Source organism: Pseudonocardia humida (assembly GCF_023898865.1).
GTDB classification, from domain to species: Bacteria; Actinomycetota; Actinomycetes; order Mycobacteriales; family Pseudonocardiaceae; genus Pseudonocardia; species Pseudonocardia humida.
Genome location: NZ_JAGSOV010000074.1, coordinates 1 through 43226 on the forward strand (window position 1 = coordinate 1; position 43226 = coordinate 43226).

At 74.7% G+C, this 43226-nt stretch carries 39 protein-coding genes, 1 tRNA gene and 1 pseudogene; 25 read left to right on the forward strand and 16 right to left on the reverse strand.

Annotated features, from left to right (window positions below):
- Positions 1-10 precede the first annotated feature (10 nt).
- On the forward strand, positions 11-178 hold the full coding sequence (locus tag KDL28_RS42295; RefSeq protein WP_372497149.1) for an HNH endonuclease: 168 nt from the start codon (positions 11-13) through the stop codon (positions 176-178).
- A gap of 208 nt (positions 179-386) precedes the next feature.
- Complete coding sequence (locus KDL28_RS33630; protein WP_252445142.1) at positions 387-2069, forward strand: fatty acyl-AMP ligase; 1683 nt, start codon at positions 387-389, stop codon at positions 2067-2069.
- On the opposite strand, the gene KDL28_RS33635 is transcribed toward KDL28_RS33630, so the two are convergent.
- A complete protein-coding gene (locus tag KDL28_RS33635) occupies positions 2045-2680 on the reverse strand; it encodes a TetR/AcrR family transcriptional regulator (RefSeq protein ID WP_252445144.1) in 636 nt (211 codons plus the stop codon). The genes KDL28_RS33630 and KDL28_RS33635 overlap by 25 nt on opposite strands.
- A 149-nt stretch (positions 2681-2829) precedes the next feature.
- Between KDL28_RS33635 and KDL28_RS42300 the strand changes: the two are divergent.
- Together KDL28_RS42300 and KDL28_RS33645 are read left to right on the forward strand one after the other, a co-directional pair.
- Positions 2830-3744: pseudogene (locus KDL28_RS42300) on the forward strand (FAD-dependent monooxygenase); the annotation flags it as partial.
- Positions 3745-3929: 185 nt separating this feature from the next.
- A complete protein-coding gene (locus tag KDL28_RS33645) occupies positions 3930-4307 on the forward strand; it encodes an FAD-dependent monooxygenase (RefSeq protein WP_252445147.1) in 378 nt (125 codons plus the stop codon).
- 26 nt (positions 4308-4333) lie between these two features.
- Here KDL28_RS33645 and pth read toward each other — a convergent pair whose 3' ends face one another.
- The 4 genes from pth to glmU all read right to left on the reverse strand — a co-directional run bounded on the left by pth (position 4334) and on the right by glmU (position 8267).
- Positions 4334-4918: an aminoacyl-tRNA hydrolase gene (pth, locus tag KDL28_RS33650; protein WP_252445149.1), complete on the reverse strand. Its 585-nt coding sequence runs from the start codon at positions 4916-4918 to the stop codon at positions 4334-4336.
- Positions 4919-4921: 3 nt separating this feature from the next.
- Positions 4922-5605: a 50S ribosomal protein L25/general stress protein Ctc gene (locus KDL28_RS33655; RefSeq protein WP_252445151.1), complete on the reverse strand. Its 684-nt coding sequence runs from the start codon at positions 5603-5605 to the stop codon at positions 4922-4924.
- A 179-nt stretch (positions 5606-5784) separates the two neighbouring features.
- The gene (locus KDL28_RS33660) at positions 5785-6765 is read right to left on the reverse strand and encodes a ribose-phosphate diphosphokinase (RefSeq protein WP_504967689.1); all 981 of its coding nucleotides are present in this window, start codon (positions 6763-6765) and stop codon (positions 5785-5787) included.
- The gene (glmU, locus tag KDL28_RS33665) at positions 6762-8267 is read right to left on the reverse strand and encodes a bifunctional UDP-N-acetylglucosamine diphosphorylase/glucosamine-1-phosphate N-acetyltransferase GlmU (RefSeq protein ID WP_252445155.1); all 1506 of its coding nucleotides are present in this window, start codon (positions 8265-8267) and stop codon (positions 6762-6764) included. Before glmU ends, KDL28_RS33660 begins: the two co-directional genes overlap by 4 nt.
- Before the next feature lie 367 nt (positions 8268-8634).
- Here glmU and KDL28_RS33670 point away from each other — a divergent pair, with 367 nt between their 5' ends.
- Positions 8635-9072 (forward strand): OsmC family protein, encoded by a 438-nt coding sequence (locus KDL28_RS33670; RefSeq protein ID WP_252445157.1) that lies wholly within the window; start codon positions 8635-8637, stop codon positions 9070-9072.
- A gap of 233 nt (positions 9073-9305) precedes the next feature.
- Here the strand turns inward: KDL28_RS33670 and KDL28_RS33675 are convergent, their stop codons facing one another.
- The 3 genes from KDL28_RS33675 to KDL28_RS33685 form a co-directional block, all read right to left on the reverse strand.
- Entirely contained in the window at positions 9306-9758 is a 453-nt protein-coding gene (locus KDL28_RS33675) for a DUF3291 domain-containing protein (protein WP_308216097.1), read from the reverse strand.
- Positions 9759-10406, reverse strand: a complete 648-nt coding sequence (locus tag KDL28_RS33680; protein WP_252445161.1) for a 4a-hydroxytetrahydrobiopterin dehydratase — start codon at positions 10404-10406, stop codon at positions 9759-9761.
- A gap of 99 nt (positions 10407-10505) precedes the next feature.
- Positions 10506-10576, reverse strand: a tRNA-Gln gene (locus KDL28_RS33685).
- A 188-nt stretch (positions 10577-10764) separates the two neighbouring features.
- Between KDL28_RS33685 and KDL28_RS33690 the strand changes: the two genes are divergently transcribed.
- The 3 genes from KDL28_RS33690 to KDL28_RS33700 all read left to right on the forward strand — a co-directional run bounded on the left by KDL28_RS33690 (position 10765) and on the right by KDL28_RS33700 (position 12904).
- A complete protein-coding gene (locus KDL28_RS33690; protein WP_252445163.1) occupies positions 10765-11736 on the forward strand; it encodes an acyl-CoA desaturase in 972 nt (323 codons plus the stop codon).
- Between the two features lie 170 nt (positions 11737-11906).
- Positions 11907-12590, forward strand: a complete 684-nt coding sequence (locus KDL28_RS33695; protein WP_252445165.1) for a PIG-L deacetylase family protein — start codon at positions 11907-11909, stop codon at positions 12588-12590.
- 44 nt (positions 12591-12634) lie between these two features.
- Positions 12635-12904: a DUF2277 domain-containing protein gene (locus tag KDL28_RS33700; protein ID WP_252445167.1), complete on the forward strand. Its 270-nt coding sequence runs from the start codon at positions 12635-12637 to the stop codon at positions 12902-12904.
- Between the two features lie 237 nt (positions 12905-13141).
- On the opposite strand, the gene KDL28_RS33705 is transcribed toward KDL28_RS33700, so the two are convergent.
- Positions 13142-14275, reverse strand: a complete 1134-nt coding sequence (locus KDL28_RS33705; RefSeq protein ID WP_252445169.1) for a PQQ-dependent sugar dehydrogenase — start codon at positions 14273-14275, stop codon at positions 13142-13144.
- Between the two features lie 267 nt (positions 14276-14542).
- On the opposite strand from KDL28_RS33705, the gene KDL28_RS33710 reads away from it, so the two are divergent.
- Positions 14543-17896, forward strand: coding sequence for a S41 family peptidase (locus tag KDL28_RS33710; RefSeq protein ID WP_252445171.1), 3354 nt, complete (start codon positions 14543-14545; stop codon positions 17894-17896).
- Between the two features lie 68 nt (positions 17897-17964).
- Here KDL28_RS33710 and KDL28_RS33715 read toward each other — a convergent pair whose 3' ends face one another.
- Together KDL28_RS33715 and KDL28_RS33720 are read right to left on the reverse strand one after the other, a co-directional pair.
- Positions 17965-18291, reverse strand: a complete 327-nt coding sequence (locus tag KDL28_RS33715) for an antibiotic biosynthesis monooxygenase (protein ID WP_252445173.1) — start codon at positions 18289-18291, stop codon at positions 17965-17967.
- On the reverse strand, positions 18288-18848 hold the full coding sequence (locus KDL28_RS33720) for a GNAT family N-acetyltransferase (RefSeq protein WP_252445174.1): 561 nt from the start codon (positions 18846-18848) through the stop codon (positions 18288-18290). The genes KDL28_RS33715 and KDL28_RS33720 overlap by 4 nt, the downstream gene beginning before the upstream one ends.
- Positions 18849-19025: 177 nt before the next feature.
- On the opposite strand from KDL28_RS33720, the gene KDL28_RS33725 reads away from it, so the two are divergent.
- The 12 genes from KDL28_RS33725 to KDL28_RS33780 all read left to right on the forward strand — a co-directional run bounded on the left by KDL28_RS33725 (position 19026) and on the right by KDL28_RS33780 (position 33716).
- Positions 19026-19937, forward strand: a complete 912-nt coding sequence (locus tag KDL28_RS33725; protein WP_252445176.1) for an ABC transporter ATP-binding protein — start codon at positions 19026-19028, stop codon at positions 19935-19937.
- The gene (locus KDL28_RS33730; RefSeq protein WP_252445214.1) at positions 19934-20668 is read left to right on the forward strand and encodes a hypothetical protein; all 735 of its coding nucleotides are present in this window, start codon (positions 19934-19936) and stop codon (positions 20666-20668) included. The genes KDL28_RS33725 and KDL28_RS33730 overlap by 4 nt, the downstream gene beginning before the upstream one ends.
- Before the next feature lie 21 nt (positions 20669-20689).
- Positions 20690-21583: an alpha/beta hydrolase-fold protein gene (locus KDL28_RS33735; protein ID WP_252445178.1), complete on the forward strand. Its 894-nt coding sequence runs from the start codon at positions 20690-20692 to the stop codon at positions 21581-21583.
- 193 nt (positions 21584-21776) lie between these two features.
- On the forward strand, positions 21777-22853 hold the full coding sequence (locus KDL28_RS33740) for an alpha/beta hydrolase (RefSeq protein ID WP_252445180.1): 1077 nt from the start codon (positions 21777-21779) through the stop codon (positions 22851-22853).
- Between the two features lie 568 nt (positions 22854-23421).
- Entirely contained in the window at positions 23422-26985 is a 3564-nt protein-coding gene (gene mfd, locus KDL28_RS33745; protein WP_252445208.1) for a transcription-repair coupling factor, read from the forward strand.
- Positions 26986-27065: 80 nt separating this feature from the next.
- Entirely contained in the window at positions 27066-28280 is a 1215-nt protein-coding gene (locus KDL28_RS33750; protein WP_252445181.1) for a sensor histidine kinase, read from the forward strand.
- Positions 28273-29373, forward strand: coding sequence for a hypothetical protein (locus KDL28_RS33755; protein WP_252445183.1), 1101 nt, complete (start codon positions 28273-28275; stop codon positions 29371-29373). Before KDL28_RS33750 ends, KDL28_RS33755 begins: the two co-directional genes overlap by 8 nt.
- Complete coding sequence (locus KDL28_RS33760) at positions 29358-30053, forward strand: LuxR C-terminal-related transcriptional regulator (protein ID WP_252445185.1); 696 nt, start codon at positions 29358-29360, stop codon at positions 30051-30053. Before KDL28_RS33755 ends, KDL28_RS33760 begins: the two co-directional genes overlap by 16 nt.
- A 215-nt stretch (positions 30054-30268) precedes the next feature.
- Positions 30269-31165, forward strand: coding sequence for a peptidylprolyl isomerase (locus KDL28_RS33765; protein ID WP_308216098.1), 897 nt, complete (start codon positions 30269-30271; stop codon positions 31163-31165).
- 7 nt (positions 31166-31172) lie between these two features.
- On the forward strand, positions 31173-32117 hold the full coding sequence (locus KDL28_RS33770; protein WP_252445187.1) for a nucleoside triphosphate pyrophosphohydrolase: 945 nt from the start codon (positions 31173-31175) through the stop codon (positions 32115-32117).
- 51 nt (positions 32118-32168) lie between these two features.
- Positions 32169-32957: a lytic transglycosylase domain-containing protein gene (locus KDL28_RS33775; RefSeq protein WP_252445188.1), complete on the forward strand. Its 789-nt coding sequence runs from the start codon at positions 32169-32171 to the stop codon at positions 32955-32957.
- 30 nt (positions 32958-32987) lie between these two features.
- Positions 32988-33716, forward strand: coding sequence for an HD domain-containing protein (locus tag KDL28_RS33780; protein ID WP_252445190.1), 729 nt, complete (start codon positions 32988-32990; stop codon positions 33714-33716).
- A 156-nt stretch (positions 33717-33872) separates the two neighbouring features.
- On the opposite strand, the gene efeB is transcribed toward KDL28_RS33780, so the two are convergent.
- The 4 genes from efeB to KDL28_RS33800 all read right to left on the reverse strand — a co-directional run bounded on the left by efeB (position 33873) and on the right by KDL28_RS33800 (position 37727).
- Positions 33873-35114 carry an iron uptake transporter deferrochelatase/peroxidase subunit gene (gene efeB / locus KDL28_RS33785; RefSeq protein ID WP_252445192.1) on the reverse strand — a complete coding sequence of 414 codons (1242 nt, stop codon included), beginning with the start codon at positions 35112-35114 and terminating at the stop codon, positions 33873-33875.
- A complete protein-coding gene (efeO, locus tag KDL28_RS33790) occupies positions 35111-36283 on the reverse strand; it encodes an iron uptake system protein EfeO (protein ID WP_252445194.1) in 1173 nt (390 codons plus the stop codon). The genes efeB and efeO overlap by 4 nt, the downstream gene beginning before the upstream one ends.
- Before the next feature lie 42 nt (positions 36284-36325).
- Positions 36326-37159 (reverse strand): iron uptake transporter permease EfeU, encoded by an 834-nt coding sequence (efeU, locus tag KDL28_RS33795; RefSeq protein ID WP_252445196.1) that lies wholly within the window; start codon positions 37157-37159, stop codon positions 36326-36328.
- Between the two features lie 151 nt (positions 37160-37310).
- Complete coding sequence (locus KDL28_RS33800) at positions 37311-37727, reverse strand: tetratricopeptide repeat protein (RefSeq protein ID WP_252445198.1); 417 nt, start codon at positions 37725-37727, stop codon at positions 37311-37313.
- A gap of 136 nt (positions 37728-37863) precedes the next feature.
- On the opposite strand from KDL28_RS33800, the gene eno reads away from it, so the two are divergent.
- From eno to KDL28_RS33815, 3 genes are read left to right on the forward strand one after another with little or no spacing between them, the layout of a single operon-like run.
- Positions 37864-39156, forward strand: coding sequence for a phosphopyruvate hydratase (eno, locus tag KDL28_RS33805; RefSeq protein WP_252445200.1), 1293 nt, complete (start codon positions 37864-37866; stop codon positions 39154-39156).
- Positions 39157-39172: 16 nt separating this feature from the next.
- Positions 39173-39679: an FtsB family cell division protein gene (locus KDL28_RS41820; RefSeq protein WP_252445202.1), complete on the forward strand. Its 507-nt coding sequence runs from the start codon at positions 39173-39175 to the stop codon at positions 39677-39679.
- The gene (locus KDL28_RS33815; protein WP_252445204.1) at positions 39676-40182 is read left to right on the forward strand and encodes a DUF501 domain-containing protein; all 507 of its coding nucleotides are present in this window, start codon (positions 39676-39678) and stop codon (positions 40180-40182) included. Before KDL28_RS41820 ends, KDL28_RS33815 begins: the two co-directional genes overlap by 4 nt.
- Before the next feature lie 54 nt (positions 40183-40236).
- Here KDL28_RS33815 and KDL28_RS33820 read toward each other — a convergent pair whose 3' ends face one another.
- On the reverse strand, positions 40237-41853 hold the full coding sequence (locus tag KDL28_RS33820; protein ID WP_252445212.1) for an acyl-CoA dehydrogenase family protein: 1617 nt from the start codon (positions 41851-41853) through the stop codon (positions 40237-40239).
- A 351-nt stretch (positions 41854-42204) separates the two neighbouring features.
- On the opposite strand from KDL28_RS33820, the gene KDL28_RS33825 reads away from it, so the two are divergent.
- Complete coding sequence (locus KDL28_RS33825) at positions 42205-43155, forward strand: Ppx/GppA phosphatase family protein (protein ID WP_252445206.1); 951 nt, start codon at positions 42205-42207, stop codon at positions 43153-43155.
- Positions 43156-43226 lie beyond the last annotated feature (71 nt).

Sequence of the window (43226 nt, forward strand, 5' to 3'; positions counted from 1 at the left end):
AGGAGCGACGGTGGAGATCCACCAGATACCGGCACTCGCAGACCTCGTCCGGACAGGACAGCCACAACCCGCGTGGGCACAACTCATGACAGAGAAACGGCGAAAGACACTCATCGTCTGCATTCCCCGCCACGACACCATCCACGCGCCGATCCCAACCACGAAATCCACGCAGTAATCACCAGAGAGCCGGATGCGAGGAAACCCGCACGTCCGGTTCGGGCCCGGGGCCGCCGGAAAAGGACCCGCCACATCGGCGGGCACCTCGCCGGCGGCCTACCGGGGCACCCGCCGCACCCGTCCCGGCGCGCGCACCGGTCACGATCATGGCGCCACTCCCGGCCGGGAGCGGGCACGACGTCCGGACCGCCCCTAGGCTGAGCGGTATGTCCCGGTTCCTGGCGAGGCTGCTGGACTCCGCCCACAGCTCCGAGCACGGCATGACCACCGGCGCCCCGGTCGCGCCCGTGCGCCGGACGTGGCCGGAGGTGCACGCCGTGGCGACCCGGATGGCGGGCGCGCTCCGCGCGGGCGCGGACGACGTCCCCGCCGTCGGGAAGGGCACCGCGGTCGGGGTGCTGGCGGGCGAGCCCGCGTCGATCGCGCCGGCCGCGCAGGCCGTCTGGCTGGCCGGCGGCAGCGTCACGATGCTGCACCAGCCGACCGCGCGCACCGACCTGGCGGCCTGGGCCGAGGACACGGTGACCGTGCTCACCATGATCGACGCCGGGCTGGTGCTGCTCGGCCCGCCCTTCGACGCGCTCGCCCCGGTGCTGGCCGAGCGGTCGATCCCGTTCCGCACGATCTCCTCGCTCGAGGCCGCGGGCGCGGCCGCCGTCGAGCCCGACGCCCACGCCGCCGACGAGGACGACACCGCCCTGCTCCAGCTGACCAGCGGGTCGACCGCGGAGCCCAAGGCGGTGCGGATCACCCACCGCAACCTCGAGGCCAACATCGCGGGCATGATCGAGGCCTCGCGGCTCGACATCGAGCGCGACACGATGATCTCCTGGCTGCCGCTGTTCCACGACATGGGCATGGTCGGGTTCATGACCGTGCCCATGGCCGTCGGCCTGGAGCTGGTCACGGTCACCCCGGTCGACTTCCTGTCCCGCCCGCTGCTGTGGGCCGAGCTGATCTCCACCTACGGCGGCACCGTCACCGCCGCGCCGAACTTCGCCTACGCCGTGCTGGGTCGCCAGCTGGCCCGCGCCGAGGACGGCGCGCTCGACCTGTCCTCGCTGCGGATCGCGCTGAACGGGGCCGAGCCCATCGACCCCGACGCCGTCGCCGCCTTCACCGCGGCCGGGGCGCGGTTCGGGCTGCGCCCGGAGTCGGTGCTGGCCGCGTACGGCATGGCCGAGACGGCGCTCGGGGTGTCGTTCGCCCCCGTCGAGCAGGGGCTGCAGGTCGACGCGATCGACGCCGAGCAGTTGGAGGCGCACCGGCGGGCCGTGCCGGTCGCGGCCGGGGCCACCGGCCGGGGCGTCCGCCGGTTCCCGCTGCTCGGGCCGCCGCTGCCGGGCATCGAGGCCCGCGTCGTCGGCGAGGACGGCGCCGTGCTCGGCGACCGCGAGGTCGGCGTGATCCACCTGCGCGGCGAGTCGGTGACCCCCGGCTACCTCACCGTCGACGGCCCGATCGACACCCAGGACGAGGAGGGCTGGCTCGACACCGGCGACGAGGGCTACCTCGTCGACGGCGCGGTGGTCGTCTGCGGCCGGCGCAAGGACGTGATCATCATGGGTGGCCGCAACATCTACCCGACCGACATCGAACGGGCCGCCGTGCAGGCCGCCGACGTGCGGGCGGGCAACGCGGTCGCGGTCCGGCTGTTCGCCGGCGACGAGCGCCACCGGGAGTCGTTCCTGGTCGCCGTGGAGTCGCGCAAGGCGGGCGACGAGGAGGCCGAGAAGGCCATCGCCAAGGACGTCACCCGGCAGGTGCTCACCGCCGTCGGGGTGCGCCCCGCGCGGGTGGTGGTGCTCGGCCCGGGCAGCCTCCCCAAGACCCCGTCCGGCAAGCTGCGCCGCGCCGCGACGGGTCAACTCCTCGCCGAGCGCGTCTGACCCCGTTCCGACGGGCGGGTGAGCAGGGGGAGCAGGACGGTGTCGACGATCTCCGCCAGCTCGTCGGGCCCGGGTGGGGCGCCCCGGCGCAGGAAGGACTCCACCACAAGCGCCGGACCGGTCCGGACCAGCAGCGGCGTCACGGCGGCCGGCTCGGCCCCGGAGCGCTCGGCGGCCCGCCGTAGGACGCCGGCCATCCGTTCCAGGCGCGGTCCCAGCACCCGCTCGCCGAACGTGTCGCGCAGCCCGGGCTCGCGCAGCAGCTCGGCCATGACCTCCAGGCCGGGGAAGCCGCTGCGCCCGGCCAGCGTGTCGGCGACCGCGGCGAGTGCGGCGACCACCTCGTCGCGGACCGGAGCGCTGGGATCGGGATCCGGCGGTTCCGGGGCCACGCAATGGCGGAGCGCGTCGAGCACGAGATCGCGCTTGGTGGGCCAGCGCCGGTAGAGCGCGGCCTTGCCCGTCCCGGCCCGGTGGGCGACCGCGTCCATCGTCAGCCCCGCATAGCCGGTCAGGGCGAGCTCGTCGAGTGCGGCGCGGTGGATGGCCCGCGCGAGCGCCGCGCCGCGGCGGCGCGGTCGGCCCGGAGGGGTTCCGGAGGCGGCGGGCACGTTCGAACAGTAGACGGTTGCGTTCACTACGGGTCGGTGCGAGGCTGAGCGCCATAGGGAACGTGATCGTTCACTAAAGGTGGTGCGGGGTGGATCGGACGGGTGTCCTGGTGGTCGGGGCCGGCCCGGCGGGGCTGGGCCTGGCGATCGTGCTCGCCGAGCGCGGGCTGGACGTGCGAATCATCGACCGCGCCGCCGCCCCCGCCGCCGAGTCGCGTGCGGCGGTCGTGCACGTCCGGACCCTGGAGCTGTGGGACCGGCTCGGGGTGGCCGAGCGGGCCGTCGCAGAGGGTGTGCAGATCACCCGGGCCGAGGTGTTCGAGCGCGGCCGGCGGCTGGGCGTGGTGCCGCTGCGGGTCGACCGCACCCCGTTCCCGTTCGCCCTGGGGCTGGGGCAGGATCGCACCGAGCGGCTGCTGGCCGAGCGCCTCGGCGAGCTCGGGGTGCGGGTCGAGCGCTCGACCGAGCTCGTCGCCGTGTCCGCCGCCTCCGACGGCGCCCGGGTGCGCATCCGGGCGGGCGGCGCGGAGCGCGAGGTCGCGGCCCGGTGGTTGGTCGGCGCCGACGGCGCGCGCAGCGCGGTGCGGCGCGCGGCCGGGCTGGGCTTCGCCGGCCGCACCCACCCCCAGACCGGGCTGCTCGCCGACGTGCGGTTCGCCGGCTCCACCGGATCGCCCGGCCGCATCCGCCTGCACCTCACCGCAGGCGGATTCGTCGGCATCCTCCCGCTCGACGGCGGGCGGCACCGCATCTTCGGTGCCGTGCCGCCCGACCTCGTCCCGACGGACCCCGCTCCCCGCGTCGACATCGGCCGGGAGCAGCTGCAGCAGTGGCTCGACGAGCGGTTCGACGCCGGTGCCCGGATCGACTCCGTCGCCTGGACCAGGCTCTTCCGGGTGCACTGCCGGATCGCCGAGCGCTTCCGCCGCGGCCCGGTGCTGCTCGTCGGGGACGCCGCGCACCTGCACAGCCCGGCCGGGGGGCAGGGCATGAACCTCGCTGTGGGCGACGCGGTCAACCTCGGGTGGAAGCTGGCCGCGGTGGTGGCGGGCGAGGCCCGGGAGCGGCTGCTCGACTCCTACGAGGCGGAGCGCAGACCGGTCGCGCAGCGCGTGCTGCGCGGCACCGACCGCGGGTTCGTCGTGGAGACCACCGCGCACCCGGCGGCCGTGTGGGCGAGGGCGCACCTCGCCGGCCTGCTGCTGCCCGCGGTCCTGCGGCTCCCGCCCGTACGGGCGGCGTGGCGGGGATGTTCGCCCAGACCTGGATCCGGTACCGGGGCAGCCCGGTGGTCTCCGGGCGGGCCGCCCGGCGCGGTCCGCGGCCCGGCGACCGCGTCCCCATCGGGCGCGGTGGTGGCCTCCGCCACCGGGCGCTGCTGCTCGACGGCACCGACGAGCAGCAACGGGCGGTGGAGTCGGTCGTGGGCCGGTACGGCGTCGCGATCCCGGTCCAGCGGCTGGCCCGCGGCCGCGGTGCGGCGTGGTTGCTGGTCCTGCGACCCGACGGCCACCTCGGCTACGCCGGTCCCGCCGACGACCTCACGGCCCTGGCCGCCCACCTCGACCGGTGCCACCCGCCCCGGAGCGCGTCGAGAACGACGTCCGGGGACCAGCCGGGCCGGTGAGCGAGCTCCCGACCCGACGGGCCCGGTCAGCCGGAGAGGGCGTGGAAGCGGTTCTGGGCCGGTTCGAGGCCGTCCGAGAGCAGGGCCTCGGCGGCGTCGGCGGCCAGGTCGACGGCGAGGTCGAGCTCCTTGGCCTCGGCGCCGGAGAACCGCTTGAGCACGTAGTCGGCCGGGTCCTGGCGGCCCGGCGGGCGGCCGATGCCGAACCGCACGCGCAGGTAGTCCTTCGTGGCCAGCGAGCGGCTGATCGAGCGCAGCCCGTTGTGGCCGCCCTCACCGCCGCCCAGCTTGAGCCGCACCACCCCGAAGCCGAGGTCGAGGTCGTCGTGGACGACCACGAGATCGGCCGGTTCGACCGAGAAGTACTTCAGCAGCCCGGCCACCGGCCCGCCGGAGACGTTCATGAACGTCCGCGGCTTGGCCAGCACGACCTTGCGGCCGGCCAGCCTGCCCTCCAGCACGTCGGAGTTGCTGCGGTGCCGGGAGAACCGGCCACCGCCGGCCCGCGCCGCCAGCAGTTCGACGACGCGGAAACCGACGTTGTGCCGGGTCTGGGCGTACTCCGGACCCGGGTTGCCGAGCCCGACCACCAGAGCGGGGCCCGGCGCCACGGATCAGCTCTCCGCGGAACCGGAGTCCGACGACTCCGCGGCGGACTCGTCGGACTCGGTGGAGGACGCCTGCTCCTCGGACTGCGGGGCGTCCTCGACCACGCCGGCACCCTCGGTGTCGATCTCGGCCTCGAGGTCGGCCGCGGTCGGCGCGGGCACGACGTTGACCACGAGCGCCTCGGGGTCGGTGACCAGCGTGGTGCCGCGGGGCAGCTCGACGTCGCCGGCGTTGATCTGGGTGCCGGCCGCCTTGCCCTCCACGGAGACCTCGATCTGCTCCGGGATGCCGGACACGTCGGCCTCGACCTGGATGGTGCTGAGGTCCTGCTGGATCAGCGTGTTGGGGGCGGCGTCGCCGGTCACCACGACCTGCACGTCGACTTGGACCTTCTCGCCGCGCGTGATGACGAGCAGGTCGACGTGCTCGATGTAGGGGCGGATCGGGTGGCTGACCACGGTCTTGGTCAGCGCGAGCTGCGGGGTGCCGCCGATGTTCAGCGTGAGCACGGCGTTGCGCCCCTGGTCGCGGACGATGGCCTTGAACTCGAGCTCCGGCAGCGAGAGGTGCTGCGGGTCGGTGCCGTGCCCGTAGAGCACGGCGGGGATCTTGCCCGCGCGGCGGGTACGGCGGGCGGCGCCCTTGCCGAACTCCGTGCGGGTCTCGGCGTCGATACGGGCTTCGGCCACGGTACTTCTCCTCGATCGGCGAGCTGCTGGTGCGCAGGACATGCGGCGAGGCAGCCGGCCGATGGCCGAGGCTGCGTCGATAACGGCGGGAGTAACTGCACCCGCCCTCGCCGCGGAACCTCCACAACGATACGCGATCCCAGCTCAGGGCCCGGTGGGTGGGGTCGGGCCCGGGGGGATCAGGCGTTGCCGTCGAAGAGCGAGGTGACCGAGCCGTCGTCGAAGACCTCGTGGATGGCGCGGGCCACCAGCGGGGCGATCGGCAGCACCGTCATGCCGGGGAAACGCTTCTCGTCGGGGATGGGCAGGGTGTCGGTGAAGATCACCTCGCGGGCGCCGCTGGACGACAGCCGATCGACCGCGGGCCCGGACAGCACGCCGTGAGTGGCCGCCACGATCACGTCCGACGCGCCGTCCTTGAGCAGCACCTCGACCGTCTTCGCGACCGTGCCGCCCGTGTCGATCATGTCGTCGATGACCACGCAGAGCCGGCCCTCGACCTCGCCGACCACCCGGTTGGCCACGGCCTCGTTGGGCTTGCGCGGGTCGCGCGTCTTGTGGATGAACGCCAGCGGGGTGCCGCCCAGCGTCTCCGCCCAGCGCTCGGCCAGCCGGACCCTTCCGGAGTCGGGCGAGACCACGGCCAGGTCGTGGTCGGCGTAGGTGCGCTTGATGTGCTGGGCCAGCACCGGCAGCGCGAACAGGTGGTCGACCGGGCCGTCGAAGAAGCCCTGGATCTGCGCGGTGTGCAGGTCGACGGTCATGATCCGGTCGGCGCCCGCGGTCTTGAACATGTCCGCGATCAGCCGGGCCGAGATCGGCTCGCGGCCGCGGTGCTTCTTGTCCTGGCGCGCGTAGCCCCAGAACGGCATGACCACGGTGATCCGCTTGGCGGAGGCCCGCTTGAGCGCGTCGACCATGATCAGGTGTTCCATGATCTGGTCGTTGATCGGGGCGGAGTGCGACTGCAGGACGAACGCGTCGCAGCCGCGCACGGACTCCTCGAACCGGACGAAGATCTCCCCGTTGGCGAAGGAGTACGCCGACTGCGGGGTGATCGTGACGTCCAGGTGCTTGGCGACCTGCTCGGCCAGCTCGGGGTGCGCCCGGCCGGAGAAGAGCATCAGGTTCTTCTTGGGGGTCGCCGACATCGAGCTCACCGGGTGGTACCTCCATCAGGGGGGTCGTTCGGTTCGGGTGCCCGGGTGGCGGCCAGGGCGGCCTCCGCGGACGGGGTGCCCGGCCGCTTGCGCGCCACCCACCCCTCGATGATGCGCTGTTCGCCGGCGGAAACCGACAACGCCCCCGGTGGCACGTCGTGGCGCAGGACCGTCCCGGCCCCGGTGTAGGCGCCGTCACCGACCCGCACCGGCGCGACGAACATGTTGTCCGATCCGGTGCGGACGTGGTCGCCGACGACGCTGCGCTGCTTCTGCACGCCGTCGTAGTTGACGAACACCGACGCCGCGCCGATGTTCGAGTGCTCGCCGATGTCGGCGTCGCCGACGTAGCTCAGGTGCGGCACCTTGCTGCCCGCGCCGATGTCGGAGTTCTTCACCTCGACGAACGTGCCGATCTTGCCGCGATCGCCGAGCCGGGTGCCGGGGCGCAGGAACGCGAACGGCCCGACGTCGGCGCCGGCGCCGATCACGGCCCGGGTGCCGTGGGTGCGCACCACCCGGGCGCCCTCGCCGATCTCGCAGTCGGTCAGGGTGGTGTCGGGCCCGACCTCGGCACGCGTGCCGACCGCGCTGCGCCCGTGCAGCTGGGTGCCGGGGTGCAGCACCACGTCGGGGGACAGCTCGACCTGCACGTCGACCCACGTGGTGGCCGGGTCGACGACCGTCACCCCGGCCCGCATCCAGGCCGTGACGACCCGGCAGTTGAGCTCCGCGCGCACCTCGGCCAGCTGGACCCGGTCGTTCACCCCGGACACCTGCCAGGTGTCGGGGCAGCGCACGCCGCGCACGCCGAGCCCGTCGTCGTGGGCGATGCCGATGAGGTCGGTCAGGTAGAGCTCGCCCTGCTCGTTGTCGGTGCCCAGGCGGTCCAGGCCCGCGGTGAGGAAGGCGCCGTCGAAGACGTAGACACCGGAGTTGATCTCGCGGACGGCGCGCTGCTCCGGGGACGCGTCGCGCTGCTCGACGATCGCGGTGACGGTGCCGTCGACGTCGCGCAGGATGCGGCCGTAGCCGGTCGGGTCGTCGAGCTCGGTGGTGAGCAGCGTGACGGCGGCGCCCGCGGCGGCGTGCTCGTCGAGCAGGCCCTGCAGGGTGGCCGGCTCCAGCAGCGGCACGTCGCCGTAGGTGACCAGGACGGGGCCGGTCAGGTCGGCGGGCAGCGAGCCCATCGCGCAACCGACCGCGTGGCCGGTGCCCAGCTGCTTGTCCTGCTCGGCGGCCAGCACCGGGCGACCCAGCTCGCCGCCGAGCGCGGCGACGGTCTCGCCGACCTCCTTGCGGCCGTGGCCGAGCACCACGACCAGGTGCTCGGGCTGCAGCTCGGCGACGGCGTGCACGGCGTGGCCGAGCAGGCTGCGCCCGCCGATGGCGTGCAGCACCTTGGGCACCGCGGAGCGCATGCGGGTGCCCTCGCCCGCCGCGAGCACCACGGCGGCGGTCGGATGGGCGCTCGGGGGTGCCTGTCCGGGACGGTCGAGCATGGGGTGGCTGCTCCTGCCGGATCTCGGGCCCCGCGGCGGACCGCCGCGGACGGACGGCGTCGAACCGGACGGGGCGGGGTGTGCGGGCCGTGGGAGGTCCGGCGAATCCTACGTCGTGGCGCCGTCCCGGGCGGCGACGACGGTGCGGGGCGGCCCGTTCCCGCGCCATCGGGCTGGCCGGGTCACCTGTCCGGGGAGCGGACCGGTGAGCGGCGCGCCGCCATACCAGTCGCATTCGGCCCTGGTCGAGCGACCGTTCGCCGTTGATCCAGTACCGGTCGTCTCACTGTCCGTGAACGCGGGAGGTCCTCAGGCGTCTTGTGTTGTTGAGGGGCGACGAGAGCCGCCAACCCGTTTGGAGAGGTCAATGCCTACGCGCACCGCACGGACAGCATGGAACGGCAGCCTGCAGGAGGGGGAGGGCCAGGTCGAGCTGGCCAGCAGCGGGGTGGGTAGTTTCCCGGTCAGCTTCCCCCGGCGCTCGGCGGACGACGCCGGGGGAGTGACCAGCCCGGAGGAGTTGATCGCGGCGGCGCACTCGGCCTGCTACTCGATGGCGCTGTCCGCGGAGATCGCGCGGGCCGGGGGTACCCCCGGGTCGCTCGACGTCTCGGCCGACGTCTCACTGGGACCGGACCCCGCAGGCGGGTTCGCGATCACGGGCATCGCACTCAAGGTCCGCGGCCGGGTCGAGGGGCTCGACGCCGCGGGGTTCGACCAGGCCGCCCAGGCGGCGAAGGACGGCTGCCCGGTGAGCAAGGCGCTCACCGGCACCACGATCACGCTGGACGCCGCGCTCGCCTGATGCGGTCCAGCGCCGGAACGCCGCAGAACGAAGGAGCAGGGATGAGGTGCACGGGCAACGGACGGCCGCCCGAGCCGCCGCCCCCGCGACCGAACGGTCGCTGAGGTAGCGCGTTCGGGCGGGGGGCCCCACCGGAAGGGGGGGGGCCCCCCCCCGCAGCCCCCCCCCCCCCGCGCGGGGGGGTCGCGCGGGGGGGGGGGGCCCCCACCCTCCGGGGGGGGCCCACCGCCGCTCTACCGCCCGCGCCCGGCAGGCCTGCCGTCGGGCCCGAAGCGCCTGCGCAGCGAGAACGCCCGCGGGGTGGGGCCGTAGCGGCGCAGGTGCTGCAGCCGCCGTACGGCGTCGGCCACGCCGGGCGGCTCGTCCCCCCGCACCCACCACAGCGCCGTCGACGGCTGCTCGGTCGGCAGGAACCACCGCGACCTGCGGCGCAGGTAGCCGGCGTGCGCGCTGCGGTAGACGAAGTCGTGCAGCGCGGCGTAGTCCGCCCACAGCGACACGTTGACGATCACCGGCCCGGCGTCGTCGGTCAGCACCCGGTGCCCGGCCCGGTCGCGGGCCACGAACCCGGGACTGGCGTCGGCGAGCCGGTTGACCGCGTCGAGCGCCTCGGTGAAGCCGCGCATGACGGGGTCGTCGAGCGGGGCGCGCATCCGCGCCACGTTCACCTGGGCCAGCCGGTGCACCTACTCCGCCACCCACACGGCCAGGTCGACCTCGTTGGCCTCGGGGTCGGCCAGCGTCCAGTAGTCGGGGGCGTTCGAGCGCACGACCCGCCCGCCCGCGGCCACCGCCGCGGCGATGCGGTTCCGCACCTGGTCGGGCGCCAGGTACACGTCGACGTGGACGCGGTTGCGCTGCGGGCGCGGCGCAGCCATGTCCTGGAACCAGAACGTCGGCCCCCGGCGGGCCGGATCGACCACGTCCTCCTCGCCGAGCTCCTGGTAGCCGAGCACGGCCCGCCAGAACGGCCGCACGTCCGCGATCACCAGCGCGTCGATCGCGACCTGGACGTGCTGCACGGCGGCGGGCTCGGCCGCGGCGCCCAACCCACGCGCGGCCACCGAGATCCTCCGCGCCAGCTCCACGTCCCCCGCGGTCAGCCCCTCCGGCCCGTCGCCGACCGGGCGCACGTCGACGCTGTCCGGGCGCAGGTCGACGTCGGGCCGGCCGATCCCGGCGGCCGGCTCGCCGATCGCGGCCACGAGCGCGACGCCCGTCGCGTAGGAGCCGGTGCGGAAGCGCGCGCACACCCACGTACCGCCCAGGACGGCGCGCCAGTCGTCGACGCCGGGTGAGCCCAGGAACCGGCGCGCGGTGATGCGATCGGCCATCACGGGACCGTACCGAGACGCGGGAAGCCGGACGCCGATCCGTGTCCGCGAGTGGGCGCACCGAGGTCGCGGCCCGAATGGCGGCCTGCGGCGGGCCTGCTCCGCCGCCAGGATTCGAACCTGGACCATCGGAACCAAAATCCGAGGTGCTGCCGTTACACCACGGCGGACAGGCCTCCATCCTGTCACGCACCGCCAACGCCATTGATCCGGTCGGGGTCCTGCGATTGCGGCACCGCCACCCGGGTTCCACGATGACGTGCAGCCGTCCAGCCCGGGTTGACCTAACCTCGCAAAAGCGACGGCGGACGAGGACGACGCCACCGCCGCCGGACGTCCCCGACCCCCGAGGAGCCGCATGACCGCCGAGTCCGTCGCCCCGCCCCCGTCCGGAGCCCGCACCGAGAACCCGCTCACGGCGGGGCCGAACCCGGTCGTCTCCGGGCGGCGCACCGCGTTCCAGCACGCGATGATCTACGTGTTCGTGGCGACGCCGATGGTGGCCCTGGTCGCCGCGGTGCCGCTGGCCTGGGGCTGGGGCGTCGACTGGCACGACCTGGTGCTGCTGGGCGTCTTCTACTCGATCGCCGTGCTGGGCATCACCGTCGGCTTCCACCGGCACTTCACCCACAAGGCGTTCAAGGCCAAGCCGTGGCTGCGGGTCGCGATGGCGATCACCGGCTCGCTGGCCGTGCAGGGCAACGTGCTGAACTGGGTGGCCGACCACCGCCGCCACCACGCCTTCTCCGACCGGGAGGGCGACCCGCACTCGCCGTGGCTGTTCGGGACCTCGCCCGCCGCGGTGGCCAAGGGCTTCCTGCACGCCCACATGACCTGGTTCTTCGACCGCGACGAGACCAACCAGCGCCGCTTCGTGCCCGACCTGCTCGCCGACCGGGCCATCCGCCGGGTCAGCCGGACGTTCGGCATCTGGGTGGCGGTGAGCCTGCTGCTGCCCGCCGTGCTGGGCGGGCTGATCTCCTGGTCGTGGGCGGGGGTGGTCACCGGGTTCTTCTGGGGCGGGCTGGTGCGCCTCGCGGTGTCCAACCACGTCACCTGGTCGATCAACTCGATCTGCCACATGATCGGGGAGCGGCCCTTCCGGTCGCGCGACCGGTCGCGCAACTTCTGGCCGCTGGCGATCCTGTCGATGGGCGAGTCCTGGCACAACCTGCACCACGCCGACCCCACCTGCGCCCGCCACGGCGTGCTGCGCGGGCAGATCGACATCTCGGCCCGGCTGATCTGGATCTTCGAGAAGCTCGGGTGGGCCTACGACGTGCGCTGGCCGACCACCCGGCGCCTGGAGAAGCTGCGCGCCGAGACCTGATCGGGTCCCGTGGTGAACCCGCCGTGACGGTCCGGTGGCCCGTCGCGGCCGGGTTCGCGCATCCGGGTGACCCTCCCACGGGCGAGTGCTGCACCCTTCGTGGAACACTTGCCGCCCGAAAGCCCGGCGCAGGCCGGCGCGCGGCCGCGACCTGACGGGGGTGTACGAGGGTGCTGAGCCTGTTACCCGAGCGCCTCGACCACATGATGCTGCTCGGCGCGCACTGCCACGACATCGCCGTCGGCGCCGGCGGCTCCCTGCTGGAGCTGTGCCGCGCCCACCCCGGCGTCGGCGTCTCGGCCCTGGTGCTCACCGGCGGCGGCTCGCTGCGCGAGGAGGAGGAGCGCGCCGCGCTGGCCGCGTTCTGCCCCGGCGCCCGGCTCGAGGTCACCGTCCTGGACCTGCCCGACGGACGCGTCCCCACCCGGTGGGAGCGCGCCAAGCTGGCGCTGGAGGAGCTGCGCTCGCACGCCGAACCCGACCTGATCTTCGCCCCGTCCCCGCACGACGCCCACCAGGACCACCGCGCCCTGGCCGACCTGGTGCCCAGCGCCTTCCGCGACCACCTCACCCTCGGCTACGAGATCCTCAAGTGGGAGGGCGACCTCACCCAGCCCTCGGTCTACCTGCCGCTGGCCGAGCCGGTGCTGCGGGAGAAGGTCGCCAAGCTGCACGAGCACTACGGCTCCCAGCGCGACCGCAGCTGGTTCGACGCCGAGACCTTCGGCGGCCTGGCCCGCATCCGCGGCGTGCAGTGCCGGGCCCGCTTCGCCGAGGCCTTCCACATCGCCAAGCTGGTGCTGGGCGTGGCCCCGCTGACCGGCGCCGAGTTCGTCGACGCGGAGATGGCGTAGCCGCACGCCCGCCGATGTCCGTCCCCTGGGGCACTATCGGGGGCATGTGTCGGAACATCCGGGTGCTGCACAACTTCGAACCCCCCGCCACCGAGGACGAGGTGCACGGGGCGGCGCTGCAGTACGTCCGCAAGATCAGCGGGTCGGCCTCGCCGTCCCAGGCGAACCGGGCGGCGTTCGACCGGGCGGTTGCGGCCGTGGCCGACGCCACCCGCGAGCTGCTGGACTCGCTGGTGACGACGGCGCCGCCGAAGGACCGGGAGGTCGAGGCGGCCAAGGCGCGGGAGCGGGCGGCGGTGCGCTACGGGAACTGAGCCCGGCTGTCGTCGGGCCTCCGGCTTCTCTCGAGGGCCTCCGGCTCTCCGATCGGCGCGGTGGGCCGGGTCCTCGCAGACCTGGGTGGGTGTTCCTCGCAACGCAGCGGGGGCGTCGCAGCGCCAGCCGGGTGCTCGCAGCGCGCCGGCGGGCTGCGACGACCCAGCCAGGGCTGCGAGGAGCGCCGAACAGCCCTGATCGGAGGCACTGCCGGCCACCCAGGACCGCCGGGGAGATCAGACCGGCGTCACCCGCAGGATCTTGTCGTCGCGCCCGTTCGACGTCGACACCAGCAGCGACCCGTCCGGCGCCAGCCGCACCCCGCGCAACCGCCCGAACTCCCCGTCCAGCGGCGCCGGCGTCAGCACCTCGGCGACCGAGCCGTCGGCGGCCAGTCGCATGAGCAGCAGCTTCTGCCCGCGCAGCGCGCCGACGGCGAGCGCGCCGTCGAGGTCCCCCCACTGCGGGCCGGAGATGAACCCGGCGCCGGAGATGGCCTCGACCGGGCTGCCGGAGCTCCAGATGGCCGCGACGGCGTCGGGGAAGCGCTCCAGGTCGGTCATCGGGACGTCCTCGTCGTAGCCGCCGACGGTGCCGCCCTGGGAGGGGTCCCAGCCGTAGTTGGCGCCGGGTTCGAGGCGGTTGACCTCGTCGTCGGTGTCGGGGCCGTGCTCGGCGGAGAACACGTCGCCGGTGGTGGGCTGCACGGTGACGCCCTGCACGTTGCGGTGGCCGTAGGTGTAGATCAGCCGGCGGGCCGGGTTGGGGTCGTCGACGAAGGGGTTGTCGGGGGCGGGGCCGCCGGTCTCGATGTCGATGTGCAGGACCTTGCCGCCCAGCGAGTTGAGGTCCTGGGGGATGGCGCCGCGGGCGGTGTCGCCGGTGCCGATGTAGACGGTGCCGTCGGGGGCGAGGGTGGTGCGGCAGCCGGAGTGGCGGCCCGACGGGTTGATCGGGAGCCCGCCGAGCAGCGGGTTGGCCACCCGGGTGGCGGACGTGGCGTCGGTGGAGAGCTCCCAGGTGACCAGGCGGATGTCGGTGGCGGTGTCCTCGACCTGGTTGGTCTGGCAGGTGCTGAACCGGCGGGTGCGGTCGAAGTCGGCGTGCACCACCAGGCCCATCAGGCCGCCCTCGCCGTTGACGAGGACGTCGGAGAAGTCGGCGTCGACGGGGGTGACGGTGGCGCCCGGCTCGGTGCTCGACAGCAGCGAGACGCCGCCGTCGCGCTCGGTGAACAGGACCCGCCCGTCGGGCAGGAAGCCCATGTCCCAGACGTGGTCCAGCCCGTCGGCGAGCACCTCGACCTGCAGGTCGGGCACGCCGGTGCGCGGGGCGGCGACGGGCGTGGCGGCCGCGGTCGTGGTCGTCACGGGGGCCCGGGGTGGGGCGGCGGCGGGCGCGGCCGAGCAGCCGACCGCCGTCACCGCTGCGGTGACGACGAGCGCCACGATCGTGCGCCGGCCGGCCCTCCGCCATGACCCTGCGCGGGTCGCCCGGTCCCGATCCGGTGACCCGTCCCCCCGTCGTGCTCGATGCCGCGGCATGGGGGGATTCTGCCGAGGTCCGGGTGAGAGCGCCGTGTGCAGGGTCCGTCCGGGCGGGATCGGGCCGCCGCGGGGTCGCTACCGTCTGCTCCCATGGCCCGCAGCTACCTCCGCTTCCCCCACTTGCACGGCGACACGCTCGTCTTCGTGGCCGAGAACGACGTGTGGACGGCTCCGCTGAGCGGCGGCCGGGCCTATCGGCTCACCGCCGACGACGTCCCGGCCTCGGCCCCGTTCCTGTCCCCGGACGGCACCCGGGTGGCCTGGACGACGTTGCGCCACGGCGTGCCCGAGGTGTACGTGACCGACCTGGACGGCGGCGGGGCCCGCCGGCTGACCTACTGGGGCGACCCGCGGGCCCGCACGCTGGGCTGGACCGCCGACGGCGAGGTGCTGGCGCTGAGCGCCGCCGGGATGGCCGCGCACGGGCGGGCCTGGGCGTACGCGGTCCCGGCCGACGGGGGTGTGCCGCGCCGGCTCGACCTGGGCCCGTGCTCGGGGGCGGCGCTGTCCGCCGACGGTCCGGTCGTGCTGCTGAGCAGCGTGATGACCGAGCCCGCGGCCTGGAAGCGCTACCGCGGCGGCACCGTGGGCAAGCTGTGGCTCGACCCGGACGGTTCGGGGGAGTTCCGCCGGTTCGCCGCCGAGCTGGACGGCAACATCACCGCGCCGCTGCTGGTCGGCTCGGGCGACGGGCGGCGGGTGGCGTTCCTGTCCGACCACGAGGGCTGGGGCAACCTGTACTCGCTCGCGCTGGACGGCTCCGACCTGCGCCGCCACACCGACCACGGCGGCGACGGCGCCCCGGCGTTCTACGCCCGCCACGCCACCACCGACGGCGAGCGCGTCGTCTACGAGTCGGCGGGCGAGCTCTACCTGGTGGAGTCGCTCGACGCGGGCGGCGCACCGCGCCGGCTCGACGTCCGCCTCGGCGGCCCGCGGCGGGCCCGCGAGCCGTTCCGGGTGGACGCGGCCCACGAGCTCAGCTGGGCCCAGCCCGACCGCACCGGGCGCTCCAGCGTGGCGCTGGTGCGCGGCACCGTGCACCGGCTCACCCACCGCGACGGCCCGGCCCGCACCCTGCTCGCCGAGCCGGGGGTGCGGGCGCGGCTGGCCGGTCCGCTGGGCCCCGACCGCGCGGTGTGGGTGGACGACGCCGAGGGCGAGGACGCCGTCTGCATCGCCCCGCTCGACGCGCTCGCCGAGGACGCGGCCCCCCTCGCCCGGTACGGGGCGGGCGAGGTCGGGCGGGTGCTGGAGCTGGCGCCGTCGCCGGACGGGAAGGCCGTGGCGCTGGCCGCGCACGACGGCAGGCTGCTGGTGCTCGACACCGGCTCCGGTGAGCTGCGCGAGCTGGCCCGCGGCGCCGACGGGGAGGTCTCGGACCTGTCGTGGTCGCCGGACAGCGCCTGGCTGGCCTACTGCGATCCGGTGGAGTCCGGGCTGACCCGGATCATGATCGCCCGGCTGGCCGACGACACGCTGGTCGCGGTGACCGCGCCGCGGTTCGTCGACGCCGACCCGGTGTTCACCTCCGACGGCAAGTACCTGGCGTTCCTGTCGCGGCGCACGTTCGACCCGATGTACGACCAGCACTCGTTCGACCTGGCGTTCCCGGTGTCCTGGCGGCCCTACCTGGTGCCGCTCGCGGCGCGCACGCCGTCGCCGTTCGGGGCCAGCCCGGACGGGCGGCCCGTCTCGCCGGGCGACGAGGGCCCCGACGACCTGCCCGCCCCGGAGCCGACCGACGGCGACGAGGACGCCGCCGGCGCGGACAAGCCCGACGAGGTGGCCACGCCCGAAGGCCGCTCCGACGACCCGCCGGAGGTCGTCGTCGACGTCGACGGCCTGGCCGAGCGGGTCGTGCCGATCCCGGTGGCCGCCGCCCGCTACAGCGGCATGCAGGCGGGCAAGGACTGCCTGCTCTGGTACCGGCTGCCGGTGTCGGGGGTGCTGGGCGACGCGCAGGCCGAGACGAACGAGCGCCGGAAGCGGCCGGTGCTGGAGCGCTTCGACCTGACCCGGCGCAAGCTCGACGTGATCGCCGACCCGGTGTCCTGGTTCGCGGTCAGCGGCGACGGCCAGCGACTGGTCGTCGCCGACCGGGAGACGCTGCGGGTGCTGCGCACCGACCGGTCCGGGTCGAACGCGCCGGAGAACGACGACGCCGACGAGTACGTGGTCGACACCCGCCGGATCGTGGTCACCGTCGACCCGTCCCGCGAGTGGCGCCAGATGTTCGACGAGGCCGGCAGGCTGATGCGCGACCACTTCTGGGTCGAGGACATGGCCGGGGTCGACTGGGCGGCCGAGATGGACCGCTACCGCCCGCTGGTCGACGCCGTCGGCAGCCACCACGACCTCGTCGACCTGCTCTGGGAGCTGCAGGGCGAGCTGGGCACCTCGCACGCCTACGTGCGCGGCGGCGGCGACGGCGACGCCTCGGGCAGGCCGGGCCTGCTCGGCGCCGACCTGGAACCCGCCGAGGAGGGCTGGGTGGTCACCCGGGTGCTGCCGCCGGAGACCTCGGCCCCGGCCGCCCGCAGCCCGCTGTCCGGGCCGGGGGTTGACGTGCGCGCGGGCGACGTGGTCCTGGAGGTCGGCGGGGTGCCGGTCGACCCGGCGTGGGGCCCGGCGCCGCTGTTGGTCTCGCGCGCAGGCGAGCTGGTCGAGCTGACGGTGCGCTCGGGCCCGGACCGCGCCGACGCCGGGGAGACCCGCCGCGTCGTGGTGCGCCCGCTGCACTCCGAGGCCGCGCTGCGCTACCAGGACTGGGTGGCGGGGCGGCGGGCGTTCGTCGCCGACCGCTCCGACGGCCGCCTCGGCTACCTGCACGTCCCGGACATGATGGCGCCGGGGTGGGCGCAGCTGCACCGCGACCTCGGCCGGGAGACCTCCCGCGACGGCCTCCTGCTGGACGTGCGCGGCAACGGTGGCGGGCACGTCTCCCAGCTGGTGGTGGAGAAGCTGGCCCGCCGGGTGATCGGGTGGGACGCCCCGCGGCACCGCCAGCCCACGACCTACCCGATGGACGCCCCGCGCGGCCCGGTCATCGCGGTGGCCGACGAGATGGCCGGCTCCGACGGCGACATCGTCACCGCGGCGATCAAGCGGCTGGGCATCGGCCCGGTCGTCGGGGTGCGCACGTGGGGCGGGGTGATCGGCATCGACAGCCGCTACGACCTCGTCGACGGCACCGGCGTCACCCAGCCCCGCTACGCCACCTGGTTCGACGACACCGGGTGGGACGTGGAGAACCACGGCGTCGACCCGGACGTGGAGGTGGTGGTGCGCCCGCAGGACTGGGTCGCGGGCGCCGACCCGCAGCTGGAGCGGGCGATCGAGATGGCCATGGCCGCGCTGGAGGAGCGCCCGGCGGCCCGGCCGCCGGACCCGGCGACCCGGCCGTCCCGGGTGCGTCCGGCGCTGCCGCCGCGCCCCGCCTGAGGCCGGGGCCGTCGTTGCGGTGGAGGTTCAGGAAGGCCACCTTCCTGGACCCCGCCGCACCGCCGCCGTCAGCGGGTGCGGTCGGTGCCCGACGCCCGCACGGTGACCTCGTAGTGCCGCACGGTCGTGGCGAAGTCGATCAGCGCGGCCTCGGCCGCGGGCTCCACGACCGCGCGGCCGGGTTCATCGCCCGCGAAGCGCTCGATGGCCGCGCGCGTCTCCCACCGGGTGACGACCAGCAGGTGCGTGCGGTCGCCGGTGCCGTCCTCCATCAGCTCGGCCCCCAGGAAGCCGTCGAGCCCGTGCAGCTGGGGCAGGACGGTCCCGGTGAAGTGCTCCCGGTACCGGTCGGCGCCCTCGGCCGTCGCGCTCGCGCTCCAGACCCGCGCGATCACCGCGCGGCTCCGGCGCCTGCCCGCGCGGCCGGCAGGTCCAGCACCCAGTTCTGCCCCACGAGGTCGTGGCCGAAGCTGCGGTGCGGCTCGGAGTCGACGAGCCGGAAGCCGTGGGCCTGGTAGATCCGGCGGGCGGCGGCCAGCACGTCGTTGGTCCACAGCGTGATCCGCCGGTAGCCGGCGGCCGCGGCGAACTCGAGGCAGGTCGACACCAGCCGGTCGCCGAGGCCGAGGCCGCGGGCCGCCGGGTCGACGAGCAGGATCCGCAGCTTCGCCGTGGGTCCGTCGGCGTCCTCGTCGGGCACGCAGAAGACGCACCCCCGGCGCACCCCGTCGACCTCGGCGATCCACGCCGCCCGCCCCGCGGTGTCGTCGTCAGCCGCGTAGTCGGCCACGATGCGCGCCACCAGCGCCTCGAATGAGGGATCCCAGCCGAACTCCGCGGCGTAGACCTCGCCGTGCGCCATCACCACCCAGCCCAGGTCGCCGGGCGCGCCCAGCTCGCGGATGCGCACCCGGCCGTCGCCGCGCGCGTCCCCCACCGCTCGTCCGGACATCCTCGCTCCTCCCCATCGGCTGACTGAAACAACTGTTTCAGTCAGCATGCCCTGACGTCCGCCTCGCAACAAGGCCGGGGACACCGGCGTTCGGGCTCAGGGGCGGCTGGGGGTGATTCCCGGATCCCGTCTACCCCCTCGCGCGGTGTGATCGGCTCGACGACAAGGAGGGCCGATGTGATCGAGGTCAGAGGCCTCACGAAGCGGTACGGCCGCACCACCGCCGTCGACGACCTGACGTTCGACGTGCGACCGGGCACCGTGACCGGCTTCCTGGGGCCCAACGGGTCCGGCAAGTCGACGACCATGCGGATGGTCCTGGGCCTGGACCGGCCCGACGCGGGCGAGGCACGGGTGGCCGGCAAGCGCTACGCCGAGCTGCGCGACCCGCTGCGCACGGTCGGCGCGCTGCTGGACGCCAAGTGGGTGCACCCCAACCGGTCGGCGCGCTCGCACCTGCGCTGGCTGGCCCGGGCCAACGGGCTGCCGGCCGGGCGGGTGGACGAGGTGCTGGACACCGTCGGGCTGACGGCGGTGGCCGGCAAGCGGGCCGGCGCGTTCTCGCTGGGCATGTCCCAGCGGTTGGGCATCGCCGCGGCACTGCTCGGCGACCCGCAGGTCCTGCTGTTCGACGAGCCGGTCAACGGGCTCGACCCGGAGGGCATCCTGTGGATCCGCCGGCTGATGCAGCGGCTGGCCGCCGAGGGCCGCACGGTCCTGGTGTCCAGCCACCTGCTCTCGGAGATGGCGCTGACGGCGACCGAGCTGGTGGTGATCGGGCGCGGGCGGCTGGTCGCCCAGGGCCCGACGGCGCAGTTCGTCGACAGCGGGGCCGACGTCCTCGTCCGCGGCCCGCGCCCGGACGCCATCGCCGCGGCCCTGCGGGCGGCGGGCTTCGAGGTCGCCGAGGAGCAGGCGGGGCTGCTGGTCACCGGCGGGACGACCGAGCGGGTGGGGGAGGCCGTGGGGGCGGCGGGGCTCGTGCTGCACGAGCTGACGCTGCGCCGCGGCTCGCTGGAGGAGGCGTTCATGGAGATCACCAAGCAGGACGTGGAGTACGCCTCGACCGGGGCGGGGGTTCCGGCATGAGTGCGGCGGGGCTCATCGCGGCCGAGCGGATCAAGCTGGCCTCGGTGCGCTCGCCGTGGTGGTGCGCGGGGCTGGCCGTGGCCGGGGTGATCGGGCTGACCGGGCTGCTGGTCCTGGTCGAACCCGGCGGGATGGCGGACGCACCGGGCGGCTCGAACCCGTTCCTGCTGTTCGGGTTGATGCTGGTGCTCGTGCTGGCGGCGGTGTCGGTGACCACCGAGTACCGCTACTCCACGATCCGGATGACGTTCGAGGCCGTGCCGAACCGGACCGCGGCCGTGCTGGCCAAGACCGTCGTGGTGGCGGTGGTGAGCGGCGTGATCGGGCTGGTCGCGTCCCTCGGGGCGTGGGCGGCGATGTGGCTGCTCGACCCGCTCTCCGACACCGCGCTGCGCACCTCCGACGACTGGTGGGTCGTGCTCAGCCCGGCGCCGGTGTTCGCGGCCTGCGCCGTGCTCGCGCTGGCGGTGGGGATCCTGGTGCGGCACACCGCGGCCGCGGTGTCGATCGTGCTCGTGTGGCCGCTGATGGGCGAGCAGCTCGTCTCGTTCATCCCGGGGTTCGGTCCCGCGGTGCAGCCGTGGCTGCCGTTCGTCAACGCCGGCAACGCCATGACGGCGGGCGGCGGGGACCTCCCGTTCAGCCCGGTGGGCTCGCTGGCCTACGTGACCGGGCTGGCCGCCGCGCTGCTGGTCGCGGCGATCGTGGTGGTCAACCGGCGCGACGCCTGACCGGGGTGCCAGGGTGGGGCCGTGGTCTCCCGACGCAAGGTCCTGCTGGGCGGGGCCGGGGTCGCGGTCGGCGCGCTCGCCGGCGGGTTCGCGGCCGTCGAGCTGGGCCGGGTGCCCGGGCGGGTCGAGCCGGGCGAGGCGCTCGGCCGCTGCGCCGGCCCCGCCCCGCCCCCCGACGGGCCCGGCCCGGAGGTCCGCAGCGCGCTGCTGCCGTCGCGGTTCCGTGGCCGGGACGTGCCGTGGGCGCTGGCCCTGCCGCCGGGCGCGCCGACGGCCGGGCTGCCGGTCGTCCTGGTCCTGCACGGGCGGGGCGGGACGGCCCGCTCGGCCTTCGACGAGCTCGGCCTGCACCACGTGCTGGCCCGGCACGTCGCCGGGGGCGGGCGGCCGTTCGCGCTGGCCTCCGCCGACGGCGACATCGCCTACTGGCACCCCCGCGCCTCCGGCGACGACCCCCTGGGCATGCTCGTGCACGAGGTGCTCCCGGCGCTGGGGGCGCTGGGGCTCGCCGCCGACCGGATCGGCGCGTGGGGCTGGTCAATGGGCGGCTACGGGGCGCTGCTGCTGGCGCGGGAGTCCGAACGGGGCGCCCTGGGCGGGGTCCGAGTCGCCGCCGCGGCCGCGGCCAGCCCGGCCCTGTTCGCCTCCCCCGCCGCGACCGGCCAAGGCTCCTTCGACGGCCCCGCCGACTTCGCCCGGTGGGGCGACCTGCTGGCCGACCCGGGCGTCTCGACCACCCCGCTGCGCGTCGCGTGCGGCGACAACGACGCCTTCACCGAGGCGACCCGCCGCTACCGCGACGCCGTGCACCCCACCCCCGCCGGCGGCATCACCCCCGGCTGCCACGACAACGGCTACTGGGCCGCCGAGGCGGTCGCCGCACTCGCCTTCCTCGCCGACCACCTGGGGCGGTGACGCCTGGTCGAACGAGAGCCACTCTCGTCCGGAGGGGTGGGACGGAAGCCGACCGCTCGCCACGGTCGAGCAGACCGACGGCCCGGTGCACGACCCGACTCGTTCGGGTGCTCAGTGCCGACAATCGCCGAGATCGTCGGTCGACGCACCGTGTGCCCGCATAGCGTGGACGGCGGTAGCGGGGGAGCGGCGAGTGGCCGCATCGGCGAGGGGGGAACCGATGGCGGCGGGCGGTCAGGTGAGGTTTCACCGCGGTCGCCGGTTCTGGCGGCTCGTCGTGCCGGTCGTGTCGGCCACCGGTGTGCTGGCCGCGTTCCGCCTGAGCCCATGGCCGGGTGCGCTGGTCATCCGGGCCGTCTTCGAGGCCAACAACGCACGGGTCACAGCCGCGATGGCGGGGCACGCGCCGGCGACGGACGTCCAGCGGATCACGGACCAGCAGTACCGGGTCGGGGACGAGGACGCGCTGCTCGACGTGTACTTCCCGGCGGCGGCCCCGGCCGGTGCACGGCTGCCGGTCATCGTGTGGACGCACGGTGGTGCCTGGTTGTCCGGCAGCAAGGACGACGCCGCCCCGTACTTCGAACTGCTGGCCGCGCAGGGCTTCACGGTGGTGGCCCCGAACTACACGCTGGCGCCCAGGAAACCGTATCCGGCCCAGCTCCACCAGCTCAACCGGGCGCACGCCTACGTCGTGGAGAACGCCGAGCGGTTTCATGCCGACACCGGCACGGTGTTCCTCGCCGGGGACTCGGCGGGTGCCCAGTTGTCGAGCCAACTGGCCGCCCTGATCACCAATCCGGCGCACGCCGCGGAGGTGGGGATCGTTCCGTCGCTGAGTCCGGCGCAGCTGTGCGGGGTCGTACTCAACTGCGGCATCTACCGGATGGAGCGCCTCACCCATCCGTCGCCGACGCTGCCCAGGCTGGTGGGATGGGGCAACGACGTCGCGACCTGGGCGTACGCGGGAACGCGCGACTTCTCCGATCCGGTGATCCGGCAGATGTCGCCCTACCACCACGTGACGGCGGACTTCCCGCCCACCTTCATCAGCGGCGGCAACGGTGACCCCCTCACCGAAGCGCAGTCCGAACCGTTCGCCGACAAGCTGCGCTCGCTCGGTGTGCGAACGACCTCGCTGTTCCATCCGGTGGACCACGAACCGGCGCTGCCGCACGAGTACCAGTTCGACCTCGGCACCGAGGAGGGCCGCGTCGCGCTCGCCACGACGGTCGAGTTCCTCCGGGATCAGCTGGCCGAGGCCGGGTGATGGGGCGGGAGCCCACGGACCGCGGCGACAGGCCCGGTGCGCCGGTCACGACCAGGTCACGCCGCGACCGATGAACAGCTCGGTCGGTTGGCCGACCTGCTGCCCGGCCGGGTCCGCGTTGGCCGGCGAGCCGGAGGTCGGGGCCATGGCCGAGGCGGTCGCCGCCCGGCACGGGCGGCTCAACGTGCTGGTCGGCAAACGCGGGCTCGCGGGCACCGGCGGACCGACCCCACGAGCGTTCGCTCGTGGAGAGGGAGCGTGCTGACCAGCAGCGCCTCGTACCGGTCGTGCCTGGCGCAGCCACCGGTCGGCCGTGCGGTGGGCGAGGTGGTCGCGGGATGGGCGGGTGCCCTGAGCAGGAGGCGCGATGGGAGCGCCGTCCGCGAGCGCGACGCCGGTCGCGCGCGTCACCCGGACGTGCGTACCGATGTGCTCGCAGGTGCACGTGCGGTGAGGTGGCACCGTCGGGCGTAGGCTGGTTGCGAGGCCGCGCCCGGGCACTTCGACGGGCAGTGGTCTGTTCTGCGTGCGCTCATCTGCCCGGGGGGATTCCCGCATCGTGGCCAAGCTGTCCGGTCTGCTCCGTTCCGTCCTGTTCGACTCCGGTATCCGCTCCGTCGTCGACGCCGCTCGCGATGTCCGGCCCGTGGGTGTGCCTTCCCTGCAGGTCGAAGGGCCCTCGGCGCTGCGCCCGTTCCTGGCGGCGGGGCTCGGGTCGGCCGAGGGGGCCGATCGCACGGTCCTGGCCGTCACGGCCACCGACCGGGAGGCGGAGGACCTGGGGGCGGCCGCGGTCGAGCTGCTCGGGCCCGACGCCGTCGCGGTGCTGCCGAGCTGGGAGACGCTGCCGCACGAGCGGCTCTCGCCCCGGCCCGACACGGTGGGCAGGCGGCTGTCGATCTTCCGGCGGCTGTCGGACCCGGCGGCGGCGCCGCGGGTCGTGGTCGCGGCCGCGCGCAGCCTGATCCAGCCGATCGCGCCGGGGTTGGGGGCGCTGGAGCCGGTGCGGTTGCGCGTCGGCGACACCCACGACTTCGACGAGCTGCTGGTGCGGCTGGTCGAGCTGGCCTACACGCGGGTCGAGATGGTCACCGCGCGCGGCGAGTTCGCGGTGCGCGGCGGCATCGTCGACGTCTTCGCGCCGACGGCCGACCACCCGGTGCGCGTCGAGTTCTGGGGCGACGAGGTCAGCGAGCTGCGCTCGTTCTCGGTGGCCGACCAGCGCTCGGTCGGGCCGGTCGAGGAGCTGCTGGCGCCCGGGTGCCGGGAGCTGCTGCTGACCACCGAGGTGCGCGACCGGGCCGCCGCGCTGGCCCGCCGCTACGAGAACAACCCGCAGCTGCGCGAGCTGCTCGAGCACCTGGCCGAGGGAATGCCCGCGGAGGGCATGGAGTCGCTCGTCCCGGCGCTCGTCGACGGCGAGCTGCAGCTGCTCACCGACCTGCTGCCGGCGGGCGCGCTGGTGCTGCTGGCCGACCCGGAGCGCATCCGGACCCGCAGCGCCGACCTGGTCCGCACCGGGCAGGAGTTCCTGGCCGCGTCCTGGTTCGCCGCCGGCATGGCCGACGACGCCACCGCGCCGATCGACGTGGGCGCCTCGGCCTACCGCGACCTCGCCGAGGTGCTCGAGCACGCGGTCGCGTCCGGGCGCCCGGTGCTCACCCTGAGCCCGCTGCTGTCCGGCCGCGAGGACGTCATGGCCCCCGAGGTGCACGAGGTCGAGTCCTACCGCGGCGACACCGACCGCGCACTGGTCGACCTGCGGGCGCACGTCGCGGCGGGCGGCACCGCGGTGCTGGTGGTCGGCGGGCAGGGCACCGCGAAGCGGTCGCTGGAGCAGCTGCGCGAGGCGGACGTGCCGGCCACCCTGGCCGACGCGCTGCCCGACGTGCCCGACAAGGGCCTGGTCACGGTCACCTGCGGGCGGATCCCCAACGGGTTCACCGCCGGGGAGCTGGTCGTGCTCTCCGAGGCCGACCTGACCGGCAACCGGGCCGGCGTCACCGAGACCCGAAAGCTGCCCACCCGCCGGCGCAACGCCGTCGACCTGGTCACGCTCAAGCCCGGCGACTACGTCGTGCACGGCCAGCACGGCATCGGCCGGTTCGTGGAGATGCGCGAGCGCACCGTCGGCGGGGCCACCCGCGAGTACCTGGTGCTGGAGTACGCCAGCTCCAAGCGGGGCCAGCCCGCCGACCGCCTGTTCGTGCCCACCGACGCCCTCGACGAGGTCAGCCGCTACGTCGGCGGCGAGATCCCGACGCTGAACAAGCTCGGCGGCGCCGACTGGGCCAAGACCAAGGGCCGGGCCCGCAAGGCCGTGCGCCAGATCGCCGCCCAGCTGGTGCAGCTCTACGCCGCCCGGCAGTCGGCGCCCGGGCACGCCTTCCCGCCCGACACGCCGTGGCAGCGCGAGATGGAGGACGCCTTCGCCTACACCGAGACGCCCGACCAGCTCGCGGCGATCGACGAGGTCAAGGCGGACATGGAGCGCCCGGTCCCGATGGACCGGGTGATCTCCGGGGACGTCGGGTTCGGCAAGACCGAGATCGCGGTGCGGGCGGCGTTCAAGGCGGTGCAGGGCGGCAAGCAGGTGGCGGTGCTGGTGCCGACCACGCTGCTGGCCACCCAGCACCTGGACACGTTCACCGAGCGGATGCGGGCGTTCCCGGTGACCGTCAAGGGGCTGTCCCGGTTCACCGACGCCGCCGAGGCCAAGCAGACGATCGCCGGGTTGGCCGACGGCTCGGTCGACGTCGTCGTCGGCACCCATCGGCTGCTGCAGACCGGCGTGCGCTGGAAGGACCTCGGCCTGGTGATCGTCGACGAGGAGCAGCGCTTCGGCGTCGAGCACAAGGAGCACATCACCGCGCTGCGCACCCACGTCGACGTGCTGACGCTCTCGGCCACGCCGATCCCGCGCACGCTGGAGATGAGCCTGGCCGGCATCCGCGAGCTGTCCACGATCACCACCCCGCCCGAGGACCGCCACCCCACGCTCACCTACGTCGGCGCCTACGACGAGAAGCAGGTGACCGCCTCCATCCGGCGCGAGCTGCTGCGCGACGGCCAGGTGTTCTACGTGCACAACCGGGTGTCGACCATCGACCGGGCGGCGCGCAGGATCCGCGAGCTGGTGCCGGAGGCGCGGGTGGCGGTGGCGCACGGCCAGATGAACGAGGAGGTGCTGGAGCGCACGGTCAACGGGTTCTGGCACAACGAGTACGACGTGCTGGTCTGCACGACGATCGTGGAGAACGGGCTGGACATCTCCAACGCCAACACGCTGATCGTGGAGCGCTCGGACACCCTGGGCCTGTCGCAGCTGCACCAGTTGCGCGGGCGGGTCGGGCGCGGCCGCGAGCGCGGCTACGCCTACTTCCTGTTCCCCCCGGAGCACCCGCTCACCGAGACCGCGCACGACCGGCTGGCCACCATCGCCCAGCACTCCGAGCTGGGCGCGGGCGCCGCGGTGGCGATGAAGGACCTGGAGATCCGCGGCGCGGGCAACATCCTGGGCGCCGAGCAGTCCGGGCACATCGCCGGCGTCGGCTTCGACCTCTACATCCGGCTCGTCGGCGAGGCGGTCGCGGCGTTCCGCCAGCAGGCCGGGGCGGGGGAGGGCGAGACCGAGGAGGCGCTGACCGAGGTCCGCGTCGACCTGCCGATCGACGCGCACGTCCCGCACGACTACGTCACCGGCGAGCGGCTGCGCCTGGAGGTCTACCGCAAGATCGCCGAGGCGCCCGACCAGGCGGCGCTGGACGCGATCGTCGACGAGCTGACCGACCGCTACGGCGAGCCGCCCGCCGCGGTGCGCAACCTGCTGGCGGTGGCGGCGTTCCGGCAGAACTGCCGGGCGCTGGGCGTGGCCGAGGTGGCCGCGGCGGGCAACCAGATCCGGATCGGCCCGGTCGAGCTGCCCGACTCGGCCCAGATGCGGCTCAAGCGGCTGCACCCGAAGGCCGCATACAAGCCGGCGGCCCGGGCGGTGCTCGTGCCCAAGCCGGTGGAGGGCGGGCGCATCGGCGGGGCCCCGCTGCGCGACGTCGCCCTGCTGGACTGGTGCGCGAAGCTGCTGACCGACCTGCTGGTCCCGCGGCAGGCACCGGCGGCGGCCGGTCGGGTGTAGCCTCCTCGAGCCGCTCGCCGGAGCGGCCACGAGACCCCGCGGGCAGCGGCCGCCCGGCGGCCCCGACCTCTGGGAGTGCGGTGACCGAGCACCCCGTCCCGCACCGGCGGCCGACGCCGCGCAGCGTGCTGGCCGGGCTGATCCGGCCGGCCGGGGCCGGTGAGCCGCGGGCGACGGCGGAGTTCCTGCACCGGTCCGCGCAGAGCTACGCCGGCCTGGGCCGGGCGGTGGTCGGGGTGCTCGGGGCGCTGATCGCGCCGTTCGCCGGGCCGCCGATCGGGGTGGCCGCGTGCGTGGCCGTCTCGGCGTGCTTCGCGGCGTGGAGCCTGTGGTACGGCTGGCGGACGCGCACCGACCCGAACCCCGTGCTGTGCGGCATCGACGTCGGCGTGCTGTGCGCGCTGGCGCTGGCCCAGCCGCTGCTGGTCGACCCCGACCTGACCCTGCAGCTGGCCGGCTGGGTCACGCCGGTGGTCTCGTTCGGGGCGGTCGCCATGCAGTGGCACTTCCCGGTCCGCTCGGGGCTGCTCTGCGCCGGGGCGATCGGGGTCGCGCTGGTGGTCGGGGCCGCGCTGAGCCCGGGCATCGGGCTGGGCGCCGCGCTGCTGGCCGGTGGCGTCTGGACGGTCGTCGAGGCGCTGCTCTCCCGGCTGCTGTGGCGGCTGGTGCAGCGCGGGGCGCGGATCGCCGACGAGGTCATGGCGCGCGGCTTCGCCCAGGAGCGGCAGGCCGAGACCGCCGCCGCCCGCCGCTCCGACCAGCGCCTGCACTGGTCGACGGTGCACGACACGGCGGCCAGCACGCTGCTGATGGTCGGGCTCGGCGAGGTCCGCGGCGACGAGCCGTGGCTGGCCGACCAGCTCCGGCGCGACATCGCGACCCTCGACGGCGGGCCGGCCGAGCCCGACGAGTGGTGCGACCTCGTCGCGGCGCTGGCCGGGGTGGCCGGGCGGGCGAAGGTCGAGGTGGCGCTCGACCTCCCGGTGGACGGGCCGGTGCTGGTGCCGGGTCCGGTCGGCCAGGCGGTCGAGGGGGCGGTCGGGGAGGCGCTGGAGAACGTCCGGCGCCACGCCGGCACCGGCCGTGCCGCCCTGGCTCTCACCGGCGTCGTCGACCGGCTGGTCGTGACGGTCAGCGACCGTGGGGCGGGCTTCGCGCCCTCCGCGGTGCCGCGGTCCCGGCACGGCCTCGTGCTGTCGATCCGCGAGCGGATGGCCCGGGTCGGCGGCTCGGCCGACATCCGCTCCGCGCCCGGCTCGGGCACCGTGGTGGAGCTGGGGTGGTCGCGTGGCTGACCAACCGCTGGGCCGGCTGCTGCTGCGCGGGGTGCGCGAGGCGCAGTCGATGATCCTGGTCGCGATCCTGCTGCTGCTCGACCTGCCCAGCCTGCTGGGCAGCCAGGCCGCGTACTCGCCGCAGTGGCTCGGCTGGCTCTGGTACGGCCTGCTGGTCGCGGTGGCCGCGGTCGACGTCGTGCTGGGGGTGCGGCACCGGTTCTGGGGGCGGGCGGCCTGGCCCGGCGCGCTCTTCGTGCTGGCCGTGTCGACCGCCGCGGCGGCGTCGCTGCCCACCGCGGAGCTGCTGGGCCCGGCCCACTACACCTTCGGCGTGGTCGGCTGGTTCGGCCTGGTGATCTTCGTCGACCACCGCGTCCGGCACGTGGTGGCGTTCGTCGTGCTGCACGTCGCGGTCACCGCGGTGCTGCTGGCCTGGCGCGGCGTGCTGGCCGACGAGGCGGTCACGCTGGCCACCGTGGCCCTGGGCGTCGGCTCGTTCCAGTTCGCGCTGATGGCGGCGACGCTGGTGCTGCGGGGGATGGCCGACCGCGCCACCGAGGTCGCGGTGGCCCAGGCCGAGGTGGCCACCCAGGAGGCCATCGCGCGGGAGGTGCACGCCGACCGGAAGGCCCGCTACGCGGCGCTGCGCGAGGCCGCGCTGCCGCTGCTGCGCGGGATCGCCGATGGCGCGTTGTCGCCATCCGACCACGTGGTGCAGCGGGCCGCGGCCGTCGAGGCGGCCCGGCTGCGCAGGCTGTTCAGCGAGCACGGCGACGGGGCGACGCCGCTGGCCGCGGAGGTGGAGTCGCTGGTGGACGTGGTCGCACGGCGGGGCGTGCAGGTCCGCTACGCCGCCCGCCCGCTGCCCGTCGAGCCCCCGCCCGAGGTACGCCGGTCGTTGGTGGAGGCGATCAGCGGTGTACTACTGGTGACCGCGCGGACGGCCCGCGTGACAGTCGGGGGCACCGGGAGCGATGTGACGGTGAGCGTGGTCACCGACGGCGACGTCGGTGGTCCGGTGCGCGGTGCGCCGGATGCGGAGCACGTGCGGACGTCGACCGTGGTCGACGGGGGTCGGACCTGGGTGGAGGCCAGATGGCTGATCCCCTAGCCGGGCCGAGGGGGCCCACGGTGGTGATCGTGGACGACCACCCGGCGATCGTCGACGGGGTGCGCGGGTGGTGCGCGGCGGCGGATCCGCCGATCGAGGTCGTGGACAGCGGGAACCGGCCCGCGGTGGCGTTCGCCGGCGCGGGTGCGGGTGCCGACGTGGTGGTGTTCGACCTCCTCTACGGCAACCAGCCGGATTTCTCGTCGTTACGACGGTTGGTCGAGGCGGGGCGCCGGGTCGTCGTGTACTCCCAGGAGGACTCGGCCGACACGGTGCTGCGCTGTGTGGAGCTGGGCGTGGCCACGTACCTGACCAAGTTCGAGGGCGACGAGCACCTGGTGCCGGCCATCCACGCCGTCGCGGCGGGCGGCACGTACACCGGCCCGGTGCTCAGCGGCGTCCTCGCAGGCGACCGAAGACCCGGGCGACCCGTGCTCAGCGAGCGCGAGCGCGAGGTCCTGATCGCCTGGTTCGAGTGCGAGTCCAAGCAACTGGTGGCGCGCAAGCTGCACATCTCGGTGAAGACCGTGGACACGCACATCGAGCGCGTCCGCATGAAGTACGCCGACACGGGCCGCCCGGCCACGTCGAAGTCCGCGCTGATGATCCGCGCGTTGCAGGACGGCATCGTGGACCTCGAGGACTTCGACGACCGCGGCGACGGTCGGGGCGAACGCTGATTCGCCCCGCGCGCGGCACCGGGGTGCGGCCGGCTCCCCTCCAGAACACCGGCCGCACCCCGTTGCGCGCTGGCGGGGCGAGTCAAGAAGTTACGGCGGGTCCGGTCGCCGCCGTGTCGGGTGAACACCCCACACGACGGGTGAATGTTCAACTGCGACCCTCGGACCGCCGGATCCGACGACGTGAGAGGGTGTTCGGCGTGCGTAGGCAGGTTGTGCGGGTCATCGTGGCCGTGACGGCAGCGGGAGCGGTGGCGACCGGGTGCAGCGGCCTCGGGCAGCCCGGGTCCGCAGCGGTCGTCGGCGATCGGTCCGTGCCGTTGGAGACCGTGCAGAGCCAGATGCAGGCGGCGTTGGACAAGCCCGACCAGATGGCGCGCCTCGGCGCCGACGGGCGCGGGCCCGACGACATCGCCCGCGGGCTGGTCACCCAGCAGGTCCTGCACGAGCTGGTCACCCGGGAGGCCGCCGAGCGCCGCGTCACGGTCACCGAGCAGCAGGTCGACTCGTCGCTGGCCGACCAGGGCGGCGCCGCCTCCATCCTGGAGAACACCTTCCTCGACGAGGCCGGGCTGCGCGAGCGCGTCCGCGACCAGCTGCTGGCCGCGGAGATGGCCCGCGACGTCGTCGGCGGGCTGTCGGTCACCGCCGACCTGGTCGCGGCCACCTCCCGCGAGGAGGCCGACCGCACGGCGCGGACGCTGCTCGCCGGCGGCCCGGCCGCCGAGGCCCTGTTCGCCAACCCGGACACCGCCGCCCGCGGCCAGACCTACCAGGCCGTCACCGCGCCCGAGGCGGCCGCGACGGTGCTGTTCAGCACGCCGGCCGGCGGGGTGGCGGCCTTCCAGCCCGACCCGGGCCGCGCCACCTGGATCGTGCTGCGGGTGACCGAGAGCCGCACCGACGTGCAGACGCCGCCGGAGGCGGTCAGCGCGCTCAGCCAGTCCGACCTGGTCGGCATCGGCTACCGCCTGCTGCAGCCGGTGGCCGACGAGGTCGGCGTCACGGTGAACCCGCGCTACGGCGTGTGGGACCCGATCAGCCTGCAGGTGGTCGCCGAGGAGGACGTCTCCGGCGAGATCCTGCTGCCGAACGCGCCGGCCGCGGGCTGAGCCGGCGGTGCCGGGCACCCTCGTCGTCCTCCCCGCGCGGTACCCGGGGGCCGTGCCGGCCGCCGCGGTGCCCGCGCTGCGCTCGGCCGCCGTCGTGCACGCCGACGCCACGCTCCCCGACGACGTGCTCGCCGAGCTGGGCGCCGTGCGCCGGGTCGACGGCGAGCCGTTCGAGGTCCTGCTGACCAGCGACCCCCACCACCCCGACGCGGCCACCGCCGAGCGGGTGCTGGCCGCGCCCGCGCCGGCCGGGTCGGCGCTGCTGGACGCGGTGGCCGTGATGGACCGGCTGCGCTCGCCCGGCGGCTGCCCGTGGGACGCCGAGCAGACCCACACGTCCCTGCTGCAGTACCTGGTCGAGGAGTGCTACGAGCTCTACCAGGCCGTCGAGGACGGCGACCGCGACGCCACCCGCGAGGAGCTGGGCGACGTCCTGCTGCAGGTCCTGTTCCACGCCCGGATCGCCGCCGAGCACCCGGACGCCCCGTTCACCGTCGACGACGTGGCCGCCGACCTGGTGGCCAAGCTCGTCGGCAGGCACCCGCACGTCTTCGCGGGCAGCGAGGTGGTCGACACGGCCGAGCGCCAGGAGCACCGCTGGGAGGAGCTCAAGCGGGCCGAGAAGAGTCGCGAGTCCAGCGTGGACGGCGTGCCGCTCGGCCAGCCCGCGGTCGCGCTGGCCGCCAAGCTGACCAGCCGCACGGCCCGCGCCGGGCTGCCCGCCGACCTGCTGCCGGTCGGCCCCCAGGTGGGGGAGCGGCTGTTCGCGCTGGCCGCCGCGGCCCGGTTGGCCGGCATCGACCCGGAGGCCGAGCTGCGCGGGGCCGCCCGCCGCTTCGCCGACGCCGTCCGGGCCGCCGAGAAGGCCGCGCACGCCGACGGCGTCGACCCGCACGCCATGGACTCGGCGGCCTGGCGGACGTACTGGCAGGTCAGCGCGCCGTCGTCCTGACGGGGGTCGCCCCTGAGCGGGTACCGCGGGCGCCGTCGCTACGGTGGGTGTGTGGCCGCCGAGCGCAGACGCCCCGCCGTCCTGGCTCTCGGCGTCGTCGTCGCCGCGATGGCCATGCTCCTCGGGCTCGTCGTGGTCGTCGGGCTGGTGCTGGCGTCGCGCATCGACAACGCGGAGCTGCCGCCCGCCCGCGGCGCGGGCGACGGGATCGTCGAGGCCGACGTCGCCCCGGACACGCCCGCCCCGCAGCCGCCCGCCCTCGACCCGGGCACCGACCTGGCCGCCTGGGCCGGCGGGGTCGCCGAGGCCCAGGGCCTGCCCGAGCGGGTGGTGCGGGCCTACGGCGCGGCCGAGCTGGCGCTGCGCGCCGAGAACCCGGACTGCCGGCTGTCCTGGGCGACGCTCGCCGGGATCGGCCGGGTGGAGTCGCACCACGGGCAGATCGGCCAGGCCGACGTCGACTCCGACGGCGTGGCCCGCCCGTCGATCATCGGCGTCCCGCTGGACGGCACCGAGGGCACCCGGGAGATCCTCGACACCGACGGCGGCCTCCTCGACGGCGACACCCTCCTGGACCGCGCCGTCGGGCCGATGCAGTTCCTGCCGACCACCTGGGAGCGGTTCGGCGCCGACGGCAACGGCGACGGCGTGAACGACCCCCAGCAGATCGACGACGCCGCCCTGGCCGCGGGCAACTACCTGTGCGCCGGGGGCCGCGACACCGGCACCGGCCCCGGCTGGTGGGCGGGCGTGCTCACCTACAACAACTCGAACGCCTACGGCCGGCTGGTCTGGGCCGCCGTCGAGCGCTACACCGGGCCGCCCCCGTCCGGCGGGTGATCCGGCGCCACAACCGGGTTAGCCTGCGGCATGGACGAGCTGTCGCCCGCCTACCTGAGATCGCTGCCCCTGCACGCGGTCACCGAGGTCTACGGCGAGCCGGGGCTGCGGCGGCGTCTCGAGCTGGAGCTCGAGGCCCTGGCCGACACCGGGGTCGACCGCGTCCCGATCGACAGGGCGTTCGCGCTCGCCGACCGGCTCCACCGCGCCGACCGCCGCGTCCGTGAGCCCGTCGTCAACCACCTGCTGCGGGTCACCCTGCGCATCCTGTGCCACTACCGCATCCGCGACGTGGACGTGCTGGTCGCGGCGCTGCTGCACGACGCGGTGGAGGACCACCCCGCCGAGCTGGCCGGCGGCTCCCCGCTCGACCCGACCGCTGCGGCGCTCGGCGTGATCGCCCGCGACTTCGGCACCCGCGTCGCCGCGGTGGTCGAGGCGGTCACCAACCCGGAGTACGACCCGGACCGCGACAAGGACGAGCAGTACCGCGAGCACGTCGCGGACAGCCTGGCCGCGTCGCCGTGGGCACGGGTGGTCAAGTTCTCCGACTTCACCGACAACGGGGTGGGCATCCTCTACACGACCGGCCCCAAGGTGCGCCGCGCCGCCGTCAAGTACGGCCCGCTGGTCCCGGTGCTGCGCGAGCTGCTCGACCTGCCCGACACCCCGCTCGCCCCCGACGTCCGCCGCCACGTCGCCGCGCAGTTCGACCTGGCCGAGTCCCGCTTCGCCGCCATCCTGCAGCCCACGTCCTGAGCTGCGCCTCCGGCCGCATCTGTCCGGCCCTCGCAGCGTCAAGGGGGTGTCACAGCCTTGCGTGGGTCGTCGCAGCGCGCCGACGGGCTGCGACGACCCACCCAGGGCTGCGAGACGACGGGATTCCAATGATCGACACGGGCAGAGCCAGGCCGATCAGCCCTCCAACAGCGACTGCCCCCAGTAAGCGCCCTCGCCGAGGCCCGCGGGACACGCGAACACCGCCGAGCCGGTGTGCTCGATGTACTCCATGAGGTCGTCGCTGTTGGCCAGCGCGCTCTGCATCGGCACGAACTGCGCGTGCGGGTCGCGCAGGAACGCGATGAAGAACAGCCCCGCGTTCAGGTGCCCCTGCCCGTCGCTGCCGTCGACGAAGTTGTAGCCGCGGCGCAGGATCCGCACGCCGCCGAGGTTGTCGGCGGAGGCCAGCCGGATGTGCGCGATCGTCGGGATCACCGGCTCGCCCGTGGGGCCGGTCGCGGTGTAGTCGGCGAGGTCGAACTCGGACTGCTCGCCCAGCGGCGCGCCCTCGCCCTTGTCCCGGCCGATGATCCGCTCCTGCTCGGACAGCGACGTGCGGTCCCAGATCTCGATGTGCATCCGGATCCGCCGGGCCACCAGGTAGCTGCCGCCGTCGAGCCAGGCCGGGCCGTCGCCGGGCTGGACCCACACGTGCCGGTCGAGCTCGGCGCCGTCCTCGGCCTTGACGTTGTGGGTGCCGTCCTTGAAGCCGAACAGGTTGCGCGGGGTGGCCTGCGCGGTCGACGTCGACGACGTGCGCCCGAACCCGAGCTGCGACCAGCGCACCGCGGTGGTGCCGAAGCCCATCCGCACCAGGTTGCGCACGGCGTGCACGGCGACCTGCGGGTCCTGGGAGCAGGCCTGGATGCAGAGGTCGCCGCCGGAGGTCGCCGGGTCGAGCTGGTCGCCGGTGAACGCGGGCAGCGGGGCCAGGCCCGGGGGCATCCGGTCGGTCAGCCCCAGCTTCTCGATCAGCCCGGCGCCCACCCCGAAGGTGAGGGTCAACGACGAGGCCGGGAGGCCGAGGGCCTCGCCGGTGTCGTCGGGCGGGGCGTCCGGGTTGCGGTTCACCGCGCCGCCGGGGGTGGTCTCGGCCCCGGCGACCATCCGCTCGGCGGCGGCGGTCCACTTCTCGAGCAGGCCGATGACGCGCTCGCGGTTGTCCGTCGTGAGGTCGAGTGCGACGAAGTGCAGCCGGTCCTGGGCCGGGGTGACGATCCCGGCCTGGTGCCGACCGCGGAACGGCACCACGGACTCGGCGCCGCTCAGCGCGGGCCGCTCGGCGGTGGCCGAGCAGCCGGCCACGGCGCCGACCCCGGCCAGCGCGGCCCCGGCCCCGGCCCAGCCGAACAAGTGCCGCCGGGAGAGCCCGGTCATGCGGTGACGACGCCCGCGACCTGGCTGATCGGCTCGCCCAGCGCGTCGACGGCATCGCTCATCTTGCGCGTGTCGTCCGCGGTCAGCTCGGTGTAGAGCTTGTAGCCGTCGCCGACGCGGTAGGTCTCCAGCAGGTCGTCGACGGCCTCGAAGCGCTCGTCGAGCAGCGGGCCCAGGGTCGGGTCCTTCTCGTCGATCACCGGGCGCAGCGCGGCCACGGCTCCCTGGGAGCCCTCGACGTTGGCCTTGAAGTCCCAGAGGTCGGTGTGGGAGTAGCGGTCCTCCTCACCGGTGATCTTGCCGGTGGCCACCTCGTCGAGCAGCTCCTTGGCCCCGTTGGCCAGCTGCACGGGGGTCAGCTCGAGGGCGGCGACGCGGGTCTGCAGGTCCCTGGCGTCAGCCATCAGCTGGTCGCCGATGGCCCCGGAGTCGGGCTGCAGGCCGTCGACCCACAGGTCCTTCTCCAGGCGGTGGAAGCCGGTGAACTCCACGCCGGGGTCGCGCTCGTCGTCCTCGCGGCCGTCCATCTTCGGGTCGAGGTCGCCGAAGGACTCGGCCACCGGCTCGATGCGCTCCCAGTAGGTGCGCGAGACCGGGAACAGCGCCTTGGCCCCCTCGACGTCGCCGGCCTTGACGGCGTCGACGAACTCCTGGGTCTTGGGCAGGAACGCCTCGATCTGCGAGGTGACCCAGCGCTTGTAGCCCGCGGTGGCCTCGGCGAGGCGGGTGTCCTGGTCGACCGAGCGGGTCGCGGTGCCGGTGACGGCGAACGGGGCGCGGATGCCGTCGCCGACCATGCCGGGCTTGCAGGCGGTCTCGTAGTCGCCGCCGTCGGGCACCTCGACGATCAGCTGGCGGGTGAGGCCGGGGCCGATGTTCTCGACCTCGCCCATGATCCGGTCGCCGACGCCGTAGAGGTAGAACTCGGTGACCTTCGAGCCGGTGTTGCTGACCGCGAAGGTGATCGTCCCGGCGGGCGCATCGGCGGCCGAGACGTCGCAGGCGGTGTCGCCGGCGTCGACCGCGATCGGGCCGCCGCCCGCCGCGCCGCCCCCGGCGTCGCCGCCGGTCGCCTGCGGGGCGGTGCTGGTGCAGCCGGCCATGGCGAGGACGGCGAGCGCGCCGGTGCACACCGACGTGCGCAGGCCCGGGCGAGACGTGCGGGACATGGTTCTCCTCGAACGGGGGGGTGGGACGGGCGAGTGGGACCGCTACCGGGAGCCGGGGGCGGTCGGCGAGGTCGACCGCGCGTGTTGCGGTCGCAGGAACAGGGGCAGCACCACGCCCACGTAGGCGACCCAGACGACCGCCTCGAGCACCGTGGTCCGCGGCGAGAAGTTGAAGACGCCCTTGAGGAGGGTGCCGTACCAGGAGTCCGGCGGGACGGCGGCGCTGACGTCGAACGCGAGCGTGTTCAGCCCGGGCAGGATCGCGGCCTCCTGCAGGTCGTGCACCCCGTAGGCGAGCACGCCCGCGGCCACGAAGATCAGCAGCGCGCCGGTGACGGTGAAGAACCGGCCCAGGTCGAGGCTGACCGCGCCGCGGTAGATCAGCCAGGCGAGCGCGACCGCCACGGCGATGCCGAGCAGGAAGCCGATCAGCGGCTCGGTGGTCCGGCCGGCGGCCTGCGCGGCGGTGAAGAAGAACAGCGCGGTCTCCAGGCCCTCGCGGCCGACGGCGAGCGCGGACATCACGACGACCGCCGTGGACCCCAGCTGGATCGCGTCCTCCATGCGCCCGCGCAGCTCGGCGGAGATCGACCGGGCGGCCCGGCGCATCCAGAAGATCATCCAGGTGACGAAGCCGACCGCGATGATGGACAGCGCACCGCCGAGCGCCTCCTGGGCCTCGAACGTGAGCTGCTGCTGGGCCAGGGCCAGGCCGACGGTGACGGCGGCGCTGACCGCGACCGCGATGCCCACGCCCAGCCAGACCTTGGGCAGCACGGAGCGGCGGTCGGTGCGGACCAGGAACGCGATCAGGATGCTGACGACGAGGGCCGCTTCCAGCCCCTCGCGCAAACCGATCAGGAAATTGCCGAGCACGTCATACCCCGTGATCCCCACTCCGGCCCGTCGTTATTAGGACCTCCTCATCGACGGCATGGTGAGGCTAGCTTGCCGAACGGAGCAGAGGAAGGGTTGCGCACGGCACAGAATTCGGCCGCCGCCGGGCTAATCCGGTGGTACGTCCGGATTAGCGGTTCTCATCGGAATTGCCGGATTCGGCGTCGCTGAGCGCCATCCGCGCCCGCACCTCGCCCAGCGCCTCCTGGTACTCCGGGCGCGGGTCCATCGCGGCGGCCATCTTCAGCTGGGCGTGCGCCTCGCCGAGCCTGCCCTGCCGGTGCAGCGCCTTGCCCAGCGCGAAGCGGGCGTAGTGGTCGGCCGGGTCGAGGTCGACCACCCGGGCGAACGCGGCCTCGGCCCGCTCCAGCTGCGCGGAGTTCAGGTAGGCGCGCCCGGCCAGCAGCTGGACCGAGACGGAGTCCGGCTGGCTCTCCAGCACCGGGACCAGGGCCTGCAGGGCGTCCAGCGGCCGCTGCCGGGCGATGAGCATCTCGGCCCGGCGGAACGACTCGAAGATGCCGTCGGAGGCTGGCTGGCTCGTCATGGTCGTTCCCAGAGTAGGTGTCCGCGGGGCCCACGGCGAGGGCTTGACACGCCACGGCCCGGCGAACGGCGGGGGTGCGGGGGCGCCGACTACGCTGACCGACGAACGCAAAGGCGAGGACCCGACGGGAGCACTGGTGGCGGTCATCGAGCAGGTCGGCGCACGGGAGATCCTCGACTCGCGGGGCAACCCGACGGTGGAGGTCGAGGTCGCCCTCGACGACGGGACGCTGGCCAGGGCCGCGGTCCCCTCGGGGGCGTCGACCGGCGAGCACGAGGCCGTCGAGCTGCGCGACGGCGACCCGCTGCGCTTCGGCGGCAAGGGCGTGGAGAAGGCCGTCACCGCGGTCCTCGACGAGATCGGCCCGGAGCTGGCCGGCATGGAGGCGGTCGACCAGCGCCTGGTCGACCAGCGCCTGGTCGACCTGGACGGCACCCCCGACAAGTCCCGGCTGGGCGCCAACGCCCTGCTCGGGGTGTCGCTGGCGGTGGCGAAGGCGGCCGCCGAGTCGTCCGGGCTGGAGCTGTTCCGCTACGTCGGCGGCCCGAACGCGCACGTCCTGCCGGTGCCGATGATGAACATCATCAACGGTGGCGCGCACGCCGACAGCTCGGTCGACGTGCAGGAGTTCATGATCGCCCCGGTCGGCGCCGACTCGTTCCGCGAGGCGCTGCGCTGGGGTGCGGAGGTCTACCAGGCGCTCAAGTCGGTGCTCAAGAGCAAGGGCCTGGCCACCGGGCTGGGCGACGAGGGCGGCTTCGCCCCCGACCTGCCCGGCACCCGCGCCGCGCTCGACCTGATCGCCGAGGCCGTGGAGAAGACCGGCTACGCGCTGGGCCGCGACATCGCGCTGGCCCTGGACGTGGCGGCCACCGAGTTCCACCGCGACGGCGTCTACTCCTACGAGGGCAGGCAGCTCAGCTCGGCGGAGCTCTCGGAGGTCTACTCCGAGCTGGTGCACGACTACCCGCTGGTCTCCATCGAGGACCCGCTGTCGGAGGACGACTGGGACGGCTGGGTCGCGCTGACCACCAGCCTGGGCGAGCGCGTCCAGATCGTCGGCGACGACCTGTTCGTCACCAACCCCGAGCGCCTCGACGACGGCATCAACCGCGGTGCCGCGAACGCGCTGCTGGTGAAGGTCAACCAGATCGGCACGCTGTCGGAGACGCTGGACGCGGTCACCCTGGCCCACTCCTCGGGCTACCGCTGCATGATGAGCCACCGCTCCGGCGAGACCGAGGACACCACGATCGCCGACCTGGCCGTGGCCACCGGCTGCGGGCAGATCAAGACCGGTGCCCCGGCCCGCTCCGAGCGGGTGGCGAAGTACAACCAGCTGCTGCGCATCGAGGAGGCCCTCGGTGACGCCGCCCGCTACGCGGGCGACCTGGCCTTCCCGCGGTCGGCCTCCGGGGCCGGGGCCTGATCGACAGGCGGCGGGCGTGAGCGAGGAGCGCGGGCGGGGCCGGGTGCGCAAGCCCCGGCCGCGCACCGACGGCGCCACGCCCACCACGCGCCGCCGCAAGCAGGAGCCGCGGCTGGCCCGCACGCACACGCGCGGCGTCGTGGCGGTCACCAGCGACCTGCTGGGGCTGTCCTCGGCGAAGCGGGCCGCGATCCTGGCCATGGTGGTGTGCGCGGTCGCGCTGACGGTCGCCGTGCCGCTGCGCAACTACGTCGGCCAGCGCCAGGAGCTGGCCGCGGTCGGCGAGCAGCAGCGCGTGCTGGCCGCCGAGGTCGAGCGGCTGACCGAGGAGCGGGCCCGGCTGGCCGACCCGGCCGAGGCCGCCGCCCAGGCCCGCACCAGGCTGGGCTACGTCGACCCGGGCGAGGTGCCCTACGTGGTGCAGCTCCCCGGCGCCGGGGAGCCGCCGCCCGCCCCGGAGGTCGGCAGCGGCCTCACCTGGTACCAGGCGCTGTGGCGAGATGTGAGCGGGGAGGAACGGTGACCGGAATCGCGGCGGCCGACGCTGCGGCGGTGGCGGCCCAGCTGGGGCGCCCGCCGCGGGCGGTGCGCGAGGTGGCGCACCGCTGCCCGTGCGGCCTCCCGTCGGTGGTGCAGACCGCGCCCCGGCTGGAGGACGGCACCCCCTTCCCGACGCTGTACTACCTGACCTGCTCGCGGCTGAGCTCCCGGCTGAGCACGCTGGAGGCGGCCGGGCGGATGCGGGAGATGACCGAGCGCCTCGCCGACGACCCCGAGCTGGCCGCCGCCTACGAGCGCGCCCACGAGGCCTACCTGGCCGAGCGCGACGCCATCGAGTCCCTGGGCACGCGGGTGAGCGCGGGCGGGATGCCCGACCGGGTCAAGTGCCTGCACGTGCACGCGGCGCACGCGCTGGCCGCCGGGCCGGGGGTCAACCCGTTCGGCGACGAGGCGCTGGCCGAGGTCGGGGAGTGGTGGGTGGCGGGGCCCTGCGCCTCGGTGCCCTGGCGCGCGAGATGTACGTGATGGGGCTTCGGACGCGCTGTTGAGCCCCACCACGTACATCTGATCATGCGGGCCTCACCCCACGTGCGGCGTCACCCGCTCCAGCAGCGCCACCGTGTGCGCCTCGGCGGGCAGCGTGCCGATCGTGCGCCAGGGGCCCTCCGGGGAGAACCGGGAGGCGATGAACCCGGAGCCCACCTCGGACGGCGCGTGTCGCAGCAGCAGGCTGCCCTGCAGGCACAGCGCCACCATCTCGGCCAGCCGCCGGGCCCGGCGCTCCTCGCGCCCGCGCAGCTCGGCGTGCAGGTCCTGGATGCCGCGGTCGAACCAGCGGTCCAGGCCCTTGGCCGCCTCCACCTCGGCGAGCACCGCCTCCACCGGAGCGGCGTCGTGGTTGAGCGCGCGTAGCACGTCCAGCGCGGTGACGTTGCCCGAGCCCTCCCACACCGAGTTCAGCGGCGCCTCCCGGTAGAGCCGGGGCAGCCCGGAGTCCTCGATGTAGCCGTTGCCGCCCAGGCACTCCAGCGCCTCGGCGACCAGCGTCGGCGTGCGCTTGCAGACCAGGTACTTCGACGCCGGCAGGGCCAGCCGCAGCAGGTCGTGCTCGCCGCGGTCGACCGCGCCGGCCAGCCGCATGCCCAGCGCGGTGGACGCCTCGGACTCCAGCGCCATGTCGGCGACCACCGTCTGCATCAGCGGCTTGTCGGCCAGCAACGAGCCGAAGGCGTGCCGGTGGGCGATGTGGTGGGTCGCCTCGCTGAGCGCGGCCCGGATCAGCGCGGACGAGCCGAGCACGCAGTCCAGCCGGGTCATCGAGACCATGTCGATGATCGTCCGGACGCCGCGGCCCTCCTCGCCGAGGCGCCAGCCGGTGGCGTCGGCGTACTCGATCTCGGCCGAGGCGTTGGAGCGGTTGCCGAGCTTGTCCTTGAGCCGCTGCAGCCGGATGCCGTTGCGGGTGCCGTCGGGCAGGACGCGGGGCAGCACGAAGCAGGTGAGCCCGCCGGGGGCCTGGGCCAGGGTGAGGAACAGGTCGTTCATCGGGGCCGAGGTGAACCACTTGTGCCCGACGATCCGGTACGTGCCCTCCGCGGTCGGCGTGGCCGTGCTGCTGATGGCCCGCACGTCCGAGCCGCCCTGCTTCTCGGTCATCGACATGCCGGCCAGCAGCCCGGCCTTGCCGCCCGGCTCGGCCAGCCCGAACTCGTAGCTGTGCGAGAGCAGGCCCGGCTCGTAGAGCGCGGCCAGCTCCGGGTCGTGGCGCAGGGCGGGCACGGCGGCGTAGGACATCGAGATGGGGCAGCCGTGCCCCGCCTCCAGCTGGCTGGCCAGGTAGAACCCGGCGGCCCGCGCCACGTGCGCCCCGGTGCCGGGCTCCTGGCCCCACGGTGCGCCGTGCAGGCCCCAGCCCACCGCGTTGCCCATCAGCCAGTGCCAGGAGGGGTGGAACTCGACCTCGTCGATGCGGTGGCCGTAGCGGTCGTGGGTGTGCAGGACGGGCGGGTTGGCGTTGGCCAGCACGGCGTGCTCGCGGGCCTTGGCCGAGGTGACCAGGCGGGCGAGGTCGGCCAGGAACGGCAGCGCGCCCTCGGCGCCCTCGCGGGCGATGGCGCTGGTCAGGGCGGGGTCGCAGGCGAGCGCGTCGAAGCCGGACAGCGGCGGCGACTGGTTCTCGACGTCGTGGGTGTGCAGCGGGGACCCCCGACCGGACGAGTGGGCGGGCCGCGCCGAGGCGGCCGGCGCGACGGCGCCGTTGCTGCCGTTGCGGGCCTGCGCGGGCACCGGGCCGTCGCCCGGGAGGGCGCCGTCGTCGATCGCCTGGGGGCTGTCCTGCGGGGTGCGGGCCCGCGGGACGGCGGTGTCCGGCGGGTCGGCGCGGTGCGCGTCCGCCGGCGCGGTCCCCTGTCCCGGTAACTCGGCCACGGGCCGAGCGTATCCAGCGGAGCAACACGTGGCGCTGACGCGCGCCGAGCGGATCGGCGTCGGTACGGTGGCCGCGCACCGCCCGGTCGGCCGATCCGGGCCTCGCCGGAAGGGGCACGGATGTCGCGCGTGGGCGCCATCGACTGCGGGACGAACTCGATCCGCCTGCTCATCGCCGACGTCACCGAGGTCCACGGCGGCCTCGACCTTCGCGACCTGCACCGCGAGATGCGCATCGTCCGGCTGGGCCAGGGCGTCGACGCGACCGGCGAGTTCGCTCCGGAGGCCCTCGACCGCACCCGCGCCGCTCTCGTCGACTACGCGGTGGCGCTGCGCCGCAAGGGCGTGGAGCGGATCCGGATGACCGCGACGAGCGCGGCGCGCGACGCCGGCAACCGCGAGGAGTTCTTCACCATGGTCCGCGAGACCATCGGCGTCGAGGCCGAGGTGATCAGCGGCGAGGAGGAGGCCACCCTCTCGTTCGTCGGCGCCGTCGGCGACCTCGACCCGGAGGACGGCCCGTTCCTGGTCACCGACGTCGGCGGCGGCTCGACCGAGCTGGTGGTCGGCTCGCTCGTCGACGGCGCGGCCCGGGTGGATGCCGCCCACTCCGCCGACGTCGGCAGCGTCCGGATCACCGAGCGCTGCCTGGCGGGCGACCCCCCGACCGCCGACGAGGTGGCCGCGGCCCGGGAGGTCACCGGCGCCGTCCTGGACGCCGCGTTCGCCGCGGTCCCGGTCGAGGACGTGCGCACCTGGGTGGGGGTGGCCGGCACGACCACCACGCTCTCCGCGGTCGCCCTGCGCCTGACCGAGTACGACCCGGAGGCCGTGCACCTGTCCCGGCTGTCCGTCGACGACGTGCACCGCGTCTGCGCCGAGCTCCTCGGGATGAGCCGGGCCGAGCGCGGGATGCACGCGGCCATCCACCCGGGCCGCATCGACGTGATCGGCGGTGGCGCGCTGGTCGTCGACACCCTCGCCCGCGAGCTGGCCTCCCGGGTGGGCGTGCGCGAGATGGTCGTCAGCGAGCACGACATCCTCGACGGCATCGCCCGCTCCATCGCCTGACCCCTCCGTCGAGAACGAAGTCGTCGTCGTTTTGGACCGGTCCAACCGACAACGGCTTCGTTCTCGACGGG

What these genes read in the sequence shown, in the direction of transcription:
- KDL28_RS33630 (WP_252445142.1), top strand. Translation starts at nt 387, where the DNA reads ATGTCCCGGTTCCTGGCGAGGCTGCTGGACTCCGCCCACAGCTCCGAG.
- KDL28_RS33645 (WP_252445147.1), top strand. Translation starts at nt 3,930, where the DNA reads ATGTTCGCCCAGACCTGGATCCGGTACCGGGGCAGCCCGGTGGTCTCC.
- glmU (WP_252445155.1), bottom strand. Translation starts at nt 8,267, where the DNA reads ATGCTCGACCGTCCCGGACAGGCACCCCCGAGCGCCCATCCGACCGCC.
- KDL28_RS33670 (WP_252445157.1), top strand. Translation starts at nt 8,635, where the DNA reads ATGCCTACGCGCACCGCACGGACAGCATGGAACGGCAGCCTGCAGGAG.
- KDL28_RS33680 (WP_252445161.1), bottom strand. Translation starts at nt 10,406, where the DNA reads ATGGCCGATCGCATCACCGCGCGCCGGTTCCTGGGCTCACCCGGCGTC.
- KDL28_RS33690 (WP_252445163.1), top strand. Translation starts at nt 10,765, where the DNA reads ATGACCGCCGAGTCCGTCGCCCCGCCCCCGTCCGGAGCCCGCACCGAG.
- KDL28_RS33700 (WP_252445167.1), top strand. Translation starts at nt 12,635, where the DNA reads ATGTGTCGGAACATCCGGGTGCTGCACAACTTCGAACCCCCCGCCACC.
- KDL28_RS33710 (WP_252445171.1), top strand. Translation starts at nt 14,543, where the DNA reads ATGGCCCGCAGCTACCTCCGCTTCCCCCACTTGCACGGCGACACGCTC.
- KDL28_RS33720 (WP_252445174.1), bottom strand. Translation starts at nt 18,848, where the DNA reads ATGTCCGGACGAGCGGTGGGGGACGCGCGCGGCGACGGCCGGGTGCGC.
- KDL28_RS33730 (WP_252445214.1), top strand. Translation starts at nt 19,934, where the DNA reads ATGAGTGCGGCGGGGCTCATCGCGGCCGAGCGGATCAAGCTGGCCTCG.
- KDL28_RS33760 (WP_252445185.1), top strand. Translation starts at nt 29,358, where the DNA reads ATGGCTGATCCCCTAGCCGGGCCGAGGGGGCCCACGGTGGTGATCGTG.
- KDL28_RS33780 (WP_252445190.1), top strand. Translation starts at nt 32,988, where the DNA reads ATGGACGAGCTGTCGCCCGCCTACCTGAGATCGCTGCCCCTGCACGCG.
- efeB (WP_252445192.1), bottom strand. Translation starts at nt 35,114, where the DNA reads ATGACCGGGCTCTCCCGGCGGCACTTGTTCGGCTGGGCCGGGGCCGGG.
- efeO (WP_252445194.1), bottom strand. Translation starts at nt 36,283, where the DNA reads ATGTCCCGCACGTCTCGCCCGGGCCTGCGCACGTCGGTGTGCACCGGC.
- KDL28_RS33800 (WP_252445198.1), bottom strand. Translation starts at nt 37,727, where the DNA reads ATGACGAGCCAGCCAGCCTCCGACGGCATCTTCGAGTCGTTCCGCCGG.
- KDL28_RS33825 (WP_252445206.1), top strand. Translation starts at nt 42,205, where the DNA reads ATGTCGCGCGTGGGCGCCATCGACTGCGGGACGAACTCGATCCGCCTG.